The 56387-nt window shown below is 54.4% G+C and carries 57 protein-coding genes and 1 tRNA gene (1 of these 58 running past the window's edge); 31 read left to right on the top strand and 27 right to left on the bottom strand.

Going from position 1 to position 56387, the window contains the following annotated elements; genetic code table 11:
- Positions 1 to 167 carry the start of a TonB-dependent receptor gene (locus ACKC9G_RS16545; RefSeq protein WP_411407423.1) on the bottom strand. Its footprint begins 1993 nt before the window's first position, so only the first 167 of its 2160 coding nucleotides appear in the window; it begins with the start codon at positions 165 to 167; the stop codon falls past the left edge of the window.
- Positions 168 to 583: 416 nt separating this feature from the next.
- Here ACKC9G_RS16545 and ACKC9G_RS16540 point away from each other — a divergent pair, with 416 nt between their 5' ends.
- The 13 genes from ACKC9G_RS16540 to ACKC9G_RS16480 all read left to right on the top strand — a co-directional run bounded on the left by ACKC9G_RS16540 (position 584) and on the right by ACKC9G_RS16480 (position 12310).
- Positions 584 to 1171 carry an RBBP9/YdeN family alpha/beta hydrolase gene (locus tag ACKC9G_RS16540; RefSeq protein WP_411407421.1) on the top strand — a complete coding sequence of 196 codons (588 nt, stop codon included), beginning with the start codon at positions 584 to 586 and terminating at the stop codon, positions 1169 to 1171.
- Between the two features lie 153 nt (positions 1172 to 1324).
- The gene (locus ACKC9G_RS16535; protein WP_411407419.1) at positions 1325 to 1630 is read left to right on the top strand and encodes a hypothetical protein; all 306 of its coding nucleotides are present in this window, start codon (positions 1325 to 1327) and stop codon (positions 1628 to 1630) included.
- A 328-nt stretch (positions 1631 to 1958) separates the two neighbouring features.
- Complete coding sequence (locus ACKC9G_RS16530; RefSeq protein WP_411407417.1) at positions 1959 to 3545, top strand: ABC transporter substrate-binding protein; 1587 nt, start codon at positions 1959 to 1961, stop codon at positions 3543 to 3545.
- Positions 3546 to 3611: 66 nt separating this feature from the next.
- Positions 3612 to 4421, top strand: coding sequence for a class II glutamine amidotransferase (locus ACKC9G_RS16525; RefSeq protein ID WP_411407415.1), 810 nt, complete (start codon positions 3612 to 3614; stop codon positions 4419 to 4421).
- Entirely contained in the window at positions 4418 to 5395 is a 978-nt protein-coding gene (locus tag ACKC9G_RS16520) for an ABC transporter permease (protein ID WP_411407413.1), read from the top strand. Before ACKC9G_RS16525 ends, ACKC9G_RS16520 begins: the two co-directional genes overlap by 4 nt.
- Positions 5392 to 6276 (top strand): ABC transporter permease, encoded by an 885-nt coding sequence (locus ACKC9G_RS16515; RefSeq protein WP_411407411.1) that lies wholly within the window; start codon positions 5392 to 5394, stop codon positions 6274 to 6276. The genes ACKC9G_RS16520 and ACKC9G_RS16515 overlap by 4 nt, the downstream gene beginning before the upstream one ends.
- Positions 6277 to 6278: 2 nt before the next feature.
- Positions 6279 to 7307: an ABC transporter ATP-binding protein gene (locus tag ACKC9G_RS16510; RefSeq protein WP_411407409.1), complete on the top strand. Its 1029-nt coding sequence runs from the start codon at positions 6279 to 6281 to the stop codon at positions 7305 to 7307.
- Positions 7300 to 8325, top strand: coding sequence for an ABC transporter ATP-binding protein (locus ACKC9G_RS16505; RefSeq protein WP_411407407.1), 1026 nt, complete (start codon positions 7300 to 7302; stop codon positions 8323 to 8325). Before ACKC9G_RS16510 ends, ACKC9G_RS16505 begins: the two co-directional genes overlap by 8 nt.
- Positions 8326 to 8433: 108 nt before the next feature.
- On the top strand, positions 8434 to 9003 hold the full coding sequence (locus ACKC9G_RS16500) for a YqgE/AlgH family protein (protein ID WP_411407405.1): 570 nt from the start codon (positions 8434 to 8436) through the stop codon (positions 9001 to 9003).
- On the top strand, positions 8996 to 9466 hold the full coding sequence (gene ruvX / locus ACKC9G_RS16495; RefSeq protein WP_411407403.1) for a Holliday junction resolvase RuvX: 471 nt from the start codon (positions 8996 to 8998) through the stop codon (positions 9464 to 9466). The genes ACKC9G_RS16500 and ruvX overlap by 8 nt, the downstream gene beginning before the upstream one ends.
- Positions 9467 to 9979 carry a bifunctional pyr operon transcriptional regulator/uracil phosphoribosyltransferase PyrR gene (gene pyrR / locus ACKC9G_RS16490; protein ID WP_411407401.1) on the top strand — a complete coding sequence of 171 codons (513 nt, stop codon included), beginning with the start codon at positions 9467 to 9469 and terminating at the stop codon, positions 9977 to 9979. It begins immediately after the preceding gene.
- A 27-nt stretch (positions 9980 to 10006) separates the two neighbouring features.
- Positions 10007 to 11023, top strand: coding sequence for an aspartate carbamoyltransferase catalytic subunit (locus ACKC9G_RS16485; RefSeq protein WP_411407399.1), 1017 nt, complete (start codon positions 10007 to 10009; stop codon positions 11021 to 11023).
- A gap of 3 nt (positions 11024 to 11026) precedes the next feature.
- Positions 11027 to 12310: a dihydroorotase gene (locus ACKC9G_RS16480; protein ID WP_411407397.1), complete on the top strand. Its 1284-nt coding sequence runs from the start codon at positions 11027 to 11029 to the stop codon at positions 12308 to 12310.
- Between the two features lie 61 nt (positions 12311 to 12371).
- Here ACKC9G_RS16480 and ACKC9G_RS16475 read toward each other — a convergent pair whose 3' ends face one another.
- The 6 genes from ACKC9G_RS16475 to lptM all read right to left on the bottom strand — a co-directional run bounded on the left by ACKC9G_RS16475 (position 12372) and on the right by lptM (position 16966).
- Positions 12372 to 13112, bottom strand: a complete 741-nt coding sequence (locus ACKC9G_RS16475; RefSeq protein ID WP_411407395.1) for an HAD family hydrolase — start codon at positions 13110 to 13112, stop codon at positions 12372 to 12374.
- Positions 13069 to 13980, bottom strand: coding sequence for a tyrosine recombinase XerC (gene xerC, locus ACKC9G_RS16470; RefSeq protein WP_411407393.1), 912 nt, complete (start codon positions 13978 to 13980; stop codon positions 13069 to 13071). Before xerC ends, ACKC9G_RS16475 begins: the two co-directional genes overlap by 44 nt.
- Positions 13973 to 14677, bottom strand: a complete 705-nt coding sequence (locus ACKC9G_RS16465; RefSeq protein WP_411407391.1) for a DUF484 family protein — start codon at positions 14675 to 14677, stop codon at positions 13973 to 13975. The genes xerC and ACKC9G_RS16465 overlap by 8 nt, the downstream gene beginning before the upstream one ends.
- Complete coding sequence (dapF, locus tag ACKC9G_RS16460) at positions 14674 to 15504, bottom strand: diaminopimelate epimerase (RefSeq protein WP_411407389.1); 831 nt, start codon at positions 15502 to 15504, stop codon at positions 14674 to 14676. Before dapF ends, ACKC9G_RS16465 begins: the two co-directional genes overlap by 4 nt.
- A 5-nt stretch (positions 15505 to 15509) precedes the next feature.
- Entirely contained in the window at positions 15510 to 16772 is a 1263-nt protein-coding gene (gene lysA / locus ACKC9G_RS16455) for a diaminopimelate decarboxylase (RefSeq protein ID WP_411407387.1), read from the bottom strand.
- Positions 16773 to 16849: 77 nt separating this feature from the next.
- The gene (lptM, locus tag ACKC9G_RS16450) at positions 16850 to 16966 is read right to left on the bottom strand and encodes an LPS translocon maturation chaperone LptM (RefSeq protein ID WP_411407385.1); all 117 of its coding nucleotides are present in this window, start codon (positions 16964 to 16966) and stop codon (positions 16850 to 16852) included.
- 125 nt (positions 16967 to 17091) lie between these two features.
- Here lptM and cyaY point away from each other — a divergent pair, with 125 nt between their 5' ends.
- Positions 17092 to 17412 (top strand): iron donor protein CyaY, encoded by a 321-nt coding sequence (gene cyaY, locus ACKC9G_RS16445; protein ID WP_411407383.1) that lies wholly within the window; start codon positions 17092 to 17094, stop codon positions 17410 to 17412.
- A gap of 94 nt (positions 17413 to 17506) precedes the next feature.
- Here the strand turns inward: cyaY and ACKC9G_RS16440 are convergent, their stop codons facing one another.
- Positions 17507 to 18391 carry a DMT family transporter gene (locus tag ACKC9G_RS16440; RefSeq protein WP_411407381.1) on the bottom strand — a complete coding sequence of 295 codons (885 nt, stop codon included), beginning with the start codon at positions 18389 to 18391 and terminating at the stop codon, positions 17507 to 17509.
- A gap of 226 nt (positions 18392 to 18617) precedes the next feature.
- Here ACKC9G_RS16440 and ACKC9G_RS16435 point away from each other — a divergent pair, with 226 nt between their 5' ends.
- Positions 18618 to 18980, top strand: a complete 363-nt coding sequence (locus tag ACKC9G_RS16435; RefSeq protein WP_411407379.1) for a hypothetical protein — start codon at positions 18618 to 18620, stop codon at positions 18978 to 18980.
- Here the strand turns inward: ACKC9G_RS16435 and ACKC9G_RS16430 are convergent.
- Together ACKC9G_RS16430 and ACKC9G_RS16425 are read right to left on the bottom strand one after the other, a co-directional pair.
- Entirely contained in the window at positions 18977 to 19510 is a 534-nt protein-coding gene (locus tag ACKC9G_RS16430; RefSeq protein ID WP_411407377.1) for a DedA family protein, read from the bottom strand. The two genes, ACKC9G_RS16435 and ACKC9G_RS16430, sit on opposite strands and share 4 nt — an antisense overlap.
- 178 nt (positions 19511 to 19688) lie before the next feature.
- The gene (locus tag ACKC9G_RS16425; RefSeq protein WP_411407375.1) at positions 19689 to 19949 is read right to left on the bottom strand and encodes a PepSY domain-containing protein; all 261 of its coding nucleotides are present in this window, start codon (positions 19947 to 19949) and stop codon (positions 19689 to 19691) included.
- 389 nt (positions 19950 to 20338) lie between these two features.
- On the opposite strand from ACKC9G_RS16425, the gene ACKC9G_RS16420 reads away from it, so the two are divergent.
- Positions 20339 to 20827, top strand: coding sequence for a type III secretion system chaperone (locus ACKC9G_RS16420; protein ID WP_411407373.1), 489 nt, complete (start codon positions 20339 to 20341; stop codon positions 20825 to 20827).
- Between the two features lie 25 nt (positions 20828 to 20852).
- The gene (locus tag ACKC9G_RS16415; protein WP_411407371.1) at positions 20853 to 21494 is read left to right on the top strand and encodes a hypothetical protein; all 642 of its coding nucleotides are present in this window, start codon (positions 20853 to 20855) and stop codon (positions 21492 to 21494) included.
- A gap of 39 nt (positions 21495 to 21533) precedes the next feature.
- Here ACKC9G_RS16415 and ACKC9G_RS16410 read toward each other — a convergent pair whose 3' ends face one another.
- The 6 genes from ACKC9G_RS16410 to ACKC9G_RS16385 form a co-directional block, all read right to left on the bottom strand.
- Positions 21534 to 22913 (bottom strand): sigma-54-dependent transcriptional regulator, encoded by a 1380-nt coding sequence (locus ACKC9G_RS16410; RefSeq protein ID WP_411407369.1) that lies wholly within the window; start codon positions 22911 to 22913, stop codon positions 21534 to 21536.
- Positions 22914 to 22948: 35 nt separating this feature from the next.
- On the bottom strand, positions 22949 to 24388 hold the full coding sequence (locus ACKC9G_RS16405; protein ID WP_411407367.1) for a sensor histidine kinase: 1440 nt from the start codon (positions 24386 to 24388) through the stop codon (positions 22949 to 22951).
- A 333-nt stretch (positions 24389 to 24721) separates the two neighbouring features.
- Positions 24722 to 24892, bottom strand: coding sequence for a 50S ribosomal protein L33 (gene rpmG / locus ACKC9G_RS16400; RefSeq protein ID WP_411407365.1), 171 nt, complete (start codon positions 24890 to 24892; stop codon positions 24722 to 24724).
- Between the two features lie 11 nt (positions 24893 to 24903).
- Positions 24904 to 25140, bottom strand: coding sequence for a 50S ribosomal protein L28 (gene rpmB, locus ACKC9G_RS16395; protein WP_411407363.1), 237 nt, complete (start codon positions 25138 to 25140; stop codon positions 24904 to 24906).
- Between the two features lie 239 nt (positions 25141 to 25379).
- Complete coding sequence (locus tag ACKC9G_RS16390) at positions 25380 to 26036, bottom strand: response regulator (protein ID WP_411407361.1); 657 nt, start codon at positions 26034 to 26036, stop codon at positions 25380 to 25382.
- Positions 26005 to 27591 carry an ATP-binding protein gene (locus ACKC9G_RS16385; RefSeq protein ID WP_411407359.1) on the bottom strand — a complete coding sequence of 529 codons (1587 nt, stop codon included), beginning with the start codon at positions 27589 to 27591 and terminating at the stop codon, positions 26005 to 26007. The genes ACKC9G_RS16390 and ACKC9G_RS16385 overlap by 32 nt, the downstream gene beginning before the upstream one ends.
- Before the next feature lie 375 nt (positions 27592 to 27966).
- On the opposite strand from ACKC9G_RS16385, the gene ACKC9G_RS16380 reads away from it, so the two are divergent.
- From ACKC9G_RS16380 to ACKC9G_RS16355, 6 genes are all read left to right on the top strand, one after another.
- Entirely contained in the window at positions 27967 to 31509 is a 3543-nt protein-coding gene (locus ACKC9G_RS16380; protein WP_411407357.1) for an EAL domain-containing protein, read from the top strand.
- Positions 31510 to 31630: 121 nt separating this feature from the next.
- On the top strand, positions 31631 to 33190 hold the full coding sequence (locus tag ACKC9G_RS16375; protein WP_411407355.1) for a methyl-accepting chemotaxis protein: 1560 nt from the start codon (positions 31631 to 31633) through the stop codon (positions 33188 to 33190).
- Positions 33180 to 34214, top strand: a complete 1035-nt coding sequence (locus ACKC9G_RS16370; protein WP_411407353.1) for an aldose epimerase family protein — start codon at positions 33180 to 33182, stop codon at positions 34212 to 34214. Before ACKC9G_RS16375 ends, ACKC9G_RS16370 begins: the two co-directional genes overlap by 11 nt.
- A 52-nt stretch (positions 34215 to 34266) precedes the next feature.
- Positions 34267 to 35232 carry an MBL fold metallo-hydrolase gene (locus ACKC9G_RS16365; protein WP_411407351.1) on the top strand — a complete coding sequence of 322 codons (966 nt, stop codon included), beginning with the start codon at positions 34267 to 34269 and terminating at the stop codon, positions 35230 to 35232.
- Positions 35232 to 35858, top strand: coding sequence for a hypothetical protein (locus ACKC9G_RS16360; RefSeq protein WP_411407349.1), 627 nt, complete (start codon positions 35232 to 35234; stop codon positions 35856 to 35858). Before ACKC9G_RS16365 ends, ACKC9G_RS16360 begins: the two co-directional genes overlap by 1 nt.
- A 50-nt stretch (positions 35859 to 35908) precedes the next feature.
- Entirely contained in the window at positions 35909 to 36574 is a 666-nt protein-coding gene (locus tag ACKC9G_RS16355) for an exopolysaccharide biosynthesis protein (RefSeq protein ID WP_411407347.1), read from the top strand.
- Between the two features lie 45 nt (positions 36575 to 36619).
- Here ACKC9G_RS16355 and ACKC9G_RS16350 read toward each other — a convergent pair whose 3' ends face one another.
- The 5 genes from ACKC9G_RS16350 to ftsY all read right to left on the bottom strand — a co-directional run bounded on the left by ACKC9G_RS16350 (position 36620) and on the right by ftsY (position 41868).
- Entirely contained in the window at positions 36620 to 37519 is a 900-nt protein-coding gene (locus tag ACKC9G_RS16350; protein ID WP_411407345.1) for a DNA ligase, read from the bottom strand.
- A gap of 101 nt (positions 37520 to 37620) precedes the next feature.
- On the bottom strand, positions 37621 to 38487 hold the full coding sequence (rpoH, locus tag ACKC9G_RS16345) for an RNA polymerase sigma factor RpoH (protein ID WP_411407343.1): 867 nt from the start codon (positions 38485 to 38487) through the stop codon (positions 37621 to 37623).
- A gap of 243 nt (positions 38488 to 38730) precedes the next feature.
- Positions 38731 to 39735 (bottom strand): permease-like cell division protein FtsX, encoded by a 1005-nt coding sequence (gene ftsX / locus ACKC9G_RS16340; RefSeq protein WP_411407341.1) that lies wholly within the window; start codon positions 39733 to 39735, stop codon positions 38731 to 38733.
- On the bottom strand, positions 39728 to 40387 hold the full coding sequence (ftsE, locus tag ACKC9G_RS16335) for a cell division ATP-binding protein FtsE (RefSeq protein ID WP_411407339.1): 660 nt from the start codon (positions 40385 to 40387) through the stop codon (positions 39728 to 39730). Before ftsE ends, ftsX begins: the two co-directional genes overlap by 8 nt.
- Entirely contained in the window at positions 40384 to 41868 is a 1485-nt protein-coding gene (ftsY, locus tag ACKC9G_RS16330) for a signal recognition particle-docking protein FtsY (RefSeq protein WP_411407337.1), read from the bottom strand. Before ftsY ends, ftsE begins: the two co-directional genes overlap by 4 nt.
- A gap of 182 nt (positions 41869 to 42050) precedes the next feature.
- Between ftsY and ACKC9G_RS16325 the strand changes: the two genes are divergently transcribed.
- From ACKC9G_RS16325 to ACKC9G_RS16310, 4 genes are all read left to right on the top strand, one after another.
- Positions 42051 to 43292, top strand: a complete 1242-nt coding sequence (locus ACKC9G_RS16325) for a hypothetical protein (RefSeq protein WP_411407335.1) — start codon at positions 42051 to 42053, stop codon at positions 43290 to 43292.
- 52 nt (positions 43293 to 43344) lie between these two features.
- Entirely contained in the window at positions 43345 to 43920 is a 576-nt protein-coding gene (rsmD, locus tag ACKC9G_RS16320; RefSeq protein ID WP_411407333.1) for a 16S rRNA (guanine(966)-N(2))-methyltransferase RsmD, read from the top strand.
- A 179-nt stretch (positions 43921 to 44099) separates the two neighbouring features.
- Entirely contained in the window at positions 44100 to 44582 is a 483-nt protein-coding gene (coaD, locus tag ACKC9G_RS16315; protein WP_411407331.1) for a pantetheine-phosphate adenylyltransferase, read from the top strand.
- Positions 44583 to 44689: 107 nt separating this feature from the next.
- On the top strand, positions 44690 to 44938 hold the full coding sequence (locus ACKC9G_RS16310) for a YfhL family 4Fe-4S dicluster ferredoxin (RefSeq protein WP_411407329.1): 249 nt from the start codon (positions 44690 to 44692) through the stop codon (positions 44936 to 44938).
- Positions 44939 to 45005: 67 nt separating this feature from the next.
- On the opposite strand, the gene glnG is transcribed toward ACKC9G_RS16310, so the two are convergent.
- The 3 genes from glnG to glnA all read right to left on the bottom strand — a co-directional run bounded on the left by glnG (position 45006) and on the right by glnA (position 49118).
- Positions 45006 to 46433 (bottom strand): nitrogen regulation protein NR(I), encoded by a 1428-nt coding sequence (gene glnG, locus ACKC9G_RS16305; protein WP_411407327.1) that lies wholly within the window; start codon positions 46431 to 46433, stop codon positions 45006 to 45008.
- Positions 46417 to 47493: a nitrogen regulation protein NR(II) gene (gene glnL, locus ACKC9G_RS16300; RefSeq protein WP_411407325.1), complete on the bottom strand. Its 1077-nt coding sequence runs from the start codon at positions 47491 to 47493 to the stop codon at positions 46417 to 46419. The genes glnG and glnL overlap by 17 nt, the downstream gene beginning before the upstream one ends.
- A 218-nt stretch (positions 47494 to 47711) precedes the next feature.
- A complete protein-coding gene (gene glnA / locus ACKC9G_RS16295) occupies positions 47712 to 49118 on the bottom strand; it encodes a glutamate--ammonia ligase (protein WP_411407323.1) in 1407 nt (468 codons plus the stop codon).
- Positions 49119 to 49631: 513 nt separating this feature from the next.
- On the opposite strand from glnA, the gene typA reads away from it, so the two are divergent.
- The 4 genes from typA to ACKC9G_RS16275 all read left to right on the top strand — a co-directional run bounded on the left by typA (position 49632) and on the right by ACKC9G_RS16275 (position 52900).
- Positions 49632 to 51443: a translational GTPase TypA gene (typA, locus tag ACKC9G_RS16290; protein ID WP_411407321.1), complete on the top strand. Its 1812-nt coding sequence runs from the start codon at positions 49632 to 49634 to the stop codon at positions 51441 to 51443.
- An 83-nt stretch (positions 51444 to 51526) separates the two neighbouring features.
- Positions 51527 to 51964 (top strand): D-aminoacyl-tRNA deacylase, encoded by a 438-nt coding sequence (dtd, locus tag ACKC9G_RS16285; RefSeq protein WP_411407319.1) that lies wholly within the window; start codon positions 51527 to 51529, stop codon positions 51962 to 51964.
- A 147-nt stretch (positions 51965 to 52111) separates the two neighbouring features.
- Positions 52112 to 52447 carry an H-NS family nucleoid-associated regulatory protein gene (locus tag ACKC9G_RS16280; RefSeq protein WP_411407317.1) on the top strand — a complete coding sequence of 112 codons (336 nt, stop codon included), beginning with the start codon at positions 52112 to 52114 and terminating at the stop codon, positions 52445 to 52447.
- Between the two features lie 66 nt (positions 52448 to 52513).
- Positions 52514 to 52900 (top strand): MGMT family protein, encoded by a 387-nt coding sequence (locus tag ACKC9G_RS16275; RefSeq protein ID WP_411407315.1) that lies wholly within the window; start codon positions 52514 to 52516, stop codon positions 52898 to 52900.
- Positions 52901 to 52957: 57 nt separating this feature from the next.
- Here the strand turns inward: ACKC9G_RS16275 and speA are convergent, their stop codons facing one another.
- The 3 genes from speA to ACKC9G_RS16260 all read right to left on the bottom strand — a co-directional run bounded on the left by speA (position 52958) and on the right by ACKC9G_RS16260 (position 56279).
- A complete protein-coding gene (gene speA / locus ACKC9G_RS16270) occupies positions 52958 to 54868 on the bottom strand; it encodes a biosynthetic arginine decarboxylase (protein WP_411407313.1) in 1911 nt (636 codons plus the stop codon).
- Positions 54869 to 54958: 90 nt separating this feature from the next.
- Entirely contained in the window at positions 54959 to 55819 is an 861-nt protein-coding gene (speE, locus tag ACKC9G_RS16265) for a polyamine aminopropyltransferase (protein ID WP_411407311.1), read from the bottom strand.
- A 373-nt stretch (positions 55820 to 56192) separates the two neighbouring features.
- Positions 56193 to 56279: transfer RNA gene (locus ACKC9G_RS16260), tRNA-Leu, on the bottom strand.
- Positions 56280 to 56387: the final 108 nt, after the last annotated feature.

The raw sequence follows: 56387 nt of genomic DNA, 5'->3' as shown, positions 1-56387 counted from the left end.
GCATCGCCTTCAATATTCAGCGTGGGAAGTACCAGTGCATCGCTACTGGAAGAGGTTTCAGCCAGAGCCTGGCCGGAGAGCAATAAAGGTAGGGTAACCCAGGCGGAACTAAGCAGGACTCCCCCGAGCCGTGAGGCAGGACGCGAACAGCCAGACGCGGACTTCATACTGAATACAACTCCTAATCTAAATAAGAATAATAAAGATTCAATAAATTGCGGATAAAAGCCCGCCTCCTGCATGCCCCTATCCGCAATTATTGTTTCCCTGTCCAGACGGACATCCGGTCCTCCGCGTTCCTCCTGAATCACGGCATTCCGGCGGTGCAATACCTATCGTTCGCTCAACATCCAACAGTGATACGATGCAACAGATTGCAAATATTTATGATAATCGTTCTCATTCGATTTAAAAACCCCTGTTCAGCTATTTCTTGGCCTCAACATTGGGTCGTCGCCCTTCGGGCCGGTGCAGAGGTTGTATCCTTAGAAGAAAAAACAATTGGAATCGAATAACGAAATTAAAAATAATAACTATTAGATATATAAGATTCGGCGATTACAGGCGCAGGCGAGGACACCCGATGCACTATCTGATTCTCCCCGGCTACCGGGGTTCAGGCCCACATCACTGGCAAAGTCACTGGCAGGAGCGCCTGGCATCTCAACCCCATACCACGGTAAGCCGTCTGGAGGTCGAAGATTGGGATCAGCCGACGCCCCAACACTGGCTGGCACAGTTTGAGATGGCCCTGTCGGCGGTTTCCGGCCCGGTGATCGTCATTGCCCATAGTCTTGGCTGTATTTTGCTCAATCACGCCTTGCGTCAGATATCACTGCGTAATCGCGAAAAACTGCAGGGAGCGCTGCTGGTTGCCCCTTCCGATGTGGAGCGTGATAACGCTCCTCGTCCACTGAAGGCCTTCGCTCCTATCAGGCCCGAGCCACTGCCTTTCCCGACGCTGGTTATCAGCGCCGATAATGACTATGCCGCCACGCCTGAGCGCTGCCAGTGGCTGGTCCGGCAATGGCAGGCTGAACATGTGCTGATCCCCAGCGCCGGTCATATCAATACCCATGCCGGGTACCGCAAGTGGAATACCGGGCTGGGTTACCTTGCGGCTCTGAATGAACGCGTTCGCCAGAGCCAATCCATCCCCTGCGCCTGCTGAAAACCGATTCGTTTCAGTTACCGACAAAAGACTGGAAGCCCGGAACTCAGCCGCTATACTGGGCGACGCGATAGCCCCTGAGTGGGGCTGAAGACAGGCTCGGGCGATATATTGCCTGAGAGAGCAGATCGTTCATTGCTGATCAGGACACCCATGAAAGCTTCCTCTCCTTTCCTTGCCGGAACCGCAGGGCTTTGCCTTCTGACCGGACTACTGGCCACCAATCTCCATGCTGAAGAGAGCTCGGCACTGAGCACCTTGCAGCAACAATCACCGTTGATGGCACTGATCAGCAAGCAGGTCGCTGCCCGCTGCAATCAGGACCTGAGCGCAATTGATCAAACCTGGCTGGATGCCGTCACCGGCTCAGAGGGTGCCAGCAAGGCAGAACAGGCGTTACGTGAAGACAAACCTGATCGCTACCAGACCGCTCTTGAGTCCATCGCCTGCCCGCAATAAGTCGCTGGTTTTTCAAGAGCAAAACCCCGATATAACTGAAAGAATGTCAGCTGGATTGCTGACATTCTTCACATTCAGAACTTACCCACGACCAACCCGAAGGCATTTGTCTCTGAGCATTGTCATACCCGGAGCACATGGTTAAGGTAGGATGTTAACTGGCTGATGGTGCCCTCCATTGGCCGGCGCCGGCAGCAGCCCTGCGCCCTGATCTCTGCTGGAAACGAAAAATGGCCCGTCAGGATGACGCTTGGGGCATGGAGCCTGGGCAGTAAAGTGTCATCTCGAGCGGTGCCAGAAGGAACTCTGTCCCACAAGGAATCTTCTGATGACGCGACGCCCCACTCCGTTTCTACGCCACTCGCTGGCTTTCGCCCTGAGTACTGCTCTGTTAGGTGCTTCTGCCTCTGTACTGGCAGCCGACCTGAAAGTTGGTCTGGCTTCTGAAGTCACCTCCATGGACCCCCACTTTGCCAATATCGCGCCCAATATCGCGATGTCTCACCACATCTTCGAGACACTGGTGACAGTGAATCCCGAAGGCCAGTTGGTGCCTTGTCTGGCGACCTCCTGGAAAGCCATCAGCCCCACCGTGTGGGAGTTCAAGCTGCGTGATGGCGTGACCTTCTCGGATGGCACGCCCCTGACCGCGGCCGATGTGGTTTACTCCCTTGAGCGCCCCGCGACCATCCTTAACAGCCCTGGCCCCTTTACCTCCGCGACCAAGCATATCGTCAAGATGGAAGCGGTCGATGATCACACCGTACATCTCACCACCTCCGAGCCTTATGGCCCGCTGGGGCTGGATATCAGCGATATCTTCATTGTCTCCAAGAAAGCCACTGAAGGCCTGACCACCGAGGATTTCAATGCCGGCAAAGGTGTGATTGGTACCGGACCCTATAAGCTCGACAGCTTCCAGAAAGGTGAAACCATTGAGCTGACCCGCAATGACAGCTATTGGGGCGACAAGCCGGAATGGGAACACGTTACTTTCCGTATTCTGCCTTCCAGCGCCCCACGCCTGAGTGCCCTGCTCTCTGGCAACGTCGACATGATCGAAAGCGTACCGCCCGCCGATCTGGCGCGTCTGAAAACGGACAAGAACATCACCATCGCCCAGCACACCACCTGGCGTACCCTGTTCTGGCAGATGGATCAGTTCCGCGACAAGTCCCCGGACATTACCGATGCCGAAGGCAAGCCGCTGGATAAGAATCCGCTGAAAGATGTGCGGGTACGTAAAGCCATGTCCATGGCGATCAACCGTCAGGCGCTGGCCGAGCGCACGCTGGAAGGTCTTGGCGTTCCTGCCTCCAACATCAATGCCCCCGGCATCTTCGGCTACAACGATGACATCAAGGTCGAGAAATACGACCCGGAAGGTGCCAAGAAACTGCTGGCTGAAGCAGGCTATCCTCACGGTTTCGGGATCACCCTGCACGGTCCTGCCGGCCGCTATATCAACGATGAACAGGTCGCGCAGACCGTGGCACAATTCCTCAACCGCGTAGGTATCAAGGCCAAGGTGGTGACAGAGCCTGTCTCGGTCTACTTCGGCCATGCTCGTGCCCATGACTACAGTATGGCTTTGCTGGGTTGGGGCTCACTGGCCGCAGACTTCACGCTACGAAGCATCGTGGGCACGCCTAATACCGAGACCGGCTTTGGAAGCTGGAACTGGGGTGAGTACAGCAACCCTGAAGTCGACAAACTGGTCGAGGAGTCACTCTCCTCCGTGGATAACGACAAGCGCTCCGAACTGGCCCAGAAAGCCGTCGGCGTCGCCATGCGCGACTACGCTGTGATTCCATCGCACCACCAGCTGGCGACCTGGGCACTGCGCAAGGGTCTGGATTATCCGGGCCGCGTGGATGAGTTCACTTACGCCTTTGAAGTTCATAGCGACAAGTAAGACGTCGCCGTGCGCCCCGGACCATGGGAGGTCCGGGGTATTTGCTTACCGGGGAAAGACATCACAATGTGTCAGTTGCTAGGAATGAACTGTCAGGAACCAGCCAGCATCCGCTTTGCCTTTGAAGGCTTTAGTGCCCGCGGCGGATGGACGGATGAACACGCTGACGGCTGGGGTATCGCCTTCTTCGAGGAGGGCGGCTGTCGTTTATATCTGGACCACCAGCCAGCGTCAGTCTCGCCGGTAGCGCAACTGATCAAGGACTATCCTATCAAATCCTCGACGGTGATTGCTCACATTCGCAAAGCCACCTACGGCGAGGTCAAGCTGCGCAACTGTCATCCTTTTATGCGGGAGCTGTGGGGCAAGTACTGGATTTTCTGCCATAACGGCGATCTGCATGACTATCACCCCAAACTCAATGACCGCTTCACCCCCGTGGGAGAAACCGACAGCGAGCGCGCCTTCTGCTATGTAATGCAAAACCTGCTGGAGCGCTTCCCCAACGCCTCCAAAGACCGACTGCCCGAAGCCGCTGAGCTGCATGACGTACTCACCGAACTCTGTGGCGAGATCCGTGCCTTTGGCAACTTCAATTGCCTGCTCTCCAATGGTGAGCTGTTGTTTGCCCACTGCTCAACCAATCTGGCCTACGTTCAGCGCCAGTATCCTTTTCCCAGGGCGACCCTGATCGACTGCGAAATGAGCATGGACCTGAGCACCCTGAATTCCGAACACGACCGCATGATTCTGATTGCCACCCAACCGCTGACATCGGATGAAAACTGGCACGCCTTCACGCCGGGCCAGGCGATTACCTTCCAGCACGGCGCCGTTCAGCATCACAGTGTCAGCATGAGGGCAGCAGAACCATGATTCTGTTTATCCTTCGCCGCAGTCTGCAGACCGTCAATGTGCTGTTTATCATGTCACTGCTGGTATTCGCCGGGGTCTACGCGATTGGTAACCCGCTGGACATGCTGATTGATCCTTTGGCGAATCAGGCAGATATCGACCGTATCGCCCAGTCACTGGGGCTCGATCAGCCACTTTATGTGCAGTACTGGCGCTTTCTCTGTAATGCCGTCCAGGGTGATCTTGGCTTTTCCTTCGCTCATGGCGTACCGGCCATGGATCTGATCATGCAGAAGTTTCCTGCAACGCTGGAACTGGCGGTGGTGGCGCTGCTGATTGCCCTGATATTGGGTATTCCACTCGGTCTCTGGGCTGGTCTCAAACCGGATAGCGCCAGTGGCCGAACCATTATGGCGGGCTCGATTCTCGGTTTCTCGCTGCCCACCTTCTGGGTCGGCGTGCTGCTGATCATGTTCTTTTCCATCGAGCTTGCCTGGCTACCATCAGGTGGGCGAGGCCCGGTGGAAGACGTCTTTGGCATTCCACTATCGATTACCAGCATTGAGGGCTGGAAACATATTCTGATGCCAGCAGCCAACCTCGCACTGTTCAAACTCTCACTGGTGATACGTCTGACTCGCACCGGCACTCGCGAAGCACTGCTGCAGGACTATGTGAAATTCGCCCGCGCCAAAGGACTTCGCAACCACCGTATCGTCGGCGTGCATGTTCTGAAAAACATCATGATCCCGATTGTGACGGTGACCGGTATGGAGTTTGGCTCGTTAATCGCTTTCTCAGTGGTGACCGAATCCATCTTCGCCTGGCCCGGCATGGGCAAGCTGCTGCTGGACTCCATCACTCAGCTTGACCGACCCGTGGTGGTCGCGTATCTGCTGCTGATTGTGCTGCTCTATACCCTGATCAACCTGATTGTCGATCTGCTCTATGCGGCACTCGACCCTCGCGTCCGGCTTAACGGAGGTCAGGTATGAAGCGCTCACAAATGACCGGCCGTTTTATTCGCAATTTTGCCAAAAGCAAGATTGCACTGGTGGGGCTGCTGCTTCTGGTAATGATCATCATCGCCGCGGTATTTGCACCCTGGCTGGCGCCACAGAATCCCTATGACCTGATGCAACTCGACATTATGGATTCACGCATGCCGCCGGGTTCGGTGAGCGAAAGTAGTGGCATGACGTATATTCTCGGCACTGATGAGCAGGGCCGGGATATGTACTCCGCCATCCTCTACGGCCTTCGAATCAGTGTGATTGTCGGCGTCAGCTCTACCGTGCTGGCCCTGCTGATCGGCATGACAGTTGGCCTGATCGCCGGCTACTTCGGCGGAAGACTGGAAACGGTGATCATGCGGATTGCTGATATTCAGCTCTCTTTCCCCTCGATCCTGACCGCCATGATTCTGCTGGCACTCTTTGGGCAGGGCACCGGCAAAATCATCATCGCGCTGGTGGCTTCCCAGTGGGCTTACTATGCCCGCACCACCCGCAGTGCGGCACTGGTTGAACACAAGAAGGAATACATTGAGGCAGCACGGTTACTGGGCCTCTCCACTCCCCGGATTCTGATGCGCCACCTGCTACCCAACTGCCTGCCACCTCTCATTATTGTGGCGGCTCTTCAGGTCGCTGCGGCCATTTCTCTTGAGGCCACGCTGTCTTTCCTTGGCCTTGGCCTGCCGGTGACCGAACCCTCTCTGGGCCTGCTGATCTCCAATGGTTTTCAGTATCTCTACTCCGGCCGCTACTGGATTAGCCTCTTTCCTGGTATCGCACTGCTGCTGACAATTATTGCCATCAATCTGGTGGCGGATCAGCTGCGTGATGTCCTGAACCCCCGACTACAGAGACAGTGAGCATGAGCCAACATCCCTCGCCCGTGCTGGCCGTCGAGCATCTGACCACCGCCTTTCGCAGCCGCGAAGGCATCGCCCTGCCCGTTAATGATGTCAGCCTGACGCTGCAGCCTGGCGAGATTCTGGGGCTGGTTGGGGAGTCCGGTTCAGGCAAGTCCATGACCGGTTTCTCATTAATGGGTCTGGTCGATGATCCCGGCCAGATCACCAGCGGGCGCATCATGTTCAAGGGGGAAGACTTACGTTTTTACTCCGAACGCCAGTGGCGAAAGCTGCGGGGCAACCGCATCGCCATGATCTTTCAGGATCCAATGATGACCCTGAATCCGGTGCTGCGTATTGATACCCAAATGATCGAAACCGTACTGGCGCACCGCCGTATCAGCCGCAAGGCTGCCCGCGCCCGGGCGCTAGAAGCACTAATGCGCGTTGGTATTCCGGCAGCGGATGAGCGTTTAAAGTCCTATCCGCACCAACTCTCCGGTGGTATGCGACAGCGTGTCGCCATTGCCATCGCGCTATTGAATGAACCGGATCTGATCATCGCCGATGAACCGACCACAGCGCTGGATGTGACGATTCAGGCGCAAATCCTGTTCGAAATTCAAAAGCTCTGTCGGGATGCCGGCACCGCGCTGATCTGGATCACCCACGACCTTTCCGTGGTGGCAGGCCTCGCGGATCGAGTGTGCGTCATGTATGCAGGGCGCATTGTTGAGCAAGGCATCACCCGCGATGTGCTTGAGTTTCCGGCCCATCCCTACACTCAGGGCTTGCTGGACTCAACACCCGCAGCGGCAGAAGCCCGTGGCCATGCCCGTGGCGAAGCGCTACTACAGATTCCCGGCAGTACACCTTCCCTGCTGAATCTGCCCAATGGCTGCAGTTTCCGTAACCGTTGCAGCCGGGCAGATGAGCGCTGCTCCCAGCCGCCTCCCACGCAGGAACTGGCACCACTTCATCAGGCACGTTGTTTCTACCCGGTCGTCAGTTTCCCTGCGGCCCCTGCCAAGGAGTCTCTGGATGTCTGATGCACAACAGACACCGCTGTTGTCCCTGCAGCAGATCAGCAAAAGTTTTGGCCCGCGCCCGGACTGGATTGAGCGTCTGGGCCAGAAGCTCAATCTGTTAGCGCCAGCACCACGTGTGCATGCGCTGGATCAGGCCAGTGTCGATATTTTCAAGGGCGAAGTCGTGGGCCTGGTCGGTGAGTCCGGCTGTGGAAAATCCACCCTCGGTCGCATTGCAGCCGGCCTTTATGGCGCGGATGAGGGACGTATTCTCTGGAAAGGCGAGGATTTGTCTCACCTGACGCCCGAGCAGCGCCGCCAGCGCAGACTGGGGATTCAGATGATTTTTCAGGACCCTTATGCCTCGCTGAATCCACGTCTTCGTGTCCGTGACCTGATTGGGGAAGCCCCCGTCGTGCATGGCTTGGTGAAGGCCGCCGAACGTCACGACTTTGTCGCCCGCATGCTGGATCAGGTCGGTCTCGACCCCAGCATGGCGGATCGCTATCCACATCAGTTTTCCGGTGGTCAACGCGCTCGTATCGGTATCGCCCGCGCTCTGGCGGTGAACCCGGAGTTTCTGATCTGCGATGAATCTGTCGCAGCCCTGGATGTCTCCATTCAGGCTCAGGTACTGAATCTCTTTATAAAGCTGCGTCATGAACTGAACCTGACCTATCTGTTTATCAGTCATGACCTGAGCGTGGTACAGCATGTGTCTGACCGTGTGGTCATCATGTATTTGGGCCGAATTGTAGAAAGCGCGCCGGTGGATGAGCTCTTCTTTCACGCGAACCACCCTTACACTCAGGCGCTACTGGCCGAGGCACCGAGCCTTAAAGTGGAAAAGAAACGCTATCTGGCGATCAAGGGAGAGATCCCCTCACCTCTTGATCCGCCGAGCGGCTGCCATTTTCATCCTCGCTGCCCCCACGCCGGGCCACGCTGCAAAGCTGAAGCTCCTGCGCTTAAAGAAGTGGCTCCCGGACATATCGCCGCCTGTCACCTCAATGACCTTCAAGGCGTCGAGATCGCCTGAACGGCGGAGCACACAGACGATGAACGAGAACCGGCGTTACAACTCAGCCCCCATGACTGTAACGCAGTTTTACTTGCAGCCGACCCATAAGCCACCAATACTTAGCCCATGAAAACGGCAACGCTCACCTCACTCAGTGATCACTTCCTGCTGGCCATGCCGGGTCTTAATGACCCCCACTTTGGCCACTCCCTGACCTATGTGTTTGAGCACAATGAGCACGGAGCCATGGGGCTGATCATCAACCGCCCCCTGCATATGCATCTGGATGAAATCCTAACGCACATGGAACTAAGCCCGGAAAAGCCCCGACGCAATCCGCCGGTTTATATTGGCGGCCCAGTGAAAACTGACCGGGGCTTCGTGCTACACAGAACCTCCGATAGCCAGTGGCAATCTTCCTATGAGCTGAATGAGCATCTGAGCCTTACCACCTCGGTCGATGTGCTGGAAGCTATCGCGCAGGATGAGGGCCCCAGGGATTACCTCATAGCACTGGGATATGCCGGCTGGGGAGAAGGCCAACTCGAAGAAGAAATGGCCAATAATTTCTGGCTGAGCTGCAAGGCCGATTACAAGGTCATCTTTAATACTCCGATTGAGCAACGTCTCGACAGTGCCGCCCAATTGCTCGGTATCAACCTTTCTCTTCTGACAACACAAGCAGGACATGGCTGACCATTCCCTTCCCTCCCCTTTTACTGTTCTTGCCTTCGATTTTGGTGCCAAACGTATTGGACTTGCTTTCGGTCAAAGTTTGACCGGAACGGCATCGCCTGCGGGCACCATTAGCGCCCGTGACGGTATCCCTGACTGGGATGAATTAGGTAGAATAGTCGCCCACTGGCAGCCAGATGCCCTGGTGGTCGGAATTCCGCTCAATATGGACGGCAGTATCAGCGAAATGGCCCACCGGGCCCGCAAGTTCGCCAATCGTCTGCATGTCCGCTACGGCCTGCCCTGTTTTCTGGCCGATGAGCGTCTGACCAGTCGCGAAGCCAAAGAGATTCATCGTGCCCGCGGCGGCTCCAGCCATTACCGCAGTGATCCTGTGGATGCCCTGGCTGCCCAGTTGATCGTGGAAAGCTGGCTAACTGATGGCCTGCTGATTCCCTCGCATACCCGACTGGAGGATCTCTAGATGTCGTCGGCGCCCCGGCCCCTTGATGAACTGATCGACAAGCTTTGCATCGACCTACGCTGCTTTCTTCAGGAGCAGGGAATCGACAACCCGGTTCTGATCGGCATCCGCAGTGGCGGTGTCTGGATCGCCCAAAAACTCCACGACGCGCTGAATCCGGAGCATCCGCTCGGCACGCTGGATATCAGCTTCTACCGCGATGATTTCTCCCGCGTTGGCCTGCACCCCCGGGTACAGCCCTCATCCCTACCCGTTCACTGCGAAGACCAGCATGTGGTGCTGGTCGATGATGTGATCATGAGTGGACGTACCATCCGCGCCGCCCTCAATGAGATTTTCGATTACGGCCGTCCGGCTTCAGTCACGCTGGTGAGTCTGTTTGATATTGGCCGCCGCGAGCTGCCAATTCAGCCAGACATCCTCGGCCAGCGCCTGACCCTTGGACAAGGGCAGCAAATCAAGCTGACCGGCCCTGAGCCCCTGCAGCTTGAACTGATCGAAAAAGCGCCCTAACCCATTGATTCAGCTGGACATCATGCCATGAGCCAACTTTCATCTTCACATGCTGCTGCACCACACCAGTTGCAGCTGAATGATCAGGGGCAACTGCGACACTTCCTGACCACCGAAGGCCTCTCCCGCGAGCTGTTAACTGAAATTCTCGATACGGCCGAGTCCTTCATTGATGCTTCCGGTCGCTCGGTCAAAAAAGTGCCTCTGCTACGCGGTCTGACGGTGGTTAACCTGTTCTTCGAGAACTCGACCCGCACGCGCAGCACCTTTGAACTGGCGGCGCAGAAACTCTCTGCCGACGTGCTCAACCTCAACATCAGCACCTCCGCCACCTCCAAGGGCGAAACCCTGCAGGACACCCTGTGGAACATTCGCGCCATGGGTGCCGATATGTTCGTGGTGCGTCATGCCGATAGTGGTGCTGCGCACTTTATTGCCGAATATGTGACCCCGGATGTCGCCATCATCAACGCCGGTGACGGCCGCCATGCGCATCCGACCCAGGCGATGCTCGATATGCTGACGATTCGTCGTGCCAAGGGTGACTTCAGCAATCTCAAGGTCGCTATTGTCGGTGACATTCTGCACTCCCGCGTGGCGCGCTCCGAGATTCACGCCCTTAACACGCTGGGAGCTGACGAAGTCCGCCTGATTGGCCCGAAAACGCTGGTACCGGACACACTGGAATCCCTGGGTGCGACGGTTTACCGCGACATGAAGGAAGGCCTCAAGGGTGTCGATGTGATCGTTGCCCTGCGTCTGCAGAAAGAGCGCATGAATAATGCCCTGCTGCCTTCTGAGTCCGAGTTTTTCCGTCTCTACGGTCTGGATGAAGCCAAACTCGCTTATGCCAACCCGGATGCGATTGTGATGCACCCTGGCCCCATCAACCGCGGTGTGGAAATTGACTCCGCTGTTGCCGATGGCCCGCAGTCACAGATTCTGACTCAGGTCAGCAACGGCATTGCCGTACGAATGGCTGTGATGTCGATGGCCGTGACCGGCCAGTTACAGCAGGCACAGCATTTCGGTCAGGAAGGATAAGCCATGAGCATGAAGATTTTGATCAAGGGTGGCCGCCTGATTGATCCGGCCAACCACGTCGACGATATTCTGGATATCTACGTACAGGATGGTGTCATCGCCAGTCTGGATGAACCTATCCCCGGCTTTGAGCCAGACCTGACCCTGGATGCCACCGGCAAAGTCGTCAGTCCCGGTTTTATCGACTTGAGTGCCAGCATGCGTGAGCCCGGTTTCACCCATAAAGGCACCCTGCGCAGTGAAACCCTGGCCGCTGCCGCCGGCGGTGTGACCACGCTGTGCTGCCCACCGGATTCCAACCCGGTGAATGACTCGACCGCAGTGACCAAGCTGATTATGGACAAAGCCCGCCAGGCTGGCTTTTCCAAGGTGCTGCCCATCGGCGCCATGACCCGCAATCTGGATGGCGAACATCTGGCGAACATGCAGGGTCTGTCGGATATTGGCTGTATCGCGGTCTCTAACGGACGCTATCCGGTGCGCAACAGCCTGACGCTGATGCGCTGCCTTGAGTACGCTGCCACCTTCGATCTGCTGGTCATTTTCCAGTCCGAAGACCCGGATCTGTCTAATGCCGGCGTCATGCATGACGGTGCCAATGCCCTGCGTTTTGGTCTGGCCGGCATTCCTGAAACCGCAGAAACCATCGCTGTTGCCCGTGACCTGCTGCTCATCGAGCAGACCGGCGTGCGCGCTCACTTCAGCCAGCTCTCTACTGCCCGCGCAGCACAGCTGATTATGGATGCTCGCGCCAAGGGCCTGCGTGTGACTGCGGATGTGGCTGTGCATCACCTGCTCTACACCGATGCCAAGATCAACGGTTTTAATAGCGCCTACCATGTTAATCCGCCGCTTCGCAGCGCGATTGACCGGGCTGGCCTGCGTGAAGCCATTCTTGGCGGCACCCTGAGTGCCATCTGCTCCGACCATCAGCCCCATGATGAAGCTGCCAAGCGTGCGCCTTTCGGCGCGACCGAAACCGGTATCAGCGGTATCGAAACGCTACTGGCGCAAGCGCTGCATCTGGTGCATCAGGATGTGCTGAGCCTTGAGCAGCTGATCGACAAACTTTCCGTAGGACCCGCCCGAGTACTGGGCCTGCCACTGGGTCAGCTTGGTACCGGTGCAGTCGCGGACATCTGTATTTTCGACCCTGAGGAAGAATGGACGGTGACCGAGGAGAGCCTCTATTCCGCCGGCAAGAACAGCCCACTCATCGGCGAAACCGTCAAAGGGCGTGTGGTCTACACACTGGTGGACGGCGAACTGGTCTATCAGGCGCGCTAACCACGCTCTTCTGCCTACAAAAAAAGCCGCTTAATGCGGCTTTTTATTGTCTCAACAGCTCTTACCCAGCCTGAAAGTCAGCCAGTTGTGCTGGAAGCGCGGGCAGATGCACCAACTCGACGTCGGGTTGCCCCTGCCACTGCCATTCACGCCGGTGATAGTTCGCCCAGACACTGACCATCCCTGCAGCATTAGCGCCTTCGACATCGTAACGCGGATGATCACCCACGTAAGCGATACGCGCCATCGGTACATTACAGGCCTGACGCAAGGCTTCGAAGGCCTCCGCCGCAGGTTTGGCGGCACCAATTTCATCTGCGCTCATCACCACATCAAAATGATGGGCCAGACCAATAGCCTGCAGGTCAGCATTACCATTGCTGAACACCCCCAGCCGATAACCTTGCTCACGCAGCGCCGCCAGCATAGGCAAGACACCTTCAAACAGGGTGACCTGATTGCGCCAGTGGCGAAACTCCAGAAAGGCTTCCTGCTGCCAGCGGTTCAGATCATCGCCGCCATGCCCCAGACTCTCCAGCGCTGCACGCAGTACCTCAAGCCGCAACGCCGAAACGCTGGCCGCAAGCTCAGGTGTTCGCGTCAACGCCTGATCTCGCAATGGAGTCCAGTCACTGGCGGTCAGGGATTCCTTCGCGCCGGGAACCTGTGCATGCAGGTAATCAAACATGGCCTGATTGGCCCTGAGGATAACCGAGTCGGTTTCCCACAAGGTGTCGTCCAGATCGAAGCAGATCCAGTCAAGATGAGGATTTTTTGCGGGCACGGGGGTGTGCGTTGTCATAAACCGTCGCCAGATGTTGAAAATCGAGGTGAGTGTAGATTTGCGTGGTGCGGATGTCGGCATGACCAAGCAACTCCTGCACCGCCCGCAAATCACCGCTGGACTCCAGCATATGGCTGGCAAAAGAGTGCCGCAGCTGATGCGGGTGCAGACGCTGCTCCGCTCCCTGCAATTTGCCCCAGCGCGCCAGGCGCTGCTGCACAGTACGTCGGCTGACGCGCTGACCACGCTGGCTGATAAAGACCGCAGGTGTCTGACTGCCAACACTGTCGAGCAACAGCGTGCGCTCACGCAGATAGCGCTTCAGCGCCTCGAGCGCCTTACGACCCAAAGGCAGAAGGCGGCTTTTGTTACCCTTACCTTCGCGCACCAGCACCAGTCGCTGGGCCATATCGATATCCGCAAGATCAAGATCAACCACTTCGGCCAATCGCAGTCCGCTGGAATACATCAACTCCATCATGGCCAGATCACGGATTTCCAGAGGATCAGGCGCATCACCATCCAACAGCTGACCCAGCTTGTCGACACTGACAACATCCGGCAGCGGCTTGCTGGCTTTGGGCGCCTGCAAGCCTTCGCAGGGATTGGACTGAGTCCACCCCTGATGCACCGCATATTTATAGAGGGAGCGCAGCGCAGAAAGACGGCGCTGCAGGGTACGACTGGAAAGCTGCTTTTGGCGCTGCGCAGCCAGATAGCGTCTTAACACAGACGCATCAACAGCGCTGAAATCCAGTGACTGCTCTGCCAGCCAGTCAGCACAGTGCAGAAGATCACGGCGATAGGCATCCAGCGTGTGCTCGGAAACCTGTCGCTCTTTTTGCAGAAAGGCGAGAAAGCGCTCGGACCAGTCCGGATTATTCATGATCCAGCAAACGAGGCAGGCTCAGGGTCAGCACTTCACCCACATAGTCGAGGAACAAAGTGCCGAGGCTGGAGTGAAACAACTGGCGATCATAACTGCCCATCGCCAGTACACCGAGGGTGACATCATCGACAATCAGTGGCACCAGCGCCACCGAGCCGATGCGCTGGCAGTCGTGGACAAAAAGATAGTCTTTCTCTTCGTCACTGAGTTCACCACAGATAGCCCAGCGCGAGTCCACCAGACTGCCAATGATGGTCATGGCTTCCTGACGCTCAACCCGGCGAACACCGGGCGCCACCCAGGAATCCTCATCATCCAGAATCAGCAGTTCGCAGCGATCAGCGCGAAGCTCAAAGCACAGATGGCGATCCAGCACCCGCGCCATCGCCTCCAGCGTATCGGCCTGCAATACACCCAGCACCAGTCGACGGGTCTTCTCGAAAATAAGATCATTTTCCCGCGCGGTGGTGATCATTTCCTCCAACCGGCGGGACTGAATGGCAGTGCGCTCTCTCAGCTGCAGCAACTGACGCTCGACCAGAGAAATGGCCGGGCCACATTCGTGCGGAATCCGCAGCTCTTCCAGCAGCTCAGGCTGCTCCACGAAGAACTCCGGATGAGCCTGCAGATATTCGGCAACCTGCTCGGCTGTCAGTAATTCCGGGCTCTGCTGAGATTTCGCCTTGCTTGTCATAAGTGAATCTGTCCCTCAAAGACGGTCGTCGCCGGGCCGGTCATCATCACCGATTCGCCCTGGCCTGCCCACGACAAAGTAAGGTCACCGCCGGTGAGATGGATCACAGCCTCTTCATCCAGCAAGCCACGGAGACGCCCTGCCACCATCGCCGCACAAGCGCCACTGCCACAGGCCTGAGTCTCACCAACACCGCGCTCAAATACCCGCAAACGAGCTTCCTTACGGGAGACGATTTCCAGAAAGCCAATATTTGCCTTCTTGGGGAAACGTGGATGCTTTTCCAGCTCCGGCCCCAGTGTCAGTACCGGCGCGGTATCGACAGAATCGACCAGCAGCACACCATGAGGATTCCCCATGGAAATTGCCGACAAGGTCACGACGCCCTGAGAGGTTTCCACGTCATAGGTGCCGGATTTTGTCTCAGCCACGAAGGGGACTTCTGCCGGTTCAAGAAAAGGAGCGCCCATATCCACACGCACCTGATTGTCTTCCGTAAACTGAAGCTCAATCACGCCCTTGGCGGTTTCGACACGAATCTCGCGTTTGGCGGTCAGACGCTTTTCTTTGACGAAACGGGCAAAACAGCGGGCACCGTTGCCGCACTGCTCAACCTCAGAGCCATCGGTATTGTAGATGCGATAGCGAAAGTCGAGCTCAGGATGGCTCGGTGGCTCGACGATGAGCAGCTGATCAAAGCCGATCCCACGGTTACGGTCGCCCAGACGTTTGACCTGCTCATTACTGAGTGTCAGTCGCTGTGTGACCAGATCCAGTACAACGAAGTCGTTACCCAGACCATGCATTTTGGTAAATCTGATTAACACCGTGCTTAGCCCTGTACGTCGTCTGCAGGCAGCATATGCTCACCCTGCCAGATATTCTCAAGGATCTGACGCTCACGAATCAGGTAGTCCTTGTCGTTATCGACCATCACTTCTGCCGCCAGCGGGCGCGTGTTGTAGGTCGAGGCCATGACAAAACCATAGGCACCCGCGGAGCGTACCGCCAGCAAATCACCGGCTTCCAACACCATGGAGCGGTTCTTGCCCAGGAAGTCAGAGCTTTCGCACACTGGCCCGACGATGTCCCATTCACGCGCCTCACCCTGACGAGGACGCACCGGATCAATCGCCATCCAGGCGGAATACAGGGACGGACGAATCAGGTCATTCATCGCGCCATCAATGATGGCAAAGTTTTTATGTTCAGTGGGCTTCAGGTACTCAACGCGGGTCAGCAAGACACCGGCATTGGCGACGATGGAGCGGCCCGGCTCCATGATCAGCTCAAGGCCAAGAGGCTTGATACGCTCAAGCACTTTGCCAAGATAATCCGCTGGCGCAGGCGGTACTTCATCCTTGTAGCGCACACCCAGACCACCACCAATATCGAGGTGATGCAGCTCAATGCCATCGGCTTTCAACAGATCGATAAATACCAGCAGACGCTCAAGGGCATCCAGGAAAGGCTGAACATCCGTCAGCTGGGAGCCGATATGACAATCAACACCAACAAGGTGCAAATGGGTCAGTGCCTTGGCCTGACGATAGAGAACCGGAGCCACCGCGATATCGATGCCGAACTTGTTCTCTTTCATGCCGGTGGAAATATAGGGATGAGTGCCAGCATCCACATCAGGATTCACACGCAGTGAAATCGGGGCACGCACGCCCATTTTGGCGGCCACGTCCTGAATGCGATAAAGCTCGGCTTCCGACTCGACGTTAAAGCACTTGATGCCGACATCCAGGGCACGGCGAATTTCCCATTCCTGCTTGCCAAGGCCTGAGAACACAATGCGATCCGGCTGACCGCCTGCGGCCAGTACTCGCTCAAGCTCACCGCCAGAGACAATGTCAAAGCCTGCGCCCAGTCGCGCCATGACGTTTAACACCGCCTGGTTAGAGTTGGCCTTGACGGCGAAACAGACCAGAGAAGGATAGTCACCCAGCGCATCGGTGTAGCGTCGGTAGGCCTGCTCGATTGCCGACCGCGAATAGACATACAGCGGCGTGCCATATTTTTCGGCGACCGTGCTCAGGGACAGGTTATCCAGATGAAGCTCGCCCTGGCGCAGGCTGATACATTCCATGGTGTATTCTCGTAACTGCAAAAGCATGTAAAGGTACGCTGGCGTCACCAGCCCACCAAATTTGTGAGTACGCGGCGTTATTGCGCCGACGTTGCCGTTGAGGAATCCTGCTGCGGCATGTACAAGGGACCCTTGTTACCACATCCGGCAATAAAAATGCTGGAGAGAATCAGCAAGGCACATACAATACGCATCAGTCGAAATCCTCGGGGTTTAGCCTGTCGCTTGGCGCAGGCAAGTGGCATTCAGAGCGGGATTATAGCCCCTCAACGGCACCACTCCCACCCGAAGATGCCTATTAGTTATACAGGAGTCAGACATGAACGAAAGCGAATTCCACCAGCTCGTCGATGAAACTCTGGATCAGGTGGAAAGCCTGCTGGATGACGCTGAAACCGATCTGGATGTGGATCTGAACAACGGCGTGTTAACCGTCATCTGTGAAAATGGCAGCCGCATCATTCTGACCCGTCAGACGCCAGTGAAACAGCTGTGGCTGGCGACCCGTCAGGACGGTTTCCATTTTGACTGGCAAGAGGGTGAGTGGGTGGAGAACAAGAAAGGTGGCACGCTGTCTTCACGACTGACCGAAGCGTTTAAGGATCAGGCCGGTGAAACCCTGGCCTTCAGCTTCCAATAACACGGCCATTTTCAGACACTGATCTCACTGGATACCGACACAGCCAAGCGTACCCACCGCAGATTTGAGCTGGTATCCAGTGAACAGAGATATTTCAGGCTTTAGATTCCGCCGGTTTTCTGGCGACAACCAGCCAGACTGCCAGTGTAGCCAGTAACATACCGCTAATGCTGACCAGGCTCAGATGCTCATCAAACAAAAGCCAACCTTCCACTGCGGTCAAAGGCGGCACCAGATAGAAGTAGCTGGCCACCTTTGAAGCCTCACCCTGCTGAATCATTACCATCAACAGCAGAATCGCGGCCAGGGAAAGACCAATCACTAACCAGCCCAGCGCCATGACAAGATTAGCGCTCCAGACCACCTCACGTGTCTCAAGGCTGAAGCTCATCACGCCGGTAAGCAGTGCTGCGGACACATACTGACAGAAGGTACCGGTCAGCAAAGGTGCGCCACCGCTGAAGCGCTTCTGATAGAGCGTGCCAATACACATACCCACCAGTGCCGCCAGAGCCCACAATACGCCGGCAACATTGAGGGTTGTCTCACTACCGCGCCCCATCACCACCAGTACAACACCCACCAATCCGAGAGCGACTCCGCCCATCTGCAGGCTATTTAAACGCTCATTCAGCCAGAGGCGGGCAACCAGCGCGGTGACCAGCGGTTGCGTCCCGACAATGATGGCCGTCATCCCGGCAGGCAGCCCTGCCTGAATCGCCGCAAACACACCACCGAGATACAACCCATGCACCAGCGCACCAACGACCAGCTGATGGCCTATCTGCCGACGCGTCGGCCAGGAAGTGCGCTTGATGAGAATCAGCAAGGCAAATACGCCAAGAGTCAGCAGCATGCGAATGAATAAAAAGTTGAAAGGCTCAACATAAGGCAGGCCGAACTTGGCACCGATAAAGCCGGTGCTCCAGAGCACCACGAACAGCCAGGGCACAAGACTCAGCAAAAGAGGGGAATTCATAGGGTCGACTCGGCGTGAAACACGGCATTATTCCTGCGCATGTGTGTAATTCACACGTTAGCAGCAAAAGATTACAGATAATTCCAGATGATGAACGTGCACTTTAGCCAAGGGCGAACATACTTTATTAGAACGAGTGTTCGATAGACCAGAACAATGATCCGCGCCCAGCCCCAGCGAAAACGGCGCCAGAATAAAAACAGGCCACCTGCAAGGAGTTCGATTGATGCTACGCGACTTGAATACCCTGAGTCAGTTAATGTCGGTCGATCCGTGTTTGTCTCTGGGTGGTGTACTGGATGCCGAAGTCTGCCAATGCCGGGACGGCACCTGGAAATGCCATATCCTGCTCTATGCAGGCACCACTCAATCTCCAGCCCATCTTGATCGCTGGGAATTACGCAGCAGAGACGGGTTACTCCTCGCCTATCACGACATCCCTCACGGGAATGAGAGTGAGGCGATTCAGGATTCCCTCGATGGCATTGAGATTCCCGACAACGTCGATCAGGTGATGTTACGCGCCCACAACCGCCAGCAAGGTTATGTCGGCATGCCTATGGCACTGCCGCTTCACCGCCTTAACTAGCGCACGCGTCGCCACTTCCAGACAATAAAGAGCAGCACCAGCACGCTGGCAATCACCGGAATCACCCAGTGTCCGACGGATTGCCAGAGTTGATGTGCGCCAATACCCACCAGCAGAATCAGCCAGGACCAAAGTAGCGCCCCAAGCAGGTTAAAGCAGGCAAATTTCCATTGGGGTAATGAGGTGGTACCAAAGAGCGCCGGTCCAATGGATCTCAGGCCGTACAAAAAGCGATTCACAATAATCAGAGGGGCATGGTAGCGATGAATCAGCCCGCGCATTTTCTCAATGCGCGCATGCGCCGATGGCCAGCGGGAGAAGTAACTGATGCCAGCGTAGCGCCCCAAACTAAACCAGCTCTGATCACCCACAAAGCTGCAAAAGATAGCGGTCAGAAGCACATAATCAAACTTTAGAATACCGTGTGAAACCGCCACGCCCGCAAGCAGTAATACGGTTTCACCTTCAAGCAGAGTGCCCACAGCAACGGCATAGTAGCCATAGGTGGCCACCCAATGCTGCCAATCCATACCTCAACCCTCAGACATAAAAAAACCCCGTTAAAAACGGGGTAATACTCGTTAAAAACCATGCTATGAAGGGAGTATAGCTTGGGCGGTGTCGTTCACAGTGCCAATATCGATTTCAGGGGAGGCACGGCACTGCAAACAGAAATCGTTGGGGAGGAAGGAAACCCTTCACTCCCGATCAGCTGAAGCTCAGCTCGCGACCATTTTCGGCGTTATAGAACAGGGTGTGGTCCATGTCATCTTTGCCGTGGATTTCAACCTGCCACACATCCAGTCCACCTTTGTGAACTTTGACGGCTTTACGCAGCTTACCAGGATGAGAATCCAGCGCGGTACGTTGGATATTTTCCGGAGTGACTCCGGCTTCTGCTTCAGCCATGCCACCGCCAGAGAACAGGACAGCAGCTACATAAGTGGCAACAGCGCGATGTTTTAACATAGTCATTTCCTCCACTTCGTTCTGGAGAATCCTCCCGCCCCATGCCATTACGTGGACGGGAGGATGACCAGAGAGTCACTTAAGTAATTGCATTCGCCGTGCCAGAAATTTAAACCATTGTTTTTGTTGAGTTTATTATAAAAAAACCCTCTTAGACCTTGGTCGAATGGTTGAAATCCCCCACCCACTATTGCGACCGGTGGTGGATATCCACCATTACCCACAATAGCCCGCCAACTCTGGCCTGACACCAAGCTGACAGCAGGGTATCAGCGCTCTCATAACTGTCATCATTCGGTGGGAACCTCGATTAACGTCACCCTCACAAAAACCTGAGATTCATGCCGTCGTTTACTTTCAAGCCGCGGTTTTTTGAAAGGAACAGATGAATGCTACAAGCACTGAATGAAGCATTAGCCCTGCTGGGTAAACGCTATGGACTGACAGCCTGCACACTGGATGAAAATCACAGTCTGGGGCTGTCGCTGAATAACGGTACTGACTGTTATCTGAGCTTTATGCCCGAGAGTGAAAAGCTGTTTTTCTACTCTCCCCTGCTGCACATGCTACCAAGCCAGGCGGAGCAACAGCTTGGGCTACTTAGCGCACTCATGCAGCGACACTATCTTGAGCGTGAGTCAGGCGAAGGAACCTTTGCCATTCACCCCGAAGAACAGAAACTGTACTTCCAGTACGGCCTCAGGCTTGTCACACCCACAGCAGACCAACTGGAAGAGCAGCTTGCCGACTTCCTCGGTCGAGTGCAGCAGCACACTGAGACTATTGAATCGGTACTCAACGGCGAAAAAACCGTCACAACAAAGAAAAGTATTCCTTCTCCTCAGACGATGGGGTTGGGTCTTCGTCAGTTTTTCTGATCACACGTAAAAGGAGTATTTCATCATGTCGAGAGTTCACGGCACCGAGAACACACAGCCGCTGCAACAGTCCACATCGACCAGCGCTACCGATAGACCCGGAGCAGCGGCGCACCTGCTGCAAGGAGTAAAGATCACTTTTAGTCCGCGTATTCCTCCCGCCATGGCCAAGCGCTTTAATGCCCGGCTGCTGGAGCAGCTATCAACCAAGGCCGCATACGTCAAAGACCATGAAAAGGATCAGGTGAACCGTTTTCGTGTCTCCATGAGCAGCAACTCGATTGCACGTAACGCCGAGGGCAAAGTGCCGCTAAAACAGCTGCTGGACCCTAAAGTCACCTATCTCTGGTCACTCAATAAACCCCGCGCCGGAGAACTTCCCGAGCTGGTCATCGGGGTTGAGCATCCGGATAACAAGAAGAATCTGATGGGGCATGCCACTCTGTTTGCCAGCGACGAAGCAAAGAATGCCATCGTGGCAGGTGAGCTGATGTTTGAGAAGAACGATTGGGTTATCGACAATTGTTCAGGTCGATTTGGCCGTGGTAACACGGCAGCGATGGACAAGCATGATCTGTTGCAACTGGATCTGGTTGATTTGGCTCAGGCGTATTTCAATGACAATACCGACCTGCATATTGCTCATGCCTATCACGTCGGTAAATAGAGCCACTCAGCAGGCTCCATTCACCCTGCACCCTACAGACTAACCGTGCTTGATATGAAACTTCTGCATACGATAGCGCAGCGTTTCACGCGTGGTTCCCAGTGCTCGCGCCGTAGCGACAACATTGTGCTCGTGCTGCTCCAACGCCACCTCAATGATGTACTTTTCCATCTCATCCAGCGAAATGGAGCCGTCCAGAGGCAAAATAAGACGCTCGCCCTGTACCTGAGCACCTGCGCCGGCACTGTTATCGGCTTTACCTAACTGCAGCCACTCCAATGGAAAATCCTCACCCTCCGCAAGCAGAACGCAGCGCTCCACCACATTACGTAGCTCACGCACATTGCCGGGCCAGCTGTGGCTTCGTAGCCTTTGCCACACCTCAGGGCTAATGCGTTTGACCTGACGGCGAGCTTTTACATTGAACTCCTGCACCAGTGGCCAGACGAGATCTTCCAGATCTTCCAGCCGTTCACGCAACGCAGGTAATTCCAGCTTGAATACACTCAGGCGGTGATATAAGTCCTCACGAAAGCGCTTCTCCCGTACCTGCTCTTCCAGATTTCTATGGGTCGCGGCGATGATCTGCACATCTATTGCAATCTCCTGCTCGCCACCAAGACGGCGAATGCGCTTATCTTCAATGGCTTTAAGCAACTTGGCCTGCAGATCCAGATCCATCTCGCCCAGCTCATCGAGAAACAGCGTCCCGCCACTGGCCTGCTCCAGCAATCCACGGCGACGCCCTTTGGCACCTGTGAAAGCGCCTGCTTCATGACCGAACAGCTCGGATTCCAGCAAGTCTTTGGGTAACGCGGCGCAGTTCACCTCCACCATGGCGCCCTCATGGTACAGGCCACCCTGATGCAGAATTCGCGCAGCCAGCCCCTTCCCTGTTCCCGTTTCTCCGGTTAATGACAGCGCACTGAAAGGAACAGACAACAAACGCTGCAGCAGACTTCTCACCTGCTGTGCGGCGGCGCTTTTACCGACGAAGGCCTCGGTCCCCAAACCTCCGGGCACCATCAGTTTGACCTTGCGCTGGGCGCGAGAGCTGCGTGCGGCCCCTTGCACCACCAGATTCAGGCGGCTCATATCGCAGGGCTTTTCAAGAAAATCATAGGCGCCCAAACGTAGCGCCTGAACAGAATCGGGAATCGAGCCGTAGCCTGTCAGGAAAATCCACTCCTGTGGGCGCTTGGCTTTGCGGATTTCTTCAAGCAGGGTCAGGGCATTACCGTCCGGCAGGCTCATATCGGAGAGAACCACGAGCGGATCAAGCTCATGCCCGAGAAGAAGATCATGGGCCTGGGCCAGACTGTTGGCGAGAGAAACTTCCCAGCCCTGACGCTGAAAATGGCGCTTGAGTTCAGCACCCAAAAGAGACTCATCTTCCAGTATCAACAGGCTGTCAGCCATTCATTTCTCCTCGTTATTGTTATCGGAGGCCAGCCTTATGACCGATCGGTCATGACTTCCTCACTCAGCACAGGAAACACCAGGGTCACTTTCGCCCCGCCCTGTTCAGCATTGGCAAGACGCAGATCGCCCCCCATGTCTTGCATAAAGCGCCGAACCATCGCCAGGCCCAGCCCAGTGCCACCTTCGCGGAAACTTGCAAAGGTTCTCACGCCCTTTGTCAGCAATTCCTGAGGAAATCCAGGGCCATTGTCCTGCACCTGAACCAGCACTTTTCCTTCTTCCTGCACGGCGGAAATATCGATTTTCCCACCGGCATGAGCACCCACGCTCTGGGCAGCATTCAGCACCAGATTCAGCACTGCCTGATGCAATCGCCCCTCGGCCAGCTGCACATAAAAGCGCGGCGGAATGCGGTTTTCAATCAGCAGTGAATCAGGAATCTGGTAGCGCACCAGCGCGATTACTTCATCGATACTTTCCCTGAGCGGACAAGGATTCACCGGCTCAGGTTGTTGCCGGGTTTGTGCCAGCAGGCTATTGAGCTGGCTCGACATGCGATCCAGCGCGGCAATCGCCAATGCCAGCCGCTCCGCCTGATCACTATCATCCAGCTCAGTCTGCAGGTTAGCCAGTGTCAGAGATATTCCCGCCAGCGGGTTACGAAGCTCATGGGCAAGACTTGCGCCCAGCTCTCCGACGGCCGCCATACGCTCAGCCGTTGCCAGCTCGCGCTGATGGAGCAACAGAGTACGGCTGGCACGTTTGATCTCACGCTCCAGCGTCTGGTGGCGACTAATATGCTCTTCTTCTAGTTCGCCAAGACGTTCCACCATCGTGTTGTAGTGCTTATAAAGTGGTGCCAACAGCGGATCAATGGCCTCAGTAGAGACGGGGCGATAGCCTTCATCCGTGAGTGCATTCATCAAGCCGCCCAGTTGTTCCAGAGGCTGCCAGATCCGCCGACGCATCAGAAACAGCAGCGCAATGCCCATTGAAGGAAATACCCCCAGCGCCAGCGCCGACAACCAGGCTTCCTGCCAGGCAGACTGCTGCACATGCTTGAGCAAGTTAGCGTGGGCAGCATTTTCGTCATCAGAAAGGGTCGAGAAGAGATTTTGCAGAGAAACCAGACGGGTTTGTTCCGTCATGGGCTGACGGTCCAGAGCATTGCCCATCTGCTCCAGCAGGCCTTCCGAGTCAGGATGGATAAAGCCATCCATATCCTGCAGGCGCTTAACATCTGCCTTAAGAAGTCCCCAGGGCAAAGGCTGAACATCCATCAGCACCAGCCGTTGCATATGCTGATCCATGGCTTGCAGCTGAATGAGCACCTGCAAGTGATCCTGCACCGGTTCAAGGGTTTCCAGAGTACGCCAGGATTTAGCCAGTAGGAGACCCAAGGCCAGTAACAACAATACTGTGACAAGGATCAGGGGCCAGAGTACAGAGCGGAGAAAAACGGAACGTAACATCGCATGCCTCAACGCAGTCGATCCCGAAGGAATTCGCCGTCAGGATAGTGGGAAGCACTCCTCGAGCCCGGCATGGTAGGCTTGATTCGCACTTGTTACCGGCAAGCCGGCTTCTTATTGTTCGCTTATTGTGGCCCCTGAGACCCACGGACACAATAGTGCCTCGTTCGTCGTACAGTGTGCAGAACGCCAACGAACCTTGCGTGGCGGCTGAAGACAATAAGTGCGACCGGGCAGGCTGCACGCGCCTTGCTCTCAGACTCAGAACAGCACAAACAAAAACAGCCGCCCTTAGGCAGCTGTTTTTAGAATCCGGATCAGAAAGCCTGATGCTTACTTGATCTTGGCTTCCTTGTACATAACGTGCTTACGAACGACGGGATCAAATTTGCTGATCTCCATCTTCTCAGGCATGTTACGTTTGTTTTTAGTAGTGGTATAGAAGTGACCAGTACCAGCGCTGGAAACCAGCTTGATCTTCTCACGAACACCCTTCTTAGCCATGATCTATCCCCTTATACCTTCTCGCCGCGAGCGCGGATTTCTGTCAGAACAACATCGATACCTTTCTTATCGATGATGCGCATGCCTTTAGAAGAAACGCGCAGACGAACAAAACGCTGTTCGCTTTCCACCCAGAAACGGTGATGGTGCAGGTTTGGCATGAAACGACGCTTGGTCTTGATGTTAGAGTGTGAAACGTGGTTACCAACAGCAGGACGCTTACCGGTAACTTGGCATACCTTAGACATTTTAAATACCTTTAGATTGCTTGTTGTCCAAACATTATCGGCTGCTACCGAGTCCCCGAAGGTCTACCCAGGCCCAGCCTCAGGCGGAGCGCCCCAACCATTCAGGGGCAAAATCCCGTACCACAGGTACAAGCGCACGGCATAATACCGATCCGACCTGCTTATGGCAAGGAAATTGCTCACTTTTTATCCGCCAGCAATCCTCTCTGCGCCGTCATTTGCGGTGCATATCGCCCCTGTTAAATACTGACCAGCCCCTGACGAATGGCGTAAATGACCAGGTTGGGGATGTCCTTTATATTCAGCCGCTCCATCATTTGCATGCGGTGGGCCTCAACCGTTTTCGGGCTGATCGTCAGTGACCAGGCTATCTCCTTGGTGCTATATCCTTTGGCGATATAGACCAGAATCTCTTTCTGGCGCGGCGTTAGCGACTGTTTCGCTTCAGCGGGTGGGTTCTGGTTGCCATAAAGCGGCTGCAGCACATTCTCGGTGACGCTGGCGCTCAGATACACATCGCCCTGAATCACCCGTTGAAGTGCCAGCTCCAGCTCAACGCTGGCGGCCTCTTTGGGCAGATATCCTCTGGCACCTGCGCGGATGGCTCCGACCACAAAGTCACGGGAGGTGTACATGGACATCACAATCACCAGCGGCCTCTGACTTTCCTCAAGAGATTCCAGCTGCGCCAGAACATCCAAACCGCTACCGCCTTTAAGGGCGATGTCCAGCAGCAAAAGTTCGGGACGGTGGGTTTCGATCAGCGACATAGCCTCATCGACAGAGCTGCCTTCCGCGCAAACGTCAAAGCCTTCGAGGTCATCAATCAGAGAGCGAATACCCGCTCTGACCAACGCATGATCATCAATTAAAACGATGGAGTAGTGGTTCTTCATGTCTACTCTGACTTCTCCCGTTCAATGGCAGGACGACCTGCAGTTCTGTTCCCAACCCCGGTTGCGCGTTGATGGACAGTTCTCCTCCCAGAAGCGCTGTTCGTTCATTCATACTGATAAGCCCCAGGCCCGCCGTTTTCAGCTGCTGGGTATCAAAACCCTGGCCATCATCCTCAATGGTCAGGGTCAGGCTCTCACTGCGAGCCTTGATCTGGATCACCACCATGCGGGCATCGGCATGCTTGATCACGTTATTCAGACCTTCCTGCACGATGCGAAACAGGGCAACCTGAATGGCATCCGACAGCACCGGCAACTCCTGCGAGATATGCAGGGAAATCTGCAGCGGCAGGGATTGCAGCCCTTCAATATGCCACTGCAGCGCTGCCTGTAATCCCAAGGTGTCGAGCTGCGGCGGACGCAGCATCAGCGACATATCACGAATCTGCTGTACACAGGTATCAGCGATACCCAATAACTGATCCCAGTCGATGCTCTGTGGCTGTCGCCGTGATGCCATCTGCAGGTGAATCTTGAGCGCCGTCAGATTCTGGCCGACCTCATCATGCAGCTCACGAGACATGGCTTTGCGCTCCTGCTCCTGGATCTCGATCATTCGACCCGACAAAAACTTAAGCCGCTGGTTCACATCCGTCAGACGGTTGCGAAGCCCCTTGGCTTCACTGATATCCCGGATAATCAGCTGCACCGCGGGTTTGCCATCCACCACAATCGGTGTAGAGGCAATCTCTGCATCGAACTCGGTACCATCCAAACGTCGCAGGCGTCGCTCGGTATAGCGATATTCTGACTGTGCAATCTCACTGTCGATCCGCGAGGCCGGGGACTGCTCACGCACAAATGTCCAAAGGGGCAGGCGCAGAATAGAGGTATCTACACGCCCTCCAAGAATCTGCTGCGCCGCCGGATTAGCGTAGGTCAGGATATCGTACTGCTGGATCAGTACCGCATCCGGCAAATAATCAATCAGCTGCTGATAGCGCCGGGCGTGTTCATCAATGGCCTGCTGTGCCGCATTCGCCGAGCCTATGGTTTCAATGGTTCTCAGCACCCACAGCTGACCATCCACCAAGGCATCCAGCTCCCAGATCTTGACCGGGACTCCGGAGGGCAGCTTGCGCATTCGTCCACCGGCATCGGCTTCATCCTGGCGTCGGAGCTCTCCACCTCGCTGCTGCGCACTCAGCTGCTGGAAGCCTTCCAGATCGACGTTGAAGATCCGCAGCGCGGCACGGTTCACCAGTTTGACTTCATCACCTCGTGGAGACTGGATCCACATGGGTAAGGGATGATGTTCAAAGAGCTCCCAGTCACGCATGACCTGATCATCCATATCATGGATCAGCGTCAGACAATGGCGGTGCAGGCCAGACAGGCCAAAAAGCAGCAGCGCGCCGACAATCAGCGTCAATAAAACAAAAGCAGGCCACTGGGCTTTTACATGCACCATGACGTACAAGCCAATGCCCTGAGCCAGCAAAAGTAACGCGATCAGCCAGGGCGCCCAGCGAAGACCGCTCAGCGTACGTTCCAAATCCACTCTATGCTGTGTAAAAAGAGGCATCGATTCTTGCTCAATCACGTTGCGGCAGGCCAGACGAAGACAGGTGAATTCTTTTCATTTTCGCCTGAGCACAAAGGTCACCGATGATACTGCGAGTGTCCCGTGAGCGGATACGTCATGCCAACAGCGGGCGTGGTACAACTGGGCTGAGATAACCAAAGGACTCAGCTTGCCAAAAAGGGGGAGCCGAGAATAGAGCCTGGCGTGAAAGCTAAGGAATTTCCTTACGCCGTTAGCGGGAATTAGATCAATAACATGGGTAAAATACCGCCAGCGTTCATACACAGCGCCACTCATTGTCACCTCTAGGGGTGGCTGTTTTCGAGGATTTTCAGGCATTTGTACATGAGCACCTCCATCAGTTTCTTTGAGGATCTTTGTGCCCGGACTTGCGCTAGAACGCTGTTCTATTGCCGTCTGGGTATTAGTGCTCTTGGCTTGCTGCTCAGCCTGTTGCTGTGCTTCCTGCTGGAAACAGCCCTGCCGGGTTATGCCCTGTGCCTTTTTGGCTCATCTGCCCTGCTGACCCCCTGGCTTAATCTTCGCCTGACCTGCCTGATACTGCTCTGCCTGATGGTTCTGAGCACGCTCTCGGCACCATTAACCCCTTCTTACTTCGCCGAACTCCTGCTGATCAGCAGTCTGCCGCTGCTGCTGTGCCTGCTCAGTATCTGGAGCAGAACCAAAATCCGTGATTACTTTGCCATTCATCATCAATGGCAACAGCTTTTTGGCTTGATGACCGAGGACGATGCCCATCTTTTTCTGCTGGATAACGAGCAGCGTATTGTCTTTTCTCAAACCAATGACAAGCTTCAGGCGCTCTTTAGCCAGCCCGAACCCGCCGCCAGCCAGAAGCATTTCTCTCAGTACTTTAATGACCCAAGCCAGGAGATTCTGGCGGCGGCAAAGCAGCATGCCCAACCGCTGACAGACCTGCGCCTGACGGATGCCAGTAACCGGCAATGGCACTGTGCCATTCTGCCCCTGCAGTTGCTGGGTCGGGCCTGGCAGCTTGTCACACTGAAACCTTTCTTTGCCGATGACAGCACCCTGATGCCTTCGGTCGAGGATCATCTGCTTAATCGCCTGCCCACAGGCGTGTTTTCTGTCTCCAGAGACTGGCAGCTGCATTTTTATAACCCGGCCTTTATTAAGCTGTTGGGCGTCAGCCATGAGCAGGCCAACCCCAGTTCATTCTGGGATTTTATGAGCGAGCTAAATGACACCCAGCTGGCGCTGGACCTTCGGCGAGTGATGGATGAAAGCAAAGGCGAAGAGCGCCTTTGCTTTATTCATCCCCACAGCGGCAAGCAACTGACCCTGCAATTGCATGCCTGTGCTAACGGCATGATGGGCTACATTCTGGATACTGAAGACAGCCACCTCGCCCGCCAGAGAGTGGATGAACTACAAACCCTATTGAGTCATCTGGAACACCAGACCCACGCGGGTAGCTGGGCCTTATCCACCAGCGGTAAGTTACAACTCTCAGTCAGCGCCTGCCTGATGCTGGGTGTCGATGAAGACCATCACCATCAGGAAGCTCATCAGTTCCTGCTGGACTGTGTGGTGGACGCCGACCGCTTGGCACTACTTCAGGTGCTGCGCCAGGCACAGCAGGGCATTATCAAACCTTTCGCGCAGCATGTGCGCCTGCGCCGCGATGCCCATGCCGATGTTCAGGCCTTTATCTGGTACGGCTGGGGTCTTGGCGAGGGCAAAGGCTCCATCGGAACCCTGCAGCATGCTTCTCCTCCGGTGGCGGTCATGGAAAGTGAGGAGTGGCTGGCTCGCCAGAGTCTTGATTCACTCTCCAGCCAGATCTGTATTCTCGACAGCAAAGGCAGCATTGTGATGAGCAATGAAGCCTGGAAGCGTATCAGTGCCCAACTACCGGGAGCACCGGCCCCCAAAGCCTTTCAGGGTATGAGTTTTCTTGAAGTCTGTGATCGCGCCGCCAGCCAGAACATTCCGCAGGCAGGCAGCCTCGCCGCAGGTATTCGCGCCGTTCAGACCGGCCGGATCTCCAGCTATCAGCAACGTCAGCGCGTCGAGATTTACGATCAGGAATCCTGGCAGTGGGTACGTGTTGAGGCCATTCCGACCGGCAATGAGCGTTTTATTCTGGTCAGCTACGATGACATCACTGAGCAACAGCAACAGCTGCAGAACTCCCAGCTGAGCGCCTGGCGACTGCAGCAGGTGGTGGATCGTGCTGTTCAGGCCTTCTGGGTCTATTGTCCAAAAACCCAGGAGTTTGAGTATTTCAGCCCCGGTTTTGAGCGCCTGATTGGCTTTAACGAAGCATTGATCCTGAAACCAGAGGAGCGCTGGCATCACTGGATTCATCCTCGCGACAAGAGCTATGTTCAGCAGTGCCTGCATCCGCTCTTTAATGGTCATGGCGAGCTACATGATGATCGCAACGGCCTAGTGCTGGAATATCGCCTGCTGACTGCTGAGCAAGAAATCCGCTGGATTCGCGCCCACCACTATCTGGTCTCGGGTGATCAGGACTCTCTTGTGGACAGCGCCCGCCTGATTGCGGTGCTGGAAGACATCACCCTTGAGCGCCAGCAGCAGGAAAGCGTCCACCAGCTCTCCTACTTTGACCAGCTGACCGGGCTGAATAACCGCGCCAGCTTCCATGATCGCCTGCGCGCCAGCTGTGAGCGAAAGGCGCCTTTTTATCTGTTCCTGATGGGTCTGGACCGCTTCAAGAAAATCAATGACAGCCTGGGCCATGAGTTTGGCGATGAACTTCTCTACCAGCTCGCCCAGCGCCTGCAGCTGAATCTTGGTACCGATACCCTGTTGGCCCGCGTCAGTGGCGATGAGTTCGCTTTCGTCTTCAGCCATCAACAGATTGGCGACTCCCTGGACTTCTTCTCTCAGAACCTGCTGAACCAGTTAAACGCACCTTTCCTTGTGAAGGACCAGCAGGTGTATGTCACGGGTTCACTGGGCATCGTGCAGTATCCGGTGGACGGCGACTCGCCCACCAGCCTGCTGAGCAATGTTGACCTCGCCCTGCAACTGGCCAAAGAGCAAGGCATTGGCAAGGTGTATCGCTACGAAGCCAGCATCAATAACAAGGCCCAGCTACTGGCTTCCATGCGTTTACTGGGCGAGCTTCGACAGGCGCTGCGCCTGCGTGAATTTATTCTGCATTATCAGCCGAAGAAGCTCCTCAGTGACGGCACCATTGTCGGCGTGGAAGCCCTGCTTCGCTGGCAGCACCCTCACCGTGGACTCATCCCTCCTGCCGAGTTTATTCCGTTGCTGGAAGAGTCCGGACTCATCGTGCAGGTCGGCCAGTGGGCGCTGCAACGCGCCTGTGAAGATCTGGCAATGCTTCGCCAGCAGCATCCTGACTTTACCGTGGCGGTCAACGTTTCCAGCCGCCAGCTCCATGATGAGCGCTTTGTCGGTCAGGTCGAGCAACTGCTGCAGCGCTATCCTCACGCCCAGCAGCATCTGGAAATTGAAATCACTGAGTCGGTCATGATGCAGCAGCCGCCGGAGCATATAGCCGCATTACAGTCTCTGCAGTTACAGGGTGTCAGCATCACGCTGGATGATTTCGGCACAGGCTATTCCAGTCTGAGCTATCTCAAGCAGCTGCCGGTGACGACGCTCAAGATTGATCGCAGCTTTATTCTGGATATTCATGAGAGCCCGGATAGCCAGAATATCATCAGCGCCATCGTCAGCATGGCCCATGCAATGAACCTGACTATCGTCGCTGAAGGGGTTGAACTGGATGCCCAGACCCTGACGCTGGAGTCCCTTGGCTGCGATCAGATTCAGGGATTCCTGCTGGCCCGCCCCATGTCCCTGGACGCTTTACTCGAATGGCTGGAGCACTATACACAGAGCGAATAACTGCGCCGTTTCAGGAACATGCATTTGTGTATATCTGTTCTATGCTTAGTGGAAATTCCCTTGTGCCCTTTTCCACTAAGCCACGGCTTCGCCTGGCTAAGCACGGTCAGGATAATTGCCTATGCGTAAGAACTTGCCAGTCACGGACACAGAAAGAACCTTCAAGCCGACTGAAAAGCTCATTTCCACCACCGATAAAAAAGGCCAGATTACTTACTGTAATCAAGCCTTTATCGCGATCAGTGGCTTTGATAAGGCCGAACTGATCGGCAGTCCGCATAATCTCGTCCGTCATCCTGACATGCCGCCGTCGGTCTTTGCGCATATGTGGGAAACCCTTAAGCGCCGCGAGCCCTGGATGGGTATCGTCAAAAACCGCTGCAAGAACGGAGACTTCTATTGGGTCAGCGCCTACGTCACACCCATTCTGGAGCAGGGCGAAGTCGTGGGCTATGAATCCGTGCGCACCGTGCCAAGTAAAAATCAGGTCCGTCGAGCGACGGCGCTTTACAAACGCATCAATAATGGCGGCGCTGCCGTACGCTCACATGCCCTGCACTGGGTACTCACCCGCTGGCAGTGGATTGTTTTGCTGATTCTGATCCCGCTGCTGATCACCTTCCTTGATCCCATGATCAGCGCCCCGCTCCTGATGGTACTGTTACTGGCAGGCGCGCTGGTGAATGACCTGCTTATCAAAAAACGTCTTGATGGCGTGATGAAGCGTGCAGAACGCTCGTTCAGTGACCCACTGATCGCCCAGACCTATACCGATACCCCAGGGCCATTTGGCCGACTGGAAATGGCCCTGATCAGTGAGCAGGCCCGACTGGGCACTATTCTCACGCGGATCAGTGACGCTTCAAACTTTGTCTCCACCAGAGCCACCGATGCCGGCGGCGCCAACCAGCAGACCCTGACCTCCCTACAGAGCCAGCAGGCGGAAACCGAACAGACGGCTTCTGCCATGCACGAAATGGCAGCCACCATCAATGAGGTCTCAGGCAATGTTCAGCGGTCGTCCGAAGAAAGCCAGCGAGCCGCTGTCATCGCTGATAAAGGTAAAGCGGTCGCACGTGAAACCCTGGACTCTATCGAAGCACTGGCGAGCCAGGTACAGCACATGAGTGACTCCGTGAATGAGCTCGATAGCCATACACTGAAGATCACAGAGGCTGTGGATATTATTCGCACTATCGCCGAGCAAACGAACCTGCTGGCATTGAATGCAGCGATTGAGGCGGCCCGCGCAGGTGAACAGGGACGCGGTTTTGCCGTCGTCGCCGATGAAGTGCGTTCACTGGCTAACCGGACCCAATCCTCCACCCAGCATATTCACGAGATTATCGAGAACCTGCGAAGTGGCGCGACCACCGCAGTTCAGGCGGCCCAGCAAGGTCTGGAAGTGGCCGAGAAAGGTCTGCTTAAAGTGAACGAAAGCAGTCAGGCGCTGGATCAGATCCAGGGCTCGATCTCCGTGTTGAAAGACATGAGTGAGCAGATTGGTGTCGCCGCGGAAGAACAAGCTCATGTCGCGGATGACATCAGCCGTCAGGTGACCAGTATTTCGTCGCTGTCTCAGGACAGCGCTGCTCTGGCCAGCCGTGCCAATCAGGCCACCATGGATTTGTTAAACGCATCAGAGACCCTGCGCGGCTTGGTGGAACGCTTTGAACGCTGATCAGACAACGCGTCGCTTTACCCTGCAGTCCGCCAGTCAGGGCATCCGGGTCGAAATCGGCACCTTCGGCGCACGACTGCTAAGCCTTTGGGTGCCTGACCGCCACGGTATGATGGAAGATGTGCTGCTCGGCTATGAGCGCCTGTCCGACTACCGCCAGGACAATGCTCACTTTGGCGCTATTGCGGGCCCTTGGGCCAATCGCATTGCGGCTGGCTCCTTCGCTCTTGATGAGCAGCAGATTCAGCTAGAGTGCAATGAGGACGGCATCAATCATCTGCATGGCGGCAGCCAGGGCACCGGAATGAGGGACTGGTCACTGGTCTCCTATGACCCTGATGCCCCTTCCCCTTCGGTAAGACTGGCCTGTCGGCTCGACAAGGACAGCACTGGTTATCCGGCGGATATCCAGATTGAGCTGGAATATCGTCTTGAAAGGGATTTTGAGCTACACCTGCGTTACTGGGCGAAGGTGAGTCAGCGCTGTCCGCTGAATTTGACCTCGCATCCTTATTTCAGCCTGACGCCGACCTTACCGGGGTTGGACCAGCATCACTTCTGCATTCACGCCGCGCAGGTCCTGATTCCGGATGAACACAGCATTCCGGTGAGGACAGTGGAGGTTGCCGGTACCGCGCTGGATCTTCAGGCAGCCGTCACCATTCATGAGCGCCTTGAGCAGTTGCCTGGCGAACTTGAACTCATGGGAGGCTTTGATCATTGCTATCTGCCTGAAGGCGAAGGTTATCGAGTCATGGCTGAGGTCCAGAGTGACAATGGCCGCCGTCTACGGTTCTTTAGCGATCAACCAGCGCTGCAGTTTTACACCGGCAACGGCCTTGATCACGCCCATGGCAAAGGTGGACGGCACTATTTCCCCCACGATGGCTTTTGCCTGGAAGCACAGTGCCGACCCAATCAGGTTAATACGGAGTTGGCCGAGGCGGTGATTTACTCACCACGACGCAGTTATCAGCAGCACAGCTGCTATGACTTCACCCCGGCTGCGCCCAACGGAAGATGACGTCAAAGACAGGCTGTGGTTAAGTACAGTTTTACCTGTTTTGGAGTCCGGCATGGAGCTGCTCTTTCTTGGTACCTCAGCGGCCATTCCCACCCGTCGCCGCAATGTGTCTGCTACCGCTATCCGTATCGAAGGTAACCCTGCATGGCATCTGGTGGACTGTGGCGAGGGCACTCAACACCGGCTGATTGGCTCCGGCCTCACCTTAAGTCGTCTGGATACCCTGTTCATTTCCCACGTCCATGGCGATCACTGTTTTGGATTACCGGGGCTTCTGGCGACGGCGTCCATGCAAGGCAGAAAAACACCGCTTCGACTCGTTGCTCCGGCGGCTATTCAGTCGATTCTTGAGGTCATGCTGCCAGCAACGCAGACCACCCTGGGGTTTGAACTCGATTTCATCGCTCTGGAAACACTCACGCAGCCCTTATCCATCGCTGATTTTGAAGTGGAAGTCACCCTGCTGGAGCACAGAACCGACAGCTATGCCTTTGCGTTTTCGGAAAAGCGCCTCGAAGGTCAGCTGGATACAGCGAGGCTCAAACGCGAAGGCGTTCCAGCCGGGCCACTGTGGGGCCAGCTTGCCAGGGCAGAGACTGTCGAGTTTGCCGGTAAGCGACTGGATGGCCGGGATTACATCATCACAGGACGGGCACCACGCAAAGCCATCCTCTGTGGCGATAATGGCAACCCGGAATGTCTGACACCACTGATGCCCAATACCCATCTGGTCATGCATGAAGCCACCTTTTTACAAGCCCATCTGGATGCCGTCGGTAATCAGCATGGCCATTCAAGCGCCCAGCTCATTGCCCGCTTTTGCCAGAAGCATCAGCTTCCTCATCTCGTGCTCAATCACTTCAGTGCCCGCTACCACTCCGCAGAGGGTATGACAGCCCTGCAATCAGAGGCCCAAAGTGTCTATGAAGGATCGCTGGTACTGGCGAACGACCTGCATCGCGTAGTCCTCAACAAGCATTTTGAACTGGAGCAATACGCCCCACAGGAAGACCACTGATGCGACAGCTAACGGGTATTTTCGTGCTTCTAGGCACATTGATGACCAGCCCGTTTAGCCATGCCGAGCTGCCCACGCCCAGCAGTGGATTCCGCGCCCTCGGCCAGATCAACCTGGGTCAAGGCCCGATGGTCATTCATTATTATGGCAAGCTTCGCCACCTGCGGCTGGAGCTGCCTCCTCTAGGACGCTCCGTCGCGGGCGGTACCGTGCTGCTCCTGAACTATTACCCCGGTGCGGAAAGTTACGTATTTCCGGTCGGCGACGGGCTTGCTGAGGACGATCAGGAGTTCACTCCAGTGACTCTCGCCGATGCTCAAAGCCTGTTCCCTCCCCTGCTTTTTAATCCACAGGGCACGGCAACACGCCGAACCGGCACCCGCTTTATTGCCGGTGAACCCTGTGACCTGATGCAAATTGGCATAGTCGACAGCCAGCCGGTTAACCCGCCACTACAAGCCTGTATCACCTTTGATGGCGCCATGCTCGAACTGCAGCGAGACGGATTAACCATTTTCCGGGCACTGGAATTTCACCGGGAGCGCCTGCCCGAGATGCTTTTTATGCCACCTCAAAACTACCAACGTGATGACAATCAGTCTCAACTGGATAATTACCGGTCCTGACAAGTCTTAACAGACTATTGCGCTTCGCCGTTTTCTGCCCTGCAACTGTTATGATCAAAGCTCCCCAGCCACTGAGTGTCGGCATGAGCCAGTCTCTTCCTCCCGATAATTCCCACCGGACTTCCACCTTGCTGATGGTACTGGCCAGTACCCATAGCGCTCCGCGGCTCTCCCTCGGAGAGTTGATGGAGGCTTTAGGTGCACGCTCTTTTGGCATGCTGTTGTTTATCTTCACCTTGCCCAATCTGCTACCACTGGGCATTCCGGGCCTTTCGACACTGACGGGCTTGCCACTGCTGATCGTGACCTGGCAAATGCTTCTTGGGCGCGAACAGCCTTGGCTACCCGACTGGATAGCAAAACGCTCCCTCGCCACCCGCGACTTTCATCGGTTATGCCGGAAGATCTGCCCCTGGATCAGCAAAATTGAGAAACTCACCCGCCCACGCCCTCCCTTTGCCCGTGGCAAGCCTGGACAGTGCTTACTGGCGCTATTAGCCATGGTGCAAGTCGTGATTCTGATTCTGCCGATTCCCTTCGGGAACCTTCTGCCGGCATGGACACTGGCAGTGCTGGCCTTGGGAATGATTGAAAAAGATGGAGTGCTGTTACTCTTGAGCGTGGTGTTGTCAGTATTGAGCACCACATTTGTCGCCACGCTGGTGGTGGCGATGGTGAAATCAGCCATTGCACTTATGGGCCAATGGCTGAGCTAGCAAATAGAGTGAGTACCGGGCTGTAATCAGGCCACAATACTCAGGTTATTCAGGGGTATAGTCCGGGCGAATCCTCAAAAAGCGGGCAAAACGCGGCAGTCCGGAGGAGGTTTTACCATCAAAGCGGTAGGTGACCACTGAGCCCACCGGCGGCGGAGACATTCGCTCAGCATCCGAAAGGCCACTGCCCAGACGAAACTCCTGACCAGTCTCGTTACGCACAATCAAAGCGCCCAGTTGCCCTTTCAGACGACCTTTCCCCGGCAAGTAACCAATCACCGTGGCCTCGGCATCCTCATGGCGTTTGTACTTGAGCATGTCATCGGAACGCTTGGCATGATAAAGCGAATCTCCTCGCTTCAGCATCAGCCCTTCGCCACCCCGATGCTCAACATTCCCCAACCAGGTCGCCAGCTCAGACTCGTTGTTCACACGCTGCTGCTCAACGTGTTGCACCCAGGGCTGATTAATCATTGCGATCACTTCGCCGAGGGCCTGATCACGCCGGTTAAAGTTTCCGGGAAAGCCAGGCAGGTCGTAGGCCATGAACTTCACTTTCATCCACAACCCATCATCGGGTTGCTCCTGACGAATAATGCCGGAGACCTCCGCAAAGCGGCCACGATCAATCCAGAGTTCGCCATCCATAGGCTGGTTAGGAAAATGGGCAATGAACCATTCAGGCGCCTGAATGGGATAACCACCTCGCGTCATCAGGTGTTCACCGTCCCAGTAGGCGCGGACGCCATCCAGCTTTTCACTGACCCAATAATTGGCCAGCACAACACCCGCTTCATAATTGTTAGCAAGCATCACCGGAGGCTTAGCGGAAACAGCAGCGGGCTGGTTGGTAGCAACCGTGGCCGCCAGCACAGGGAGACTCATCAGAGAGAGAGGAAGCAAACCCGCACAGGTACGGGTCAAAATACGAAAGGTACGCGACATAGCCATCATCCTCCTGGATGTGAGACGGGCATCCTGCCCTGCCATCATTTTGTAGCACCAGAAACACCACACCCCGCCGAAGCGGGGTGTTTGGCTTCGCCTTAAGCGGCGAGCACCGTTTCCATTTGACTGCGCAACTTCTTCATTGCGCTTTTCTCAAGCTGACGAATACGTTCAGCTGAAACGTTATATTCTGCAGCCAGTTCGTGAAGCGTGGATTTCTCCTCAGACAACCAACGTCGCTGCAGGATGTCACGACTGCGGGCATCCAGTCCTTCCATTGCAGCGCCGAGTCCTGCGTTGGAGTGAGACTCCCACTGAGAGTCTTCCAGCTGCCGCGCCGGATCAGCGCGCTTGTCTTCCAGAAAGAAAGCAGGTGCCTGGTAGGCCTTGTCATCGTCATCATCGGTACCGGCATCAAAAGCCATATCCTGAGCAGTCAGACGACCTTCCATTTCACGGACGACCTGAGGATCGACACCCAGACTTTCAGCAACTGAATTCACTTCATCGTGAGTGAACCATGCCAGTTTCTTTTTAGCGCTGCGCAGGTTGAAGAACATTTTACGCTGCGCCTTGGTGGTCGCGACCTTAACGATACGCCAGTTACGCAGGATGAACTCGTGCATCTCTGCCTTGATCCAATGCACAGCAAAGGACACCAGACGAACACCGACGTTCGGGTCAAAACGGCGCACCGCTTTCATCAGGCCGATATTACCTTCCTGAATCAGGTCAGCCTGGTTCAGGCCATAACCGGAATAACTTTTTGCGATATGCACAACAAAACGCAGGTGGGCTAAAACCATACGCTGTGCAGCAGCCAGGTCATTTTCGTAAAACAGCTTCTCACCCAGCTCTTTTTCTTCCTCCACTGTCAGCATAGGAATGCCATTGACAGCGTGGATGTAGCCCTCAAGGTTACGACCTGGGGACATTACATCTACAGGCAGAAGACTACGACTCATGTGTTTACCTCTACTATCATCCAACGTGATAAGAACACCGTTCATACTTATTGAGACACCGAATGTGGGAACAAGTTCCTGCTCGGGATACCCTCGTAAGGGCATAACGGTGGATCTTTCAGCGGCTTTATTTAACCCAATCTCGGGCTAAACTCAAGTTTCATTACAGCGACAATCTTACTCGCAATCGGGGCACCGGGCGGTCACTGTGCATAACAAGATGTTTCAAAAACCCGGTAGCGATCAGTGCGGCTGGATTGAGGACAGGTGCCTTCCAACCGCCAGCCAGGCTCCCAGTACCCCCAGAAACACAGCACTTGCCAGCATCGAGCAGGTCGCCTGCAGGTCCAGGCCGGTCAGATTGAAAGAGCTCTGATACAGCATACCCAACTGCGTCACTGGCTCGGATAACCACCAAAGCGCAATGCTCACCAATAACCAGGCAAGCAAGCCGCCAAACAGTCCGTACCATAAACCGGTATAAAGGAAAGGACGACGCACATAGGCATTGGTGCCGCCCACCAGTTTGATAACGACGATTTCTTCACGACGGCTTTCAATGGATAAACGAATGGTGTTGCCCACCACCAGCAACACGGCGACGCCGAAGAAGCCAGACAGCGCAATAACCACACGCTTGGCAATATCCAGGATCGCATGCAGGCGCTGCACCCATTCCAGGTCCAGCTGGGCATCTTCCACCTCAGGCATCGCCTTGAGTTTCTCCAGACTCATGGACGCCTGCAGTGAGGTCAGCTGTCTTGCAGGTTGCAGAACAATCACTGCGGGCAGAGGATTGGTATCCAGCCCTTCCAGCACATCGGTTAACCCGGACAGATCTTCGTATTCTTTCAACGCCTGTGCCTTGGAGATATAGCGCACATCCTGCCAGAGATTATCCCGGCTTAACTCATAGGCCAGAGACTCCCCCTCCTCCTGACTGACGGCATCGGTCAGGTAGACGGTCACGCGAGTCGACTGCCCCAGCTCACCACTGAGCTGGGAGACATTATTGAACACCACATAGAGCAGCCCCGGCAGCGCCAGAGCAATGGCAATCACCAGCAATGTCATCATGCTGGACAGCGGCGATCTCAGTAGTTTCCCAAGACTGGTTCTGCCTTCCTGACGGTGATGGCGAGCCCAGGCACGCAGACGATCAAAACGCCCGACCCGATGACTGACAGCACCACCACGTGGCGCATCATCCTGACGAGGAGGTAATTTACGCGGAGTTGGTCTATGCACCTTGGCTGACCCTCCCGTTCTGAAGCGTGAGTACCCGATGCTGCATGCGCGCAATCAGACGCAAATCATGACTGGCAATAAGCATGGTCACGCCAACCTGATTGAACTGCTCGAAGAGTCGCATGATTTCCGCCGACAATTCCGGATCCAGATTACCAGTTGGCTCATCGGCGAGGATTAAAGCAGGCTTGTTCACAATGGCGCGGGCAATACCCACACGCTGCTGCTCACCACCAGACAACGCAATTGGATTGAGTTTTTCCTTGGTCAGCAGCCCGACCTTATCGAGTGCAGCCCTGACGCGCCGGCCAATATCCGCATCGTCATAGCCACTGATACGCAAAGGCAGGGCAACGTTATCAAACACGGTGCGGTCAAAGAGTAACTGGTGATTTTGAAAGACCACGCCGATGCGCCGGCGCAGATAGGGAATCTGCGACGCAGGCAAGGTATTCAGATTTTGATCGCCGATGAAGACCTGTCCCGCCGAGGGCCGCTCCATCAGCATGATCAGTTTCAGCAAGGTACTTTTACCCGCCCCCGAGTGGCCGGTAAGAAAAGCCATCTCACCACGGCGAATACTGAAGCTGACAGCAGACAACGCCTGATGTCCGCCAGGATAGCGCTTGCTGACCTGATCAAATCGGATCATGAAGAGTTCCGTTCAAAGAGTGCATCGACAAATTCATCGGCCTTGAAGGGACGCAAGTCCTCGATTCCTTCACCCACACCGATGTAGCGAATAGGCAGAGAGAACTGCTTGGCGATGGCGAAGATGATCCCGCCCTTGGCTGTGCCGTCCAGTTTGGTCAGGGTAATACCGCTGACACCAACAGCCTCCATAAAGGTTTTGGCCTGAGAGATCGCGTTCTGACCTGTCCCGGCATCCAATACCAGCATCACTTCATGAGGAGCTTCCGGATCCAGCTTACGCATAACGCGAACGACCTTTTCAAGCTCGATCATCAAATGCTGTTTGTTCTGCAGACGCCCTGCCGTATCGGCAATCAGCACATCCATACCGCGTGCTTTTGCTGCCTGCAGCGCATCATAAAGAACTGCGGCACTGTCAGCGCCGGAGTGCTGTGCGATAACCGGCACCTTGTTACGCTCACCCCATACCTGTAGCTGCTCAACCGCCGCTGCACGGAAGGTATCGCCAGCGGCCAGCATGACCTTTTTGCCTTCGCCCTGGTACTTCTTGGCCAGTTTACCAATGGTGGTGGTTTTACCGACACCGTTCACACCCACCATCAGGATCACCGTTGGACGCTTGCTGCTATCGAGCTCCAGCGGCTGCTCAACCTGACCGAGTAATGCACGCAGCTCTTCTTTAAGTGCTCCGAAGAGTGCTTCGGGCTCCTTAAGTTCCTTACGGGAAACCCGCTCCGTCAGCGATTTAACAATCGACTGAGTCGCCTCCATACCGACATCCGCCAACAAAAGCTGTGTTTCCAGCTCTTCCAGCAGATCATCATCGATCTGCTTGGCGCCCAGAAACAGGCTCGCCAGACCTTCCGTCAGGTTGGCTTTGGTACGAGATAGGCCACTCTTGATACGCTCGAAGAATGAACGGCGTGGTTTTTCCTGCTCTTTCGGTGCATCGACAACCACGCTCGCAGCTTCTGGAACCGGTGCGTCTTCCTCAACAACGCTATCCTGCGTAACGTCGCGGTCAGCGGTCAGCGACATTTCGGGGAGAGCATCAGGATTAGCGGCTTCAGCAACTTCCGCTTTGGCAAGGTCGGGCAGAGGCTCACTCTTGGGCTCGTTGGCCTCCGGCACCACTTCCACAACTACCGCGTCTTGATCAACATCGACGGTCACGGCGTGCATTGCAGGTTCTTCCGGAGCATCAGGTACCAAGGCTTCAGGATGCGGAGCAATATCTTCGGCTGGAATGTTGGCTGCTTCCGGCGCTTTTTCAGCTTCTGCCTCGACGGGTGCAACTTCGACAGCGGCCTCTTCCAGAGGAGTTTCAGCCTTGGCGGCAGGCGCGTCATCCAGCAGAGCGGACTCGTGTTGTGAAGACTCTTCAGGGGCCAAAACCTCCTCTTCACGTTGCTCATTAACGACTTCAGCGGACTCATTCTTTTTGCCGCCAAACAATGATCTTTTAAGTTTGTCCCACATGTATCGTTACAATCCGCTCTTGAGCCACCTGCGTTCACAGGTTAGAAATGAGAAATGCGGCCTGAATCCTGGCAGGTCCGCGTCACTGCCTGAGATTCGGCAGGAATTGGAGCCTATACTAATGGAGCCCCGCCTTTCTGTCACAACTCTGTGATGACCGGCGCTGCCTGTAAGGATCTGTGATGGCTGAGCCCTACAAACCTCTTTTTAACCGCACCTACCTGAAGATTATTGTCTGGGTGGTGGCGATTGTGATTGTTCTGCTGCAATGGCGTGAGCATCAGCGCCGTGACGCCCTGATCCCGAGTACGTGGAAGAGCGGTGCCACAGACGTGGTTTCTCTGACTCAGAAGAACAGTGACTCCGACGTCTGGATTCTCACCTACAGCCCAGGCGCCCTGGCTGAAACCCACTCGGGCACCGCCGCCGTTGCCCGCGATACGCTCGAAGCTCGGCTTGCACAAGGCGCTCATCGCTACTTTCTGGATAAGGAAATCGACTTCTCAACCCAGCTTACTCAGGAAAATCTGAAACTCATCGTGCAGCTGCCCGCTGACGACGAGCACCGAAAGGCTGCCAGAGATGGCCTGAAAGCACTGATAACCCCCTCACCTGATGACTCGCAACATGCCAGAGAAGCGCAGACCCGCTTACTGGCAGAGGCGCATCTATTTGCCGGACAGCCGGATAAACTGGTACGCCAAGCCGCTCTGATGGCGCTCTTTCCCGATCATCCGATGTCTCAGCCTTTAACCGGCACACGCCAGGGACTCGCTCAACTGACAACGGACGAAGTCCAGGACTATTTAGCCAGCACCGTTGGCAAAGCACCTTCCCGATTACTCCTTCTCAGTAATCAGGACAGTGATGATCAACAGCAGGAAAGTCATCTGCTACTCAAGGCGCTGCCACAGACGCCTGCTACTCCAGCGCAGATTCCGCCCTTGCCCACTCCCGGCGAGGCGCTTCATCTTAAGCGTCCGCAACTGAATCAGCAGGCGGCACTGGCCGTTGCCCTGCCCGAGGATGATCCTGAAAAGAACATGGCACTGCGGCTGTGGCTAACCCAAAGCGCACAACAGCAGGGTTTTAACGCTACTCCCTGGTATGACAGCGAAGCGGCGGTACTGCTTGTCTTCTGGCAAGGCAGCCTAGAGCAAACGCCACCAGACTGGTCCAGCTGGCTTTCCACCCCCATGAGTCAGAACAATCTTGATGACATTCAAAGCGAACTGAATAAAGCCCATCGCGCTCTGGATGATGAGCCTTTCACCCGCGCGCGTTGGCTGGATCTGATGCTGGACAGAAACCTGCCCGCTGATAGCCTTAAACGCTGGCGAGATGCACCACCTCTGAAGCTAACAGATATTAACCAAAGCCTCAGAAGCCTAAACCGTATCGGTCAGGCAACCTTGCATCCCTGACCCAGCGCTTTACACTCAGCGCCTGTTTTTTGCCCGCTTCGGAGTTTGACCCATGGCACGCGCACCTGCCGCTCGTAACCAGATCCGCCTTATCGGTGGCCAATGGCGAAGCCGTAAATTGAGCTTTGCCGATCTGCCCGGCCTTCGCCCGACCACGGATCGGGTCAAAGAGACGGTCTTTAACTGGTTGATGCACAAGGTTCCTGGCAGCCATTGTCTGGATGCCTTCAGTGGCAGCGGCTCACTGGGTTTTGAGGCCTTGTCCCGGGAAGCGGCATGGACGACATTCATCGACAGCTCAAACATCGTTGTTAAACAGCTACAAGCTAACCTGAAAACACTGCAATGCCAGGATGCTGAGGTAATTCGGGCAGACAGCATTCAATGGCTGTCACAGACGGCCAACCGACAGTTTGATCTGGTGTTTCTGGATCCGCCCTTCAATCAGGGTTTACTGGAGCCTGCAGCCTCCTATCTGGAATCCCGGAGCTGGCTAACTGCAGATGCGGTCATTTACATCGAATACGAGCAGAAACTGTTACCGCAGCTGCCCGCTAACTGGCAATGCATCAAGGAAAAGCGCGCAGGAGAGGTGATTTTTGCCCTTTATCAGCGCAATACGGCCTGATTCAGCACACACTATTGATACATTGCGACGGGTAGCTTGATTGTGCGACTCTGGCATTTCCGCTAGTATCTGCCGGCTTGGAGCACTGCGGCCTGATCGCGGTGAAAAATGCATCCAACGCTCTTCTGAGCCAACGGAAGCTATGACTTCTGCCACCTCAGGCTATATGGATAGTCTCTATGAATACGGTCATCTATCCCGGTACTTTTGATCCCATTACCAACGGTCATGCTGATCTGGTCGAGCGTGCCAGTCGTCTGTTCGACAAGGTGATCGTCGCGGTGGCGGCCAGCCCCCGCAAACGACCGCTGTTGCCGCTGGAAATGCGTGTGGATCTGGTACGGGAAGTCACTGAGCATCTGGATAATGTCAGTGTCTGCGGCTTTGAATGCCTGCTGACCGACCTGCTTAAGCAGAAAGGTGCCACCATCATCCTGAGAGGGCTGCGTGCTGTCTCGGATTTTGAATATGAATTTCAGTTGGCGAATATGAACCGGGTACTCGCGCCACAGGTGGAAAGCATGTTCCTGACACCTGCCGAGCAATACTCTTTTATTTCGTCAACGCTGGTACGCGAAGTGGCGACACTGAACGGTGATATTTCCAAGTTTGTTCACCCTTCAGTCGCAGCGGCACTGAATCGCTACCTGGATAAGGCCTGACTTAGGTCTTTGTAATAAAGCATTAAAAATCAGAGGCTTGCCAAAAAGCCCGGAAACCACCGTGATGAATAAGGCAGCAGCCGGCTATAACCAGTAGAGGATACGCCATGGCTTTGATAATTACTGACGAATGCATCAACTGTGATGTGTGCGAACCAGAGTGCCCGAACGAGGCCATTTCTCAGGGCGAAGAGATTTACGAGATCAATCCTTCGAAATGCACTGAGTGCGTAGGTCACTATGACACGCCCCAGTGTGTTGAGGTTTGTCCAGTAGACTGCATTCCCAAGGACCCTGACCATCCTGAAAGTCAGGAACAGCTTTATGATAAGTATCTGAAGCTGGTTAGCGCCTGATTCTTTTGGGCGCTCAATAAAAAAGCAGGTCATAGACCTGCTTTTTTTGTGCCTGGAGAACAGCGACTTACTCCTCAGAGTCTTCGCCACTATCCTCAATGTTGAGCTCTTTGATCTTGCGGGTCAGGGTATTGCGCCCCCAGCCTAAAAGCTCTGCAGCATCACGCTTTCTGCCGAGGGTGTGTTTAAGAGCCGTTTCGATCAGGATACGCTCGAAGGTCGGCATGGCTGTTTCAAGAATCCCCTTCTGCCCGCGCGCCAGCGCCTTATCGACCCACTGACGGAAGGCTTGCTCCCAGCTTACCGCTGCCTGACTGTTGACAGGCTGCTCGGCCAGCAGCTCTGGCGGCAGATCATCAATAAGCACTTCCCGACCAGAGGCCATCACCGTCAACCAGCGGCAGGTATTCTCCAGCTGACGAACGTTACCGGGCCAGCCCAGCGTACCCAGATACTGCTCCGTGTCACCATGCAGGGTTTTTGGTTCAACGGAGAGTTCCTGAGCCGCCTTGGCCAGAAAGTGTCGCGCCAGACGTGGCACATCTTCACGACGGTCACGCAGTGGCGGTAAATGAATACGAATAACATTCAGACGGTGGAAAAGATCCTCGCGGAAGCGACCATCCTTGACCAGATTCTCAAGATTCTGGTGAGTCGCAGCGATAATGCGAACATCGACCTTCACAGGTGTATGACCACCGACGCGGTAAAACTCACCATCTGCCAGAACACGCAGCAAGCGGGTTTGGGTGTCCATCGGCATATCACCGATTTCATCCAGGAAAAGAGTACCGCCATTGGCCTGCTCAAAACGGCCGCGACGCAGTGTCGCCGCTCCGGTAAAAGCGCCCTTCTCATGGCCAAAAAGCTCGGACTCAATCAGATCCTTGGGAATCGCTGCCATATTCAGGGCGATAAAAGTCTGGGGAGCACGCGGGCTATGGCGGTGCAGCGCATGTGCAACCAGCTCTTTACCCGTACCTGATTCACCGTTGATCAGCACGGTGATATTGGAGTGGGAAAGACGGCCAATGGCACGAAACACCTCCTGCATGGAGGGTGCCTCACCAATAATGTCTTTATTGACCTTCTGGCTGGGTTCCGGCTCCGGCATCTTGCTTTCACGCGCATGAGCCAGCGCCCGCTTCACCAGTGACACAGCCTCATCAACATCAAAGGGCTTGGGCAGATATTCAAACGCACCACCCTGATAGGAGGCCACAGCGGACTCCAGATCCGAATGCGCCGTCATAATAATCACAGGCAGCGCAGGATATTCGTTGTGCACACGCTCAAGCAGGCCGAACCCGTTGGTACCGGGCATACGGATATCACTCAAGAGCACATCCGGCGTACCGCGACTTAACTGGCGCAGGGCCTGATCGGCAGACTCAAAGGACTGCACCTGAAGACCAGCCTGGGATAGGGCCTTTTCCAAAACCCATCGAATAGAACGATCGTCATCAACGATCCAGACATTAGTCTCGCTGGCCATGTTCTTGCTCCAGTGGAATAAACAGAGTGAATTGAGTTTGTCCCGGCTCGCTCTCGCACTTAATCATGCCCTGATGCTGATGAAGGATAGAGTGAGCAATTGATAGACCCAGACCCGTGCCACTCGCGCGACCACTAATCATGGGGTAAAAGATATTTTCCATCAGCGATTCGGGGATACCGGGACCGTTGTCGATAATACTGAGGGCACAAACCAGCCGATGCCGTTCATTACCCATGGTGAACTGCCGCAAACTGCGGGTACGTAAAATAATGCAAGGTTCGGGAATCTCAGATTCACCCAACGCCTGCATGGCATTTCGAACGATATTGAGCACCGCCTGAATCAGTTGCTCTTCATCGGCTTCAATTTCCGGAATACTTGGATCGTAATCCCGTTCAATACGAATACTTCCGCCCGACTCTGCGCTAATCAATGCGCAAACTCGCTCAATAATCTGGTGAATATTGAGAAAGCTGAATTGAGGCATAACACGCGGCCCCAACATGCGATCCACCAAATTACGCAGGCGATCCGCCTCCTCAATAATGACCTGGGTATATTCTTTCAAATCATCGGCGGGCAGTTCGCGCTCCAGCAGCTGCGCAGCCCCACGAATACCGCCCAGCGGATTTTTAATCTCATGAGCCATACCGCGAACCAGCTCACGCGTCGTTTCCTGCTTGGCATGCATTTCCTCTTCACGAGTAATACGCAGCAAGTGATCACGCGCCTGAAGCTCAAGCATCAATGCATGATCCTCGGCCAGCGGTGTCACACTGTAATCTACCGTGATCTGCTGACCATGGTGCAGGACAAGATGTGCCTCTCGCTGAGTGAAAGGGTGACCTGTCAGTGCCGATTCCTGCAGAATATGCATTGCCTCATCGGTGTCCCGAAATAGAGCACTGATGTGCGCTCCCATGAAGCGCTTGCCGCTTACCTGCAACAACATTTCTGCTGCCGGGTTCAGGTATTCGAGCTGTAGCAGCATATCGAGTCGCAATACTGCGGTCGACATGTTATCGAGTAATTGCCGATAAAACATTGCCTTAGCCATGATCCTCTTCCTGCAAGTCCACTTGCAAAGGGCGTACCTGACTTCAGATCAACAACCCCGCCAATTTCGCACCAAGTTAATGCAACACCCTGCGCCATTCTTTCTCATACCACACTGACTTCCATGACCAGTAGCAGAAAAAACGCACCCAGAGAGTTATCGCGGGAAAAAAAAGCCCCCGGCAAGCGGGGGCTTTTCTGTCATAAGCTCACGAAAGCTTATACGGAGTAGTACATGTCCATTTCGACAGGGTGAGTAGTCATGTTCAAACGCTGTACGTCGGCTTTTTTCAGGCCAATGTAAGCATCGATCATGTCGTCAGAGAAGACGCCACCCTTGGTCAGGAACTCACGATCCGCATCCAGAGCTGCCAGAGCTTCGCTCAGGGTTTCAGCAACAGTTGGGATCTCTGCTGCTTCTTCAGCAGGCAGGTCATACAAGTCTTTATCCATAGCATCGCCAGGATGGATCTTGTTCTGGATACCGTCCAGACCCGCCATCAGCAGCGCAGCGAAGCACAGGTAAGGGTTCGCACCTGGATCAGGGAAACGAGTCTCGATACGACGTGCTTTAGGGCTGGTAACGTGAGGAATACGAATAGAAGCAGAACGGTTACGGGCAGAGTAAGCCAGCATAACAGGGGCTTCGAAACCTGGAACCAGACGCTTGTAGGAGTTGGTCAGCGGGTTACAGAACGCGTTCAGCGCTTTAGCGTGCTTGATGATACCGCCGATGTAGTAAATAGCAGTTTCAGACAGGCCACCGTACTGCTCACCTGCAAACAGGTTCACGCCATCTTTGGACAGAGACTGGTGAACGTGCATACCGGAACCGTTATCACCAACGATAGGCTTAGGCATGAAAGTCGCAGTTTTGCCGTACAGGTGCGCAGTGTTGTGTACGCAGTACTTCAGGATCTGAGTTTTGTCAGCACGGCGAACCAGCGTATCAAACTTGGTACCGATTTCGTTCTGGCCCGCAGTAGCTACTTCGTGGTGGTGAACTTCCACTTCCACGCCCATCGCATCCAGAGCGTTACACATGGCAGTACGCAGCTCATAGCTGGAATCAATGGGAGGAACGGGGAAGTAACCGCCTTTAACGCGAGGACGGTGACCAGAATTCACACCATCAAACTCGTCATTGGAAGACCATGCAGCCTCTTCAGACTTGATTTTGTAACCACAGCCAGACATGTCGGCATTCCAGGTTACAGAGTCAAACACGAAAAACTCAGGCTCAGGACCGAAGAACGCGGTATCCGCAATACCGGTGGACTTCAGGTACTCTTCAGCACGCTTGGCCAGGGAGCGAGGATCACGCTCATAACCTTCGCCAGTAGCAGGCTCGATAACGTCGCAGTAAACGATCAGAGTGGGCTCTTCAGTGAAAGGATCCAGAACTGAAGTTTCGTCATCAGGACGGATAATCATGTCGGAAGCCTGAATGCCTTTCCAACCAGAAATAGAAGAACCGTCAAATGCCTGACCGTTCTCGAAAAATTCTTCATCTGCAGCGGCTGCAGGAATAGTCACGTGCTGCTCTTTACCTTTGAAATCGGTAAAACGCAGGTCGATCCACTTAACGCTATGTTCTTTGATCAGTTCTAGGGACTTGGCTGACATCTTCTGTCTCCGCAGTTTGGGGCAATGCACTTTAGTCGATTATTTCAGCAACAACGTATTAAGGACTTTTCACAAACCGACACCGAGCGACTCTGCTCGCGGCAGCGAAAAAGGTGGAGGCTTTCGCCTCCATCAAAGTTGTTACTGTCAACTGAGTCGCCTTAGCAAAAGCAACCCTTATGCCAAATATGCAACTACATGATTTATAAGGGATTTATCACCTTGCAAGATTAAAGCAAGATTTAACTCTTCCAATATAGTGCGATTTTCACTGCCTGCGCCCCATTTTGACGCACTATTTTGGTGCCAATAACGCCCCTGCGCCCAAGAATAGCGCCAGAGTAACTTTATGGTGCATTCGTCTGCCTCAGTTTGGGCAAACATTAAGGCGTTAAATGCGCCTTTTGCATGAAACTTCGGGCAATTGGCAGTCACGTAAATGCACTGATTAACGTATAATGCCGTTTTTCCGCCTGCCAGCTGCAGGCAATGTAAACAGTCAGGATTTCTCTTGTGATCGATAATCTACGCAATATTGCCATTATTGCCCACGTTGACCATGGCAAAACCACCCTGGTCGACAAGCTGCTGCAGCAGTCGGGTACCCTTCAGCGCCGTGACGAAGGTCAGGAGCGTCTGATGGACTCCAACGACCAGGAAAAGGAACGTGGTATCACCATCCTGGCGAAAAACACTGCCATCCGCTGGAATGACTACCGCATCAACATCGTAGACACCCCTGGACACGCTGACTTCGGTGGCGAGGTTGAACGCGTACTGTCTATGGTTGACTCTGTTCTGCTACTGGTTGATGCCGTTGACGGCCCAATGCCTCAGACTCGCTTCGTAACCCAGAAGGCTTTTGCCCGTGGCCTGAAGCCTATCGTTGTTATCAACAAGATCGACCGTCCTGGCGCACGTCCTGACTGGGTGATGGACCAGGTATTTGATCTGTTTGACCGTCTGGGCGCGACCGATGAGCAGCTCGACTTCCCGGTGATCTACGCTTCCGCTCTGAACGGTATTGCCGGTACCGATCACGAAAACATGTCTGAAGACATGACCCCGCTGTTCCAGGCGATTGTGGATCTGGTCTCTGCGCCAAACGTCGACAGCGATGGTCCTTTCCAGATGCAGGTTTCTGCACTGGACTACAACTCTTACCTGGGCGTTATCGGTGTTGGCCGTATCAATCGTGGTCGTATCAACACTAATACCCCGATCAAAGCGATCGATATCGATGGCAAAGTTCGCTCCGGCCGTGTTCTGAAAATCATGGGCTACCATGGTCTTGAGCGTGTGGAAGTCGATACTGCCGAAGCCGGGGACATCGTCTGCGTGACGGGCATGGACGAGCTCAACATCTCTGACACCCTGTGCGCACCGGATGCCGTTGAGGCAATGCCAGCACTGACCGTTGACGAACCTACCGTCAGCATGTGCTTCCAGGTTAACGATTCTCCTTTCGCAGGTCTGGAAGGCAAGTTTGTTACCTCGCGCAATATTAAAGAACGTCTTGACCGCGAACTGCTGCACAACGTGGCCCTGCGCGTTCGTCAGGGCGATACTCCTGACAAATTTATGGTTTCCGGTCGTGGCGAACTCCACCTTTCCGTTCTGATCGAAACCATGCGTCGTGAAGGCTATGAGCTGGCCGTTTCTCGTCCTGAAGTTATTCAGAAAGAAATCGACGGCGTCATCATGGAACCTTACGAGCAAGTCGTTATCGACTGTGAAGAAGACTACCAGGGTCCGGTCATGGAAGAGCTGGGTCGCCGTAAAGGCGAACTGCGCGATATGCAGATCGATGGCGCAGGTCGCGTCCGCATCGAATACCGCATTCCTTCTCGCGGCATGATCGGCTTCCGTAACCAGTTCCTGACCCTGACTTCCGGCACCGGCATTATGACATCCAGCTTTGATAGCTATGACGAAGTCAAAGCCGGCCCCTCAGTGACCCGTATTAACGGCGTACTGATTTCCAACATCGCTGGCAAAGTACTGGCATACGCTCTGTTCAGCCTGCAGGAGCGTGGTCGCCTCTTTATCGATCCCAACATTGATGTTTATGAAGGCCAGGTCATTGGTCTGCATAGCCGTGGTAACGACCTGACCGTTAACCCAACCAAAGCGAAGCAGCTGACCAACGTCCGTGCATCCGGTAGTGATGAAAACATTCTGCTGACTCCTCCAGTTCGCCACTCTCTGGAGCAGGCTCTGGAATTCATCGAAGATGACGAGCTGGTGGAAATCACACCTAAGAACATCCGTATCCGTAAGAAGTTCCTGACCGAGAACGAGCGCAAGCGCGCTTCTCGCCAGTAAGCCTAAACGGAATGACAAACACCCCTGCCAAGCAGGGGTGTTTTGTTTCAGGCTCTCGCAAAACAACAAAAGGAGAAACGGTAATGAAAGCGCTGATTCAACGTGTCACTCAGGCAAGCGTACACGTCGAAGGTGAGGAAGTAGGAAAAATCGGAGCCGGACTACTACTATTACTGGGCGTAGAAAAAACGGATACAGAAGAAAATGCAGAAAAACTACTGGATAAAGTCATCCGGTATCGCATCTTCGCTGACGAGAATGGCCGTATGAATAACAGCCTTGCTGATAGTAAAGGCGAGTTACTAATTGTTTCCCAATTTACGCTGGTGGCAGATACCAAAAAAGGCTCACGCCCCGGATTTTCAACCGGCGCAACACCAGAACTGGGCGAAAAGCTTTACCAACATTTTATTTCCTGCGCCAGGAAACAGCTCCAAAGCGTACAAACCGGGCGTTTCGGTGCCAATATGCAAGTCTCTCTTGTGAACGATGGCCCTGTAACCTTTTGGTTAGAAAACTAAAAAGCCCCAGTAATTCTATTGTTATTTCCCGTTACTTAACGGTATTAAGGAATAAGAATGATGGGATTGCCTTTACTGGCTCTTTTTATATACTTTAAGCTATAATTTTTAATTATTGCCTTTAATTAATTAGCTGGTTGGTGAGCCATGAAATATTCTGATCTTAATGTATTAACTCTGGCTGAACTGCAGGCCCTGCAGGCAGACGTTGAAAAAGCGATCGAGCAGAAGCAGCAGCAGGCACAAGTAATTGACCAGATTAAAGCCATGGCTTTAGAAAACGGCATTACTTTTGAATCTGTTCTGAACGAACTTCAAGGTAGCGTTCGCAAGAGCGGTGCAGCGAAATCCAAATCAGCACCTCAGTATTTCAATCCTGAAGATCCAAGCCAGACCTGGACTGGTAAAGGCCGTAAGCCGAAGTGGATTGAAGAAGCACTGCATAACGGTGCAGATCTTGAAGACTTCCGCATCAAGTCTTAATAGATTGACTGCGAAAAAAGCGGGATAACAATCCCGCTTTTTTATTGCCTGAAAACTGGAGATTAAATGATGGCATTTAATCAACATCAGCAAAAGCGCCTAATCCAGATCCTCCAGCACCTCCCAGAGAACAAAGTTACCAGTTATGGGCAACTGGCCCGCCTGATAGGCCTCCCCCGTCACGCTCGCTTTGTTGGCAAATGGTTATCACTCCCCACCACAGCAAAGCTTAAGCTCCCCTGGTATAGAGTTTTAAGAAGCGACGGCTCAATCCCTTTCCCTGCCAACACACCAGCCTCAGAGCGCTTTACAAGCCTTTTATTAGAAAGCGATATTCCTGTTAAGCAAAATAGAGTGAACTGGAAAGTTCATGCATGGCTACAGAGTGAAGCAGACGAGCTTGCCTGGCTTACTTGGGCAGAGCACATGGGCATTCTTGATCATTCCCAATGATACGAATTAATGCCAATAAAAAAGGAGCCCGAAGGCTCCTTATTCATTTCTGGACTATTACTCTTCCAGATAGGTATATCCTGCCAACCCTTCCTTAAGAAAGGCCAGACAATCTGCCTGCATTTCTTCACTCATTGTCGATTTAGACAACTGGCGCTGGTAGGCATTAATGAAGTTTTCAGAATCAAAGTTCACATAACGTAGAATCTGATCAACCGTGTCCCCCATGATGACACTGGTTACTTCCCATTCACCCGCCTCATTAACTGCAACATCGACGGAATGGGTATCACCAAAAAGGTTATGCATATCACCCAGAATTTCCTGATAAGCACCAACCAGAAAAAAGCCCATGATATGCGGATTTTCCGGATCAAATGCCGGCATTGGCAAAGTCGACTCAATACCCTGCCCATCAACATATTGGTCAATGGTGCCATCAGAGTCACAGGTAATATCCTGAATGATCGCTCGCTGCGTTGGCTCCTGATCCAATCCCGTCAGAGGCAATACCGGGAAAACCTGATCAATACCCCAGACGTCGGGCAATGACTGGAATACCGAAAAGTTTACAAAGAGCTTATCGGCCAGCTTCGCATGCAGCTCATCAATCAATTCACGGTGAGCACGGTTTTTGTGGCTCAGGAAAGGACGAATCTGCAAACAGGTCGCCAGATAAATCTGCTCAGCTTTTGCGCGCTCAGTCAGGGACAGGAAGCCGTGCGTATAGAGAGATTGCACTTCAGCAATGTCGTATACCGTATCGTGATAAATCTCGAGTACATTACGCTCGTCAGCCTCATGCAACGCTTCCTGATAGGACTCCCACAAGGAGTGCAGAATCTTGGGATCAGCAATACCGGGGCGCTCAGGCTTGATGTCCTTCGGTGATTCAACATCAATAACGTTGGCCAGCAGCACCGCATGGTGAGCAGACAGCGCGCGACCCGACTCACTAACAATATTCGGATGCGGCAGGTTCCGCTCAGCACAAATTTCTGACAGCGCGTACGTTACGTTACTGGCATATTCACTCATGGAATAGTTTGCCGAGCACGAGCTCTGAGAGCGCGTCCCCTCGTAGTCGATACCCAGACCACCGCCAACGTCCACAACGCTGATAGGCGCTCCCAGAGAACGCAGCTCTGCATAGAAGCGAGCACACTCACGAAGGCCTGTCTGAATATCGCGAATATTGGCGATCTGAGAGCCGAGGTGAAAGTGCAGCAACTGCAGGGAATCCAGAGACTCTTCCTTACGCAGACGCTCAACAACCTGCAGGATCTGGAATGCCGACAGACCAAACTTTGACTTCTCGCCACCACTACTCTGCCACTTGCCTTTACCCTGACTGGCGAGACGCGCCCGCAAACCAAGACGCGGCGTAACATTCAGCGCTTTGGCCTCTTTCAGTACCAGATCCAGCTCAGAGAGTTTTTCGATAACGATATAAACTTCATTACCAAGCGCTTCACCAATCAGCGCCAGACGCACGTATTCGCGGTCTTTATAACCATTACAGACAATAACGGAGGAGTTAGTATTCTCAGACAGCGCCAGCACCGCCATCAACTCGGGCTTGGAACCCGCCTCAAGACCAACACGTGCATTAGGATCCCGCTCTTGCGCACCCAGCAAGCCTTCAACAACTGCTTGCTGCTGATTCACCTTGATGGGATACACAGCAGTGTATTGTCCGCGGTATTTATAGAAATCAGCCGCTTCACGAAACGCTTTGCAGATTGAACTTACGCGGTCATGAAGAATGTCGGTGAAACGCACCAGAGTTGGAAGTGCAATACCCTGACCTGCCAGATAATCGCAAAGCTCAGGCAGATTAATACTGACTTCCTTATCACGACGTGGACGAACTTCGACCTCGCCACCGTCGTTAACATCGAAATAGCCCACACCCCAATAAGGGATGTTATAAAGTTTTAACGCGTCGCGGCGAGTCCATGCAGTCATCTGCCGTTCTACCTATATTGGAATTACCGACGAAAAGCTGGCATTTAATGATGCCAGCCATGATAAAAAGCTTCCGTTTAACAGGAAAACTTAAGTGCCCTGTAAAGCATCCAGAACATATTGAGGCAATGCAAATGCCCCTACATGGATGCTTGGGGTGTAGTAGCGCGTTTTAAAACCCGCTACGGCAAATCGTTGCTCAATCGTCGCCAGATCTGCCTGACGAAGGCTTGCATCATCAGACCCCCAGGCCAGTGTCATAATGCCACCAACGTAGGTAGGCACAGGAGCTGCGTAGAAATTCTGGTCCTCAAAATCAAGACCCATACGCTTGCGAGTAGTTGTGACTTCCCCCAATTGCATAAAGCACACACCATTCTGGGCAACCATAACTCCACCCTTATTCAGGATGCGCTTACAGCCATTATAGAAGCGGGAAGTGAAAAGCACTTCGCCAGGCCCCATGGGATCAGTAGAGTCAGAAATAACGGCATCAAAAGTTTCATCGGTGGAATTAACAAACTCCACGCCGTCCGCGATGACCAAATTCAAACGAGCATCATCAAACGCCCCATCAGAATGAGAAGGCAGGTAGGTTTTGCACATCTCAACGACCTGGCCATCAATCTCAACCATGGTGACATGCTCAACTTCAGGATGCTTTAGCACTTCACGCAGAATGCCACCGTCCCCGCCGCCGATAATCAACACACGACGGGCATTACCATGAGCAAAGAGAGGCACATGTGTCAGCATCTCGTGATAAATGAATTCATCACGCTCAGTGGTCTGAATTACGCCATCCAGCGCCATTACCCGGCCAAAATCACGGTTTTCAAAAATGATCAGATGCTGATGTTCGGTTTTATTCTCGAACAGCACTTTATCAATTGTGAATGACTGACCGTATCCCGGATAAAGGGTTTCAATATAGCGCTGGGGTGCCGTCACCTGCCTTTCCTCGTAACTCAACATGCTTAACAACAATATAACGATGCTACGTCATGCTTATGACAGCGATAATCCGGCAAAGATCACAGAAAAGGTAAGAAAAGAAGGGAGATGATTTCTTTCTGACTCACCGCGAGCACGGCAATAGTCAGACTGGAGTAGGAAGTCTGAGGAGATACCGTACGCTATTGCGTGATGCTTTTCATGGACACCTTGTTCATAAGCTGATCAAGGATGCGTTTTATACGCTTTTTTCTGACAAACGCAAGGGAGAGGTCAAAAATCACCCAGATAGCCAGGCGAATGACTTTTAAGACAGGAATGAGATATTTCAGAAACAAAAAAAGCCGCTTTCGCGACCTTTCTTTAAGGTTGGTGCAGATGGAGAGACTCGAACTCTCACGTCCTTACGAACACTAGCACCTGAAGCTAGCGCGTCTACCAATTCCGCCACATCTGCCTGGGCAACCTGATTGTCTTTTCCGAGCGTTTTGGTGCAGATGGAGAGACTCGAACTCTCACGTCCTTACGAACACTAGCACCTGAAGCTAGCGCGTCTACCAATTCC

Source organism: Pokkaliibacter sp. CJK22405, assembly GCF_046614695.1.
GTDB lineage: Bacteria > Pseudomonadota > Gammaproteobacteria > Pseudomonadales > Balneatricaceae > Pokkaliibacter.
The sequence above is the reverse complement of the archived record's forward strand: the minus strand, read 5'-3'. Positions and strand labels throughout refer to the sequence as shown.

What these genes read in the sequence shown, in the direction of transcription:
- ACKC9G_RS16540 (WP_411407421.1), top strand. Translation starts at nt 584, where the DNA reads ATGCACTATCTGATTCTCCCCGGCTACCGGGGTTCAGGCCCACATCAC.
- ACKC9G_RS16535 (WP_411407419.1), top strand. Translation starts at nt 1,325, where the DNA reads ATGAAAGCTTCCTCTCCTTTCCTTGCCGGAACCGCAGGGCTTTGCCTT.
- ACKC9G_RS16530 (WP_411407417.1), top strand. Translation starts at nt 1,959, where the DNA reads ATGACGCGACGCCCCACTCCGTTTCTACGCCACTCGCTGGCTTTCGCC.
- ACKC9G_RS16525 (WP_411407415.1), top strand. Translation starts at nt 3,612, where the DNA reads ATGTGTCAGTTGCTAGGAATGAACTGTCAGGAACCAGCCAGCATCCGC.
- ACKC9G_RS16520 (WP_411407413.1), top strand. Translation starts at nt 4,418, where the DNA reads ATGATTCTGTTTATCCTTCGCCGCAGTCTGCAGACCGTCAATGTGCTG.
- ACKC9G_RS16515 (WP_411407411.1), top strand. Translation starts at nt 5,392, where the DNA reads ATGAAGCGCTCACAAATGACCGGCCGTTTTATTCGCAATTTTGCCAAA.
- ACKC9G_RS16510 (WP_411407409.1), top strand. Translation starts at nt 6,279, where the DNA reads ATGAGCCAACATCCCTCGCCCGTGCTGGCCGTCGAGCATCTGACCACC.
- ACKC9G_RS16505 (WP_411407407.1), top strand. Translation starts at nt 7,300, where the DNA reads ATGTCTGATGCACAACAGACACCGCTGTTGTCCCTGCAGCAGATCAGC.
- ACKC9G_RS16500 (WP_411407405.1), top strand. Translation starts at nt 8,434, where the DNA reads ATGAAAACGGCAACGCTCACCTCACTCAGTGATCACTTCCTGCTGGCC.
- ruvX (WP_411407403.1), top strand. Translation starts at nt 8,996, where the DNA reads ATGGCTGACCATTCCCTTCCCTCCCCTTTTACTGTTCTTGCCTTCGAT.
- pyrR (WP_411407401.1), top strand. Translation starts at nt 9,467, where the DNA reads ATGTCGTCGGCGCCCCGGCCCCTTGATGAACTGATCGACAAGCTTTGC.
- ACKC9G_RS16485 (WP_411407399.1), top strand. Translation starts at nt 10,007, where the DNA reads ATGAGCCAACTTTCATCTTCACATGCTGCTGCACCACACCAGTTGCAG.
- ACKC9G_RS16480 (WP_411407397.1), top strand. Translation starts at nt 11,027, where the DNA reads ATGAGCATGAAGATTTTGATCAAGGGTGGCCGCCTGATTGATCCGGCC.
- ACKC9G_RS16475 (WP_411407395.1), bottom strand. Translation starts at nt 13,112, where the DNA reads ATGACAACGCACACCCCCGTGCCCGCAAAAAATCCTCATCTTGACTGG.
- xerC (WP_411407393.1), bottom strand. Translation starts at nt 13,980, where the DNA reads ATGAATAATCCGGACTGGTCCGAGCGCTTTCTCGCCTTTCTGCAAAAA.
- ACKC9G_RS16465 (WP_411407391.1), bottom strand. Translation starts at nt 14,677, where the DNA reads ATGACAAGCAAGGCGAAATCTCAGCAGAGCCCGGAATTACTGACAGCC.
- lysA (WP_411407387.1), bottom strand. Translation starts at nt 16,772, where the DNA reads ATGGAATGTATCAGCCTGCGCCAGGGCGAGCTTCATCTGGATAACCTG.
- lptM (WP_411407385.1), bottom strand. Translation starts at nt 16,966, where the DNA reads ATGCGTATTGTATGTGCCTTGCTGATTCTCTCCAGCATTTTTATTGCC.
- cyaY (WP_411407383.1), top strand. Translation starts at nt 17,092, where the DNA reads ATGAACGAAAGCGAATTCCACCAGCTCGTCGATGAAACTCTGGATCAG.
- ACKC9G_RS16440 (WP_411407381.1), bottom strand. Translation starts at nt 18,391, where the DNA reads ATGAATTCCCCTCTTTTGCTGAGTCTTGTGCCCTGGCTGTTCGTGGTG.
- ACKC9G_RS16435 (WP_411407379.1), top strand. Translation starts at nt 18,618, where the DNA reads ATGCTACGCGACTTGAATACCCTGAGTCAGTTAATGTCGGTCGATCCG.
- ACKC9G_RS16430 (WP_411407377.1), bottom strand. Translation starts at nt 19,510, where the DNA reads ATGGATTGGCAGCATTGGGTGGCCACCTATGGCTACTATGCCGTTGCT.
- ACKC9G_RS16425 (WP_411407375.1), bottom strand. Translation starts at nt 19,949, where the DNA reads ATGTTAAAACATCGCGCTGTTGCCACTTATGTAGCTGCTGTCCTGTTC.
- ACKC9G_RS16420 (WP_411407373.1), top strand. Translation starts at nt 20,339, where the DNA reads ATGCTACAAGCACTGAATGAAGCATTAGCCCTGCTGGGTAAACGCTAT.
- ACKC9G_RS16415 (WP_411407371.1), top strand. Translation starts at nt 20,853, where the DNA reads ATGTCGAGAGTTCACGGCACCGAGAACACACAGCCGCTGCAACAGTCC.
- ACKC9G_RS16410 (WP_411407369.1), bottom strand. Translation starts at nt 22,913, where the DNA reads ATGGCTGACAGCCTGTTGATACTGGAAGATGAGTCTCTTTTGGGTGCT.
- ACKC9G_RS16405 (WP_411407367.1), bottom strand. Translation starts at nt 24,388, where the DNA reads ATGTTACGTTCCGTTTTTCTCCGCTCTGTACTCTGGCCCCTGATCCTT.
- rpmG (WP_411407365.1), bottom strand. Translation starts at nt 24,892, where the DNA reads ATGGCTAAGAAGGGTGTTCGTGAGAAGATCAAGCTGGTTTCCAGCGCT.
- rpmB (WP_411407363.1), bottom strand. Translation starts at nt 25,140, where the DNA reads ATGTCTAAGGTATGCCAAGTTACCGGTAAGCGTCCTGCTGTTGGTAAC.
- ACKC9G_RS16390 (WP_411407361.1), bottom strand. Translation starts at nt 26,036, where the DNA reads ATGAAGAACCACTACTCCATCGTTTTAATTGATGATCATGCGTTGGTC.
- ACKC9G_RS16380 (WP_411407357.1), top strand. Translation starts at nt 27,967, where the DNA reads ATGAGCACCTCCATCAGTTTCTTTGAGGATCTTTGTGCCCGGACTTGC.
- ACKC9G_RS16375 (WP_411407355.1), top strand. Translation starts at nt 31,631, where the DNA reads ATGCGTAAGAACTTGCCAGTCACGGACACAGAAAGAACCTTCAAGCCG.
- ACKC9G_RS16365 (WP_411407351.1), top strand. Translation starts at nt 34,267, where the DNA reads ATGGAGCTGCTCTTTCTTGGTACCTCAGCGGCCATTCCCACCCGTCGC.
- ACKC9G_RS16360 (WP_411407349.1), top strand. Translation starts at nt 35,232, where the DNA reads ATGCGACAGCTAACGGGTATTTTCGTGCTTCTAGGCACATTGATGACC.
- ACKC9G_RS16355 (WP_411407347.1), top strand. Translation starts at nt 35,909, where the DNA reads ATGATCAAAGCTCCCCAGCCACTGAGTGTCGGCATGAGCCAGTCTCTT.
- ACKC9G_RS16350 (WP_411407345.1), bottom strand. Translation starts at nt 37,519, where the DNA reads ATGTCGCGTACCTTTCGTATTTTGACCCGTACCTGTGCGGGTTTGCTT.
- rpoH (WP_411407343.1), bottom strand. Translation starts at nt 38,487, where the DNA reads ATGAGTCGTAGTCTTCTGCCTGTAGATGTAATGTCCCCAGGTCGTAAC.
- ftsE (WP_411407339.1), bottom strand. Translation starts at nt 40,387, where the DNA reads ATGATCCGATTTGATCAGGTCAGCAAGCGCTATCCTGGCGGACATCAG.
- ftsY (WP_411407337.1), bottom strand. Translation starts at nt 41,868, where the DNA reads ATGTGGGACAAACTTAAAAGATCATTGTTTGGCGGCAAAAAGAATGAG.
- ACKC9G_RS16325 (WP_411407335.1), top strand. Translation starts at nt 42,051, where the DNA reads ATGGCTGAGCCCTACAAACCTCTTTTTAACCGCACCTACCTGAAGATT.
- rsmD (WP_411407333.1), top strand. Translation starts at nt 43,345, where the DNA reads ATGGCACGCGCACCTGCCGCTCGTAACCAGATCCGCCTTATCGGTGGC.
- coaD (WP_411407331.1), top strand. Translation starts at nt 44,100, where the DNA reads ATGAATACGGTCATCTATCCCGGTACTTTTGATCCCATTACCAACGGT.
- ACKC9G_RS16310 (WP_411407329.1), top strand. Translation starts at nt 44,690, where the DNA reads ATGGCTTTGATAATTACTGACGAATGCATCAACTGTGATGTGTGCGAA.
- glnG (WP_411407327.1), bottom strand. Translation starts at nt 46,433, where the DNA reads ATGGCCAGCGAGACTAATGTCTGGATCGTTGATGACGATCGTTCTATT.
- glnL (WP_411407325.1), bottom strand. Translation starts at nt 47,493, where the DNA reads ATGGCTAAGGCAATGTTTTATCGGCAATTACTCGATAACATGTCGACC.
- glnA (WP_411407323.1), bottom strand. Translation starts at nt 49,118, where the DNA reads ATGTCAGCCAAGTCCCTAGAACTGATCAAAGAACATAGCGTTAAGTGG.
- dtd (WP_411407319.1), top strand. Translation starts at nt 51,527, where the DNA reads ATGAAAGCGCTGATTCAACGTGTCACTCAGGCAAGCGTACACGTCGAA.
- ACKC9G_RS16280 (WP_411407317.1), top strand. Translation starts at nt 52,112, where the DNA reads ATGAAATATTCTGATCTTAATGTATTAACTCTGGCTGAACTGCAGGCC.
- ACKC9G_RS16275 (WP_411407315.1), top strand. Translation starts at nt 52,514, where the DNA reads ATGATGGCATTTAATCAACATCAGCAAAAGCGCCTAATCCAGATCCTC.
- speA (WP_411407313.1), bottom strand. Translation starts at nt 54,868, where the DNA reads ATGACTGCATGGACTCGCCGCGACGCGTTAAAACTTTATAACATCCCT.